General features: G+C 71.8%; 51 protein-coding genes and 2 tRNA genes (1 of these 53 running past the window's edge). 16 read left to right on the forward strand and 37 right to left on the reverse strand.

Features of this window, described 5'->3' with window-relative positions:
• Nucleotides 1–354: ribonucleotide-diphosphate reductase subunit beta (locus tag ABZ937_RS33685; RefSeq protein WP_361697463.1), on the forward strand; the 354-nt coding region annotated here is incomplete at its 5' end.
• 7 nt (nt 355–361) lie between these two features.
• Here the strand turns inward: ABZ937_RS33685 and ABZ937_RS33690 are convergent.
• Together ABZ937_RS33690 and ABZ937_RS33695 are read right to left on the reverse strand one after the other, a co-directional pair.
• Nucleotides 362–1147, reverse strand: a complete 786-nt coding sequence (locus ABZ937_RS33690; protein WP_361697465.1) for a hypothetical protein — start codon at nt 1145–1147, stop codon at nt 362–364.
• Between the two features lie 93 nt (nt 1148–1240).
• Nucleotides 1241–1456: a hypothetical protein gene (locus ABZ937_RS33695; RefSeq protein ID WP_361697467.1), complete on the reverse strand. Its 216-nt coding sequence runs from the start codon at nt 1454–1456 to the stop codon at nt 1241–1243.
• A 93-nt stretch (nt 1457–1549) separates the two neighbouring features.
• Here ABZ937_RS33695 and ABZ937_RS33700 point away from each other — a divergent pair, with 93 nt between their 5' ends.
• Nucleotides 1550–2512, forward strand: a complete 963-nt coding sequence (locus ABZ937_RS33700; RefSeq protein WP_361697469.1) for a helix-turn-helix domain-containing protein — start codon at nt 1550–1552, stop codon at nt 2510–2512.
• Nucleotides 2513–2534: 22 nt separating this feature from the next.
• On the opposite strand, the gene ABZ937_RS33705 is transcribed toward ABZ937_RS33700, so the two are convergent.
• The 12 genes from ABZ937_RS33705 to ABZ937_RS33760 form a co-directional block, all read right to left on the reverse strand.
• Nucleotides 2535–3905, reverse strand: coding sequence for a cytochrome P450 (locus ABZ937_RS33705; RefSeq protein ID WP_361697471.1), 1371 nt, complete (start codon nt 3903–3905; stop codon nt 2535–2537).
• Nucleotides 3902–4975 carry an epi-isozizaene synthase gene (gene cyc1, locus ABZ937_RS33710; RefSeq protein WP_361697613.1) on the reverse strand — a complete coding sequence of 358 codons (1074 nt, stop codon included), beginning with the start codon at nt 4973–4975 and terminating at the stop codon, nt 3902–3904. The genes ABZ937_RS33705 and cyc1 overlap by 4 nt, the downstream gene beginning before the upstream one ends.
• A gap of 300 nt (nt 4976–5275) precedes the next feature.
• Complete coding sequence (gene def, locus ABZ937_RS33715; protein WP_361697473.1) at nt 5276–5926, reverse strand: peptide deformylase; 651 nt, start codon at nt 5924–5926, stop codon at nt 5276–5278.
• Nucleotides 5927–5999: 73 nt separating this feature from the next.
• Complete coding sequence (locus ABZ937_RS33720; protein ID WP_361697475.1) at nt 6000–7007, reverse strand: hypothetical protein; 1008 nt, start codon at nt 7005–7007, stop codon at nt 6000–6002.
• A gap of 100 nt (nt 7008–7107) precedes the next feature.
• A complete protein-coding gene (locus ABZ937_RS33725) occupies nt 7108–8388 on the reverse strand; it encodes a metal-dependent phosphohydrolase (RefSeq protein WP_361697477.1) in 1281 nt (426 codons plus the stop codon).
• Complete coding sequence (locus tag ABZ937_RS33730; protein WP_361697479.1) at nt 8385–9689, reverse strand: HD-GYP domain-containing protein; 1305 nt, start codon at nt 9687–9689, stop codon at nt 8385–8387. Before ABZ937_RS33730 ends, ABZ937_RS33725 begins: the two co-directional genes overlap by 4 nt.
• 122 nt (nt 9690–9811) lie before the next feature.
• On the reverse strand, nt 9812–10123 hold the full coding sequence (rsrA, locus tag ABZ937_RS33735; protein WP_361697481.1) for a mycothiol system anti-sigma-R factor: 312 nt from the start codon (nt 10121–10123) through the stop codon (nt 9812–9814).
• Nucleotides 10120–10815, reverse strand: a complete 696-nt coding sequence (locus tag ABZ937_RS33740) for a sigma-70 family RNA polymerase sigma factor (RefSeq protein ID WP_361697483.1) — start codon at nt 10813–10815, stop codon at nt 10120–10122. The genes rsrA and ABZ937_RS33740 overlap by 4 nt, the downstream gene beginning before the upstream one ends.
• A 254-nt stretch (nt 10816–11069) precedes the next feature.
• Nucleotides 11070–11696, reverse strand: coding sequence for an alpha/beta family hydrolase (locus ABZ937_RS33745; RefSeq protein ID WP_361697485.1), 627 nt, complete (start codon nt 11694–11696; stop codon nt 11070–11072).
• A 1-nt stretch (nt 11697) separates the two neighbouring features.
• Nucleotides 11698–12513, reverse strand: a complete 816-nt coding sequence (locus ABZ937_RS33750) for an SOS response-associated peptidase (protein WP_361697487.1) — start codon at nt 12511–12513, stop codon at nt 11698–11700.
• 210 nt (nt 12514–12723) lie between these two features.
• On the reverse strand, nt 12724–13461 hold the full coding sequence (locus ABZ937_RS33755; protein ID WP_361697489.1) for a hypothetical protein: 738 nt from the start codon (nt 13459–13461) through the stop codon (nt 12724–12726).
• On the reverse strand, nt 13458–16532 hold the full coding sequence (locus ABZ937_RS33760) for a CHAT domain-containing protein (protein ID WP_361697491.1): 3075 nt from the start codon (nt 16530–16532) through the stop codon (nt 13458–13460). Before ABZ937_RS33760 ends, ABZ937_RS33755 begins: the two co-directional genes overlap by 4 nt.
• Before the next feature lie 588 nt (nt 16533–17120).
• On the opposite strand from ABZ937_RS33760, the gene ABZ937_RS33765 reads away from it, so the two are divergent.
• The 5 genes from ABZ937_RS33765 (at nt 17121) to ABZ937_RS33785 (ending at nt 21280) form a co-directional block, all read left to right on the forward strand.
• Nucleotides 17121–17843: a M50 family metallopeptidase gene (locus ABZ937_RS33765; protein WP_361697493.1), complete on the forward strand. Its 723-nt coding sequence runs from the start codon at nt 17121–17123 to the stop codon at nt 17841–17843.
• A gap of 81 nt (nt 17844–17924) precedes the next feature.
• Nucleotides 17925–19241, forward strand: coding sequence for a 3-phosphoshikimate 1-carboxyvinyltransferase (gene aroA, locus ABZ937_RS33770; RefSeq protein WP_361697495.1), 1317 nt, complete (start codon nt 17925–17927; stop codon nt 19239–19241).
• An 11-nt stretch (nt 19242–19252) separates the two neighbouring features.
• The gene (gene rsgA, locus ABZ937_RS33775) at nt 19253–20263 is read left to right on the forward strand and encodes a ribosome small subunit-dependent GTPase A (RefSeq protein WP_361697497.1); all 1011 of its coding nucleotides are present in this window, start codon (nt 19253–19255) and stop codon (nt 20261–20263) included.
• Between the two features lie 85 nt (nt 20264–20348).
• Nucleotides 20349–20672, forward strand: a complete 324-nt coding sequence (locus tag ABZ937_RS33780) for a multidrug efflux SMR transporter (RefSeq protein ID WP_361697499.1) — start codon at nt 20349–20351, stop codon at nt 20670–20672.
• 8 nt (nt 20673–20680) lie between these two features.
• Nucleotides 20681–21280 (forward strand): hypothetical protein, encoded by a 600-nt coding sequence (locus ABZ937_RS33785; RefSeq protein WP_361697501.1) that lies wholly within the window; start codon nt 20681–20683, stop codon nt 21278–21280.
• Nucleotides 21281–21350: 70 nt separating this feature from the next.
• On the opposite strand, the gene ABZ937_RS33790 is transcribed toward ABZ937_RS33785, so the two are convergent.
• Nucleotides 21351–21956 (reverse strand): helix-turn-helix domain-containing protein, encoded by a 606-nt coding sequence (locus ABZ937_RS33790; RefSeq protein ID WP_361697503.1) that lies wholly within the window; start codon nt 21954–21956, stop codon nt 21351–21353.
• Between the two features lie 171 nt (nt 21957–22127).
• On the opposite strand from ABZ937_RS33790, the gene hisN reads away from it, so the two are divergent.
• Together hisN and ABZ937_RS33800 are read left to right on the forward strand one after the other, a co-directional pair.
• A complete protein-coding gene (gene hisN / locus ABZ937_RS33795) occupies nt 22128–22928 on the forward strand; it encodes a histidinol-phosphatase (protein ID WP_361697505.1) in 801 nt (266 codons plus the stop codon).
• Nucleotides 22929–23074: 146 nt separating this feature from the next.
• Nucleotides 23075–23470, forward strand: coding sequence for a CBS domain-containing protein (locus ABZ937_RS33800; RefSeq protein ID WP_361697507.1), 396 nt, complete (start codon nt 23075–23077; stop codon nt 23468–23470).
• Nucleotides 23471–23583: 113 nt separating this feature from the next.
• Here the strand turns inward: ABZ937_RS33800 and ABZ937_RS33805 are convergent, their stop codons facing one another.
• Nucleotides 23584–25035: a catalase gene (locus ABZ937_RS33805; protein WP_361697508.1), complete on the reverse strand. Its 1452-nt coding sequence runs from the start codon at nt 25033–25035 to the stop codon at nt 23584–23586.
• A 145-nt stretch (nt 25036–25180) separates the two neighbouring features.
• On the opposite strand from ABZ937_RS33805, the gene ABZ937_RS33810 reads away from it, so the two are divergent.
• Nucleotides 25181–25597, forward strand: a complete 417-nt coding sequence (locus tag ABZ937_RS33810) for a Fur family transcriptional regulator (RefSeq protein ID WP_361697510.1) — start codon at nt 25181–25183, stop codon at nt 25595–25597.
• 108 nt (nt 25598–25705) lie between these two features.
• Here the strand turns inward: ABZ937_RS33810 and ABZ937_RS33815 are convergent.
• The 4 genes from ABZ937_RS33815 to ABZ937_RS33830 all read right to left on the reverse strand — a co-directional run bounded on the left by ABZ937_RS33815 (nt 25706) and on the right by ABZ937_RS33830 (nt 30866).
• Nucleotides 25706–25779, reverse strand: a tRNA-Met gene (locus ABZ937_RS33815).
• A gap of 68 nt (nt 25780–25847) precedes the next feature.
• Nucleotides 25848–27659, reverse strand: coding sequence for a sel1 repeat family protein (locus tag ABZ937_RS33820; RefSeq protein ID WP_361697512.1), 1812 nt, complete (start codon nt 27657–27659; stop codon nt 25848–25850).
• Nucleotides 27660–27864: 205 nt separating this feature from the next.
• Nucleotides 27865–27938, reverse strand: a tRNA-Met gene (locus ABZ937_RS33825).
• A 42-nt stretch (nt 27939–27980) separates the two neighbouring features.
• Entirely contained in the window at nt 27981–30866 is a 2886-nt protein-coding gene (locus ABZ937_RS33830; protein ID WP_361697615.1) for a UPF0182 family protein, read from the reverse strand.
• A gap of 164 nt (nt 30867–31030) precedes the next feature.
• Between ABZ937_RS33830 and ABZ937_RS33835 the strand changes: the two genes are divergently transcribed.
• Nucleotides 31031–31573 carry a PPA1309 family protein gene (locus ABZ937_RS33835; protein ID WP_361697514.1) on the forward strand — a complete coding sequence of 181 codons (543 nt, stop codon included), beginning with the start codon at nt 31031–31033 and terminating at the stop codon, nt 31571–31573.
• A gap of 74 nt (nt 31574–31647) precedes the next feature.
• On the opposite strand, the gene ABZ937_RS33840 is transcribed toward ABZ937_RS33835, so the two are convergent.
• The 4 genes from ABZ937_RS33840 to ABZ937_RS33855 form a co-directional block, all read right to left on the reverse strand.
• Nucleotides 31648–32745, reverse strand: a complete 1098-nt coding sequence (locus ABZ937_RS33840; protein ID WP_361697516.1) for a PDZ domain-containing protein — start codon at nt 32743–32745, stop codon at nt 31648–31650.
• Between the two features lie 50 nt (nt 32746–32795).
• Complete coding sequence (locus tag ABZ937_RS33845; protein ID WP_361697518.1) at nt 32796–32969, reverse strand: hypothetical protein; 174 nt, start codon at nt 32967–32969, stop codon at nt 32796–32798.
• Between the two features lie 138 nt (nt 32970–33107).
• Nucleotides 33108–33569: a molybdenum cofactor biosynthesis protein MoaE gene (locus ABZ937_RS33850; protein ID WP_361697520.1), complete on the reverse strand. Its 462-nt coding sequence runs from the start codon at nt 33567–33569 to the stop codon at nt 33108–33110.
• A 122-nt stretch (nt 33570–33691) separates the two neighbouring features.
• Nucleotides 33692–34804: an SDR family oxidoreductase gene (locus tag ABZ937_RS33855; protein ID WP_361697522.1), complete on the reverse strand. Its 1113-nt coding sequence runs from the start codon at nt 34802–34804 to the stop codon at nt 33692–33694.
• A 192-nt stretch (nt 34805–34996) separates the two neighbouring features.
• Here ABZ937_RS33855 and ABZ937_RS33860 point away from each other — a divergent pair, with 192 nt between their 5' ends.
• The gene (locus tag ABZ937_RS33860; RefSeq protein ID WP_361697524.1) at nt 34997–36430 is read left to right on the forward strand and encodes a zinc-dependent metalloprotease; all 1434 of its coding nucleotides are present in this window, start codon (nt 34997–34999) and stop codon (nt 36428–36430) included.
• On the forward strand, nt 36427–36948 hold the full coding sequence (locus tag ABZ937_RS33865; RefSeq protein WP_361697526.1) for an NUDIX hydrolase: 522 nt from the start codon (nt 36427–36429) through the stop codon (nt 36946–36948). Before ABZ937_RS33860 ends, ABZ937_RS33865 begins: the two co-directional genes overlap by 4 nt.
• Before the next feature lie 60 nt (nt 36949–37008).
• Here ABZ937_RS33865 and ABZ937_RS33870 read toward each other — a convergent pair whose 3' ends face one another.
• From ABZ937_RS33870 to ABZ937_RS33885, 4 genes are all read right to left on the reverse strand, one after another.
• Nucleotides 37009–37764: an AIM24 family protein gene (locus ABZ937_RS33870; RefSeq protein WP_361697528.1), complete on the reverse strand. Its 756-nt coding sequence runs from the start codon at nt 37762–37764 to the stop codon at nt 37009–37011.
• Between the two features lie 17 nt (nt 37765–37781).
• Nucleotides 37782–38462, reverse strand: coding sequence for an AIM24 family protein (locus ABZ937_RS33875; protein WP_361697530.1), 681 nt, complete (start codon nt 38460–38462; stop codon nt 37782–37784).
• A gap of 12 nt (nt 38463–38474) precedes the next feature.
• Nucleotides 38475–40136 carry a TerD family protein gene (locus ABZ937_RS33880; protein ID WP_361697532.1) on the reverse strand — a complete coding sequence of 554 codons (1662 nt, stop codon included), beginning with the start codon at nt 40134–40136 and terminating at the stop codon, nt 38475–38477.
• Nucleotides 40137–40304: 168 nt separating this feature from the next.
• Nucleotides 40305–40910, reverse strand: a complete 606-nt coding sequence (locus ABZ937_RS33885; protein WP_361697534.1) for a M48 family metallopeptidase — start codon at nt 40908–40910, stop codon at nt 40305–40307.
• Between the two features lie 358 nt (nt 40911–41268).
• Between ABZ937_RS33885 and ABZ937_RS33890 the strand changes: the two genes are divergently transcribed.
• Both ABZ937_RS33890 and ABZ937_RS33895 read left to right on the forward strand, forming a co-directional pair.
• Nucleotides 41269–42483 (forward strand): TOMM precursor leader peptide-binding protein, encoded by a 1215-nt coding sequence (locus ABZ937_RS33890; protein WP_361697536.1) that lies wholly within the window; start codon nt 41269–41271, stop codon nt 42481–42483.
• Complete coding sequence (locus ABZ937_RS33895) at nt 42476–43882, forward strand: AarF/ABC1/UbiB kinase family protein (RefSeq protein WP_361697538.1); 1407 nt, start codon at nt 42476–42478, stop codon at nt 43880–43882. The genes ABZ937_RS33890 and ABZ937_RS33895 overlap by 8 nt, the downstream gene beginning before the upstream one ends.
• Before the next feature lie 50 nt (nt 43883–43932).
• Here ABZ937_RS33895 and ABZ937_RS33900 read toward each other — a convergent pair whose 3' ends face one another.
• The 5 genes from ABZ937_RS33900 to ABZ937_RS33920 all read right to left on the reverse strand — a co-directional run bounded on the left by ABZ937_RS33900 (nt 43933) and on the right by ABZ937_RS33920 (nt 47825).
• Nucleotides 43933–44145 (reverse strand): hypothetical protein, encoded by a 213-nt coding sequence (locus tag ABZ937_RS33900; protein WP_361697540.1) that lies wholly within the window; start codon nt 44143–44145, stop codon nt 43933–43935.
• 135 nt (nt 44146–44280) lie between these two features.
• Nucleotides 44281–44604, reverse strand: coding sequence for a hypothetical protein (locus ABZ937_RS33905; RefSeq protein WP_361697542.1), 324 nt, complete (start codon nt 44602–44604; stop codon nt 44281–44283).
• Nucleotides 44601–44969: a WhiB family transcriptional regulator gene (locus ABZ937_RS33910; RefSeq protein ID WP_023546912.1), complete on the reverse strand. Its 369-nt coding sequence runs from the start codon at nt 44967–44969 to the stop codon at nt 44601–44603. The genes ABZ937_RS33905 and ABZ937_RS33910 overlap by 4 nt, the downstream gene beginning before the upstream one ends.
• Before the next feature lie 175 nt (nt 44970–45144).
• Nucleotides 45145–45465, reverse strand: coding sequence for a hypothetical protein (locus ABZ937_RS33915; RefSeq protein ID WP_361697544.1), 321 nt, complete (start codon nt 45463–45465; stop codon nt 45145–45147).
• A gap of 164 nt (nt 45466–45629) precedes the next feature.
• Entirely contained in the window at nt 45630–47825 is a 2196-nt protein-coding gene (locus ABZ937_RS33920; protein ID WP_361697546.1) for an ATP-dependent DNA helicase UvrD2, read from the reverse strand.
• A 194-nt stretch (nt 47826–48019) separates the two neighbouring features.
• On the opposite strand from ABZ937_RS33920, the gene ABZ937_RS33925 reads away from it, so the two are divergent.
• Entirely contained in the window at nt 48020–48262 is a 243-nt protein-coding gene (locus ABZ937_RS33925) for a mycoredoxin (RefSeq protein ID WP_361697548.1), read from the forward strand.
• 73 nt (nt 48263–48335) lie between these two features.
• On the opposite strand, the gene nudC is transcribed toward ABZ937_RS33925, so the two are convergent.
• The 4 genes from nudC to ABZ937_RS33945 all read right to left on the reverse strand — a co-directional run.
• Nucleotides 48336–49280, reverse strand: a complete 945-nt coding sequence (gene nudC / locus ABZ937_RS33930; RefSeq protein ID WP_361697550.1) for an NAD(+) diphosphatase — start codon at nt 49278–49280, stop codon at nt 48336–48338.
• 155 nt (nt 49281–49435) lie between these two features.
• The gene (locus ABZ937_RS33935) at nt 49436–50839 is read right to left on the reverse strand and encodes a dipeptidase (RefSeq protein WP_361697551.1); all 1404 of its coding nucleotides are present in this window, start codon (nt 50837–50839) and stop codon (nt 49436–49438) included.
• Nucleotides 50840–50892: 53 nt separating this feature from the next.
• Nucleotides 50893–54441, reverse strand: coding sequence for an ATP-dependent DNA helicase (locus tag ABZ937_RS33940; RefSeq protein ID WP_361697553.1), 3549 nt, complete (start codon nt 54439–54441; stop codon nt 50893–50895).
• A gap of 114 nt (nt 54442–54555) precedes the next feature.
• On the reverse strand, nt 54556–56549 hold the 3' portion of the coding sequence (locus ABZ937_RS33945) for an ATP-dependent DNA helicase (protein ID WP_361697555.1). Its footprint extends 1438 nt past the window's final position; the window shows 1994 of its 3432 coding nt (coding positions 1439–3432); its start codon lies beyond the right edge, outside the window — the gene reads right to left on this strand; its stop codon occupies nt 54556–54558.

The raw sequence follows: 56549 nt of genomic DNA on the forward strand, positions 1-56549 counted from the left end.
TTCGACGTCGTCGACACCGTCCGCAAGGAAGAACCCGACCTCTTCGACGACCAGCTCCAGCAGCAGGTCACCGACATGCTCCACGAAGCCGTCGAAGCCGAGCTGCAGTTCGCCCGCGACCTGTGCGGCGACGGCCTCCCGGGCATGAACACCGACTCCATGCGCCAGTACCTCGAATGCGTCGCCGACCAGCGCCTCACCCGCCTCGGCTTCGCCCCCGTCTACGGCTCCGAGAACCCCTTCTCCTTCATGGAACTCCAGGGCGTCCAGGAACTGACGAACTTCTTCGAGCGCCGCCCCTCGGCCTACCAGGTCGCGGTGGAGGGCACCGTCGACCTGGACGAGGACTTCTGAGCGGCGGTCACTTCAGCTTGACCGCGTCCCCGGCCGACACGACCCGCGCGGTCGTCGTCGTGCCGGGGAAGTACCAGCGCCAGCTGCCCGCCGAAGTGGCGGTGACCTTGGTGCTGAGCTTCCCGGCGTCGCCCGTTCGTACGGTCTTGACCGTACGGTAGTGGGCGGCGCCGTCCGCTTTGAACTGGAGCTTCACGTCCTGCCCGGTGAATCCGTGGTACTTCAGGTCCTCCCAGTTCGCCCGGGACAGCTTGCCGGTGACGGTCAGCTCGGCGCCCTTGGCGACGGGCTCCGGCGCGGCGTCCGTGGTCAGCTGCGAGGCCCGCTTGACCTTGTACTCGGCGATGCGGTCGGAGATCCAGTAGTCGCCGTCGTTCGCCTTGACGGTGGCGTTGACCTGCCAGACGCCGGCCAGCTTGTTGCTGTCCATGTCGTCGCTCTGGCGGATCCAGGCCGGGTCGACCGTCATCGTGGCCGTGCACACCGACGTGGTGTGCGACTGCTTCTTGCACGAGGACCCGGTCCAGTCGAAGAAGCCCCATCCGTAGGTCGTGTTGAAGGTGCTGACATCGGTCAGCCCCTTCACACCCGAGTTGTCCTTGACGGTGATGGCGATGGGGAACGTGACCTTCTTCGACGTCCCGACGGTCACGTTGCCGCCCTTGTTGACGACGGTCTTCACGACGCGGATGTCTCCCCTGCCCTCCGCGTGCGCGCCCGTCGCGGTCAGCAGGGTCAGGGCCGCGGCTCCGCCCGCCAGGGCCCAGGCCGTTCTGGCCGTTCTGCCTCGCATGTTCCCACCCCTTGTGATGATCCTTTTGGTGACCCTTGTGATGATCAGGGAGAGGGTACACAGCGGGCGGACAGGGGGCGTACGGCGTTTCTGTCAGGCGTGGCGGGCCACGCCGTGGCGCCTCCCGAGGGGCTTGGGCTCTTCCGCCGGACCCGTGGCCTTGGACGTCCCGCGCTGCTCCGCCTCCCGGAGCTGCCGGTCGATGCGCCGGTCGCGCAGGGCACCGAGCACGGACGGGAGGATCAGGAGGACCAGGATCCCGACGGTGGCGAGCATTCCGATGAGGCCTTCGATCTGGTTTCCGTTCATGGACACCACTGTCGCGCCGGATACTCCTTACCGTGAGTGGCAGGACTGCCGTAGAACCTCGAATTACTGCCAGCGCTGAGGCACACTGGCAGCATGCTGAAGAACGTGGCCGCCGTGCTGCTGGACGGGGTGCATCCTTTCGAGCTGGGTGTCGTGTGCGAGGTGTTCGGCATCGACCGCAGCGACGACGGACTGCCGGTGTACGACTTCGCCGTGGTGTCGGCGGAGGGGCCCGACCTGGCCACGCACTGCGGGTTCACCGTGTCCACGCCGTACGGCCTGGAGCGGCTGGAAGAGGCCGACCTGATCGCCGTACCGGCCGGTGAGACCTATGCGGAGCGCGCGTATCCGCAGGAGCTGCTGGCGGCGCTGCGGCGGGCGGTCGACCGGGGCACGCGGGTGCTCAGCGTCTGCTCCGGGGTGTTCGTGCTGGCCGCGGCGGGGCTGCTGGACGGCCGGCGGTGCGCGGTGCACTGGCACCACGCCGAGCAGCTCTCCCGGCGCTACCCCCGGCTCACGGTCGAACCGGACGTGCTGTACGTGGACGAGGATCCCGTGATCACCTCCGCCGGCACCGCCGCCGGGATCGACGCCTGTCTGCATCTCGTGCGCAAGGAGCAGGGCCCGGAAGTGGCCAACAAGATCGCCCGCCGGATGGTGGTGCCGCCGCACCGGGACGGCGGGCAGGCGCAGTTCATCGAGCGCCCGCTGCCGAAGGCGCCCTGCGACACGGTCGGGGAGGTGCTGGCCTGGATGGAGGCGCATCTCGATCAGGAGGTCACGGTCGAGCAGCTCGCCGCCCGCGCCCATATGGCGCCGCGCACCTTCGCCCGGCGCTTCCAGCAGGAGACGGGGACCACTCCGTACCGGTGGATCCTGCGCCAACGGGTGCTACTGGCGCAGGAGTTGCTGGAGGGAACGGACGAGACCATGGACGCCATCGCCTGGCGTACGGGGTTCGGTACGGCCGCCGCGCTGCGTCACCAGTTCGTCCGGGCGCTGGGGACCACGCCGCATGCCTACCGGCGCGCGTTCCGGGGCCCCCAGGCCGCCTGAGCGCGCGCCGGCAGCAGGTGGCCTACCAGGGCTTCGCCCGCAGCAGCAGGTTGTGCGGGCGCAGGGTGATGCCCACCCGGGTGGCGTCGTCGGACCCGCTGACCTGCTCGAAGCGGTACCTCGCCGAGATCGCCGCGGTGATCAGGCTCAGCTGGGTCATGGAGAAGTGGTCGCTGGGGCACTTGCGGTTGCCCACGCTGAACGGGCTCATGGCGTACTTCGGTACGCCCTTGGCCCGTTCGGGCAGCCAGCGGTCGGGGTCGAAGTCTAGGTGGCTGGCGTAGGAGCGGCCGTCGCGCTGGATCGCGTACGGGCTGTAGACGATGTCCGCCCCGGCCGGAATGCGATAGCCGCCGAGCGCGGTGTCGGTCACCGCGCGCCGCGTCAATATCCATACGGCGGGCCTGAGCCGCATGGCCTCGACGACGACATTGTTGGTGTGCGTGAGTGAGCGAACGTGCTCGAATCCGACCGGTCGACCAGCGGTCACGGATTCGACCTCGGTCCGTACCTTCTCGGCGTGTTCCGGGTGTTCGGCGAGGACCTGCAGCAGCCACATGATCGTGGACGCGACTGTTTCGCTGCCGGGGGTGAGTATCGCGACGACCTGGTCGTGGATCTCCTGTTCCCCGATGGGGTCGCCATTGTCGTCCTTCGCCTCCAGCAATGCCGTCAGCAAATCGTCCGGCTTTTGACCAGACGCCCTCCGCTCGGCGACGATCTCGTCCACCAGCAGATGCAAATCGGCCAGTGCCCGGTTGAATTCGCGGTTGGCCGGAAACGGCAGCCGGTAGAGCGGCCCGAGCGGGATCACCATCCTGCGGTACATGCCGCGGAAGACGGTGGCGAGGTCGATGCTGAGCCGTTCGGCGCGCTCGTCCATGTAGTCGCCGCGCAGCAGGCAGCGGGCGGCGATGCGGACGGCGACCCGGAAGGACTCGGAGGTGCAGTCGATGGTCTCGCCGGGTTTCCAGCGCTCGGTCAGGGCGTGCGCCTCCTCCTCCATGACCGGGCCGTAGGCGGGTATCGCGTCGAGCCGGAACGCGGGCTGGATGGTGCGCCGCTGCCGGCGGTGCCGGGGGCCGTTCGCGGTGGCCACGCCCTCCTTGCCGAGCAGGCCTTCGAGGGACTCCCACAGCGGGCCGTCGATCTTGAAGTCGGGGCTGAGGGCCAGTGCTCCGGTGAGCGCCGGCGTGGTGACGGCGTACACCGTCTTGGGGCCGAGTTTGAGGCGGACGACCTCGCCGTGGTCGCGCAGCGCGGACATGAAGGCGAGCGGGTCGCGGGCCAGTTTCAGGCCGTGCCCGAGGACCGGTACGGCACCTTGGGCCAGGGGCGGTTCGCGCAGTTCGGGGGTGGCGGGAGTCGCGGAGTTCACCGACTCTACGGTCATTTCTCACCTGCCGTTTCGTTCGTGACGTACGGGGGCGTGGACCGGTCGTCCCAGCTGTCGACCATGTATCGGCCGGACTCGTGGTGGAACCAGTAGACGGAGCTGAACCAGTTGCGCATATTGCCGACGCAGGACCGGACGGCGGCGCTCAGTTCCTTGCCGCGGACCGTTCCGTCGTCGATTTCACGGGCGAACCTCAGGGCGTCCTGCTCGGCGTCCAGGAATTCACTGATGCATTCCTCGACGCGTCGCCTGACTTCGTCGACGGCTTCTTCCAGGGTCAGCCCCACATGGCTGATGAGGCTGATTCCGAGATTGTGCACCTCGTCGCCCGCTATTTCCTTCGGCAGCGAGCAGAGGTCGTTGTACCAGGCGGCGAATTCCTGACTGAGGAGGGCCGCCCGGCGATACGCCGGGTTTTTCCGCACGGCGTCCGGGAGTTCGCACCCGGCACTGGGCTCCAGCAGGTCCGTCCATATCCAGTGCGCGAAGGTGAGGCGGCGCAGGGCGAGATACTCCTCGACGCCGGGTATGTATCCCTCGGTGCGGTTGCGGAATTCACGGTCGTAGGCCTCTATCACCGCGTGGAAGTGCCGGGTGAACCGCCGGTTCCAGGTGTGCGGCAGGAAGCCGTACAGCCGCAGCACGCTGTCCGAGAAGGCCGCGACCAGCGGGTCGGGGTGGTTCAGATGGTGCCTGGGTGCGTCGAGAGCCGTGTGCAGCCGGTACCGCAGCCGCCGCCAGTCGCCCGCCCTGCCGTGCACGATGTCACGGTCGTGGCGGTCGTCCCAGACGAAGAACCAGGTGCTGTAGTCGGCTATGGCCTGCAGGACCTCGGCGGAGGCTCCTGTGTAGTAGCCCGCCATGAGGTCGGTGTAGCAAAGTCCGTCGGCATATTCCTGAACCTTGTCCGCCGGCATGAGCCGTTTTTCCAGGAGCCAGAGCCGGGTCTTCTCCTGGAGTCTCGGCCAATACGGGTGCAGTTGCCGGGGAAAGGCGGATTCGATCACCGGGAGTGCCAGTGACGGTGGTACTACGACCGCCGTCGACGTCGCTGTGGTGCTGCGCAGGAAAGCTTGCACGAACAAACCCCTCTCAGCCGCCAGGAGCGCACACCCCTCCCGCTGTGCCGGGCGTGCGCCGTTGCGTATCCCGCACTTCCATTCAGCACCACAACTGACCATCGTGGGAACGGATTTGCTCCACTCACTACCCCATGGTGCCGAGAATCCCCCCTTGTGTGACTGATTAAGGATCACAAGAGGCGCAGAATGGGTCGGTTGTGCGTCGCACGCGCGAGCGAACTATGGCGACGCGAAGGCGCCCGGCCAGGAAGGATCCCGGCCGGGCGCCCAAGTGAGCCGCGTGGGTCAGTCGTTGGCGACCACGGGGTAGCGTGGCTCGTTCTCGGCCATCTGCCGCAGCGCGTCCTTGCGGTCCCGCTTCGACAGCCGGTCGATGTACAGGTAGCCGTAGAGGTGGTCGGTCTCGTGCTGCAAACAGCGCGCGAAGTAGCCCGTGCCCCGGACCCTGATCGGGTTGCCCTTCTCGTCCTGGCCCGTCACCTCGGCGTAGTCGGGGCGCGCGAGCGGCGCGTACGCGGTCGGCACGGACAGGCAGCCCTCGTTGCTGTCGTCGAGGCGGCGCTTCTCGGCGGGCAGGTCGACCAGCTTCGGGTTGCACACCACACCGACGTGCCGGACGCCCTCGTCGTCCATGCAGTCGTAGACGAAGACCTTCAGGTCGACGCCGATCTGGTTGGCGGCCAGGCCCACGCCCTCCGCGGTGCGCTGGCTGGCGAACATGTCCGCGACCAGCTGGTCCAGCTCCGCGCCGAACGCGGTGACGTCCTTGCACTCCTTGTGCAGCACCGGGTTGCCGACGACCGTGATCGGCCGCGAGGTGCCGCGCTCGCGCCAGGCGGTCTCGCGCTCCTCGCAGTCCTCCGTGTCGACGACATAGCCCTCGTCGTCGACGGGGAGCACGCCCGCGTGCTGCTGATCGGTGTCCTGCTGCGCCATGACCGACGTACGCCTTCCTGCAAGCCTGGAAAATTCTGCGAGTACAGCCTAAAGGCGGCTGCGCGTGGACGGCTCAGCAAACCTCTTCCAGGTCCCGCCAGTCCCTGGAGTCAGGGCTGTCCGCGACCCAGCCGTCCAGCAGCCCCCTGACCAGCGAGGCCGGCGCCGCGAGGCCGCACTCCCGCTCCGGCACCCACAGCTGCCCGTCGGTGCGGTGCCCCAGCGGCCCGGGATGGCCCGGCTCGCTGTGATCGTGCGGGTCGAGATGCACGCCCTCGCCCTCGTCCGACGGCATCCGTGACTCCGAGCACATCCGGCACAGCAGCCGCACGGACGACGACCAGTCCTCCGCGGCGAACCCGGCGTCGGCCGCGAGCTGCTCCAGCGCGTCCCGGTCGGCCTCGGTGGCCGCCTCCAGCAGGACCACCCAGGTGGGGACGGGCGACGGCGCCCACAGCTCGATCTCGTCGAAGACCGGGTAGGAGTGCCCGGTGGATGTGGTGCGCTCGCCGTGCGGGACGCCGTCGTGCAGCACGACCTCGCCCCAGCGCCGCCCGGAGGAGGGCAGCGGGATCGACAGCACCTCGATCCGCGCCGGGTCCAGTCTGCGGCCCCAGACCACCTCGGCCTCGCCCTCCGGGGAGAGCCGTACGGCCGCGCTGCCCAGCTCCATGCCGAGCGGTTCCCCGGACGCGGCGCCGCCCGCCCCGGCCTTCGGGCGGGAGCCGCCCCCGGGCACCTTCAGCCCGTACGCCTGCCAGGCGCGGCGGGCCAGCGGCCAGTCCTGCAGGGCGGTCGCGGCGATGCCGACGTTCCACCAGTCGGGCGCCCCGGTCTCCCGGTCGAGCAGGGCGACCGCGCGCAGTCCGGCCGCGCGGGCCTGCTCCCAGTCGTGCCGGAACTTGTGCAGCAGGGCGAGGTTGAACCAGGACTCCGACAGCCAGGGTTCCAGATCGGCGGCGCGGGTCAGCAGTTCACCCGCGTCCTCGTAGCGTCCGTCGCCGATGAGCGTGAACGCGCGGTCAGTGGCCTGCCGCCAGGAGGCGGAGGGCCGGTGCCGTCCCTTGCCGAAGATCCTCACGATTCCCGCCTGCCAGTTCCAGTTCCGCACAGTGGGCTGGCTTGTGCCCCCGGACACCCTCTCCCTCGCATCCAACCACGTGCGGCGGGAAAGGCGCTCATTACCCATGGGTTACCCAGCCGGGAGCGGGGTCAGACAGTCCCGTTCGCTGCGCCGGCACACGCTCCCGTGCCTCCCGGGGCTGGGCCAGCACCCGGGCCAGCGACTCCACGACCTCGGGAGCGTAGTCCCCGGCGGTGCCGAGCCGCAGTTCCTCCAGCGCGCGCAGGGGGCCCTCGGGTCCGGCGTCCCGGGTCTTCTCCTCGTAGGCGTTCACGGCCCGGACGATACGGGCGGCGAGCGGCTGCTCCGGACAGGGGTCGGCCTGCCGCTCCACGACGACGGCGACGGCCGCGTCGACCCCGGTCTGCCGCACGACGGCCCCGCCGAGCAGGGCGATGCGCCGCTGCTCGGCGACGGGCAGGGCGGCGGTGGCCCCGGCCGGGACCGGGTCGACCAGGCTGAGCTGGCCGATGTCGTGCATCAGGGCCGCGTACTCCAGGACGGTCAGTTCGGGCCCGGTCAGCCGCAGGTCCCGGCCGACGGCGAGGCTGAGCTCGGCGACCCGGTGGGCGTGCCCGGCGGGGGTGTAGCCGGCGATCTCGGTGGCGCGGGCGAGGGAGGCGATGGTCTGCCGGTAGGTGGCGCGGACGGCCGCGTACCGGCGCACGGACAGCTGGACGAGCAGCAGCGGCAGGCAGAACACCGGCAGCGCCCACAGGCCGGCGACGGCGACCGCGAGCGCCATCACGGCGCCGGTCGCGCAGACGGCGGAGCCGATGCCGAGCAGCCCGCGCAGTTCCTCGCGCAGCAGGGGGCCGAACGGCCAGCGGGTGCGGCAGTGGGCCAGCGCGGCGGCCAGCACGGCGCCGCACAGGGAGGTGAGGGCCAGCAGGGTGAGCAGCAGCAGGGCGTACGCGGAGCCGTCCCAGGAGCTGAAGACGCCTCTGTTGTAGAGGGGTTGGAAGCAGACGGCGGCGAAGCCGACGGTGAGGACGCGGCGAGCCAGGTGGTCGACGGTGGGGGCGGTGCCGGACCAGATGTGCGGGACGGCGCCGAGCACGGCGGCGACGAGGACGACGGTGACGACCTGGGCGGCGTCGTGCCGGCTGGGCTGCCCGGCGTCGGCGCCCAGCAGGGCGTACGACAGGGAGCCGGCGGCGCCGAGGGGTGCGGCCTGGCGGGACTGGCCGTCGCTCCACCGGGTCAGTTCGCCGACGGCTATGAGCACCCCGAAGGCGAGCGCGACGCCCCGGTCGGCCGGGCCGTACCACAGGGTGAGGGCCAGGGAGCCGGCCGCAACGAGGGCGGCGGTGCCGTGGATGAGCCGCAGGACGGTCATCGGGGCGCCCCGGTGCGCGGGCCCCGCTCGGCGGGCGCGGTGTCGTACGCCGGTTCGTCGGCGGTGACCGCCGGGTGCCAGCCGGAGCGGTGCAGCGCGCGGACGAGGGCGGTGACCATGCGGGGGTCGAAGTGGGCGCCGGCGCAGCGCTCCAGCTCGGCTACGGCCGCCTCGACGGGGCGGGCCCTGCTGTAGCAACGGGTGGAGGTCATGGCGTCGAAGGCGTCCGCGACGGCGACGATCCGGGCGCACTCGGGGATCTGGCTGCCGGCCAGGCCGTACGGGTAGCCGCTGCCGTCGAGCCGTTCGTGGTGGTGGAGGATGGCGGCGCGGGCCTCGCCGAGGAAGGAGATCCCGCGGACCATCTCGTGGCCGTACTCGGGGTGCAGCTCGATGATCCGCCGCTCCTCGGGGGTGAGCGGGCCGTCCTTGCGCAGCAGCCGGGTGGGCACGCCCAGTTTGCCGACGTCGTGCAGGATGCCGGCGAAGCGCAGCACCTCGACCCGCTCGTCGTCCATGCCGAGTTCGCGGGCGATCAGCACGGAGGCCTGCCCGACGCGTTCGCTGTGGCCGCGGGTGTAGCCGTCCTTGATGTCGACGGCCTGGACGAGGGCGCGGATGGTGGCCTGGTGGGCCGCGCGTTCGCGGTGGTACTGGGCGAACACCCACCCGGAGACGCACATCGGCAGCAGCACGAGCAGCGCGGAGGCGGGGCCGTACGGGCTGCGCCACAGGACGGCCATCATCAGGCCGGCGAGTCCGTGCACCGCGACCGGGGCGAGCGAGCGGGCCAGCAGGCCGCGCCAGGCCCTGCGCAGCGGCACCAGTCCGGCCGCGGCGCGCAGGCCGCCGTCGAGCGCGGTGAGCACCAGGCAGAAGGCGAGGACGGCCGCTCCGGCGGGCAGCAGGGCGTACGGGAAGTCGGAGCCGCGGACGGCGTCCACGCCGCCGAGCGCGCCGTGCACCTGGGCGGCGGCCCACACGGCCGACGCGGGCTGCGCGGCCCGCCACAGGCGCCGCGGCAGGGCGGGCCGGTGCTCGACCGGGGAGAGCAGGGCGGCGGGCACCGGGACGAGCGCGGCGGCCGACGGGGGCAGCAGGAACGCGCCGGCGAGCAGCACGGGGTAGAAGGTGCCGCCGAAGCGGCGCCGTACGACGTGCTCACAGGCCGCGTAGAGCGCGGCGAGCAGGGTCAGGGCCCACCAGGGCGTGGGAGTGGCCGGCAGGGGCCGAAGGCAGAGCGCGGTCAGCAGGGCGACGCCGGCCACATAGCCGCGTGCCCTCACCGGTACCGCGTCCATCACGCCCCTCCCCGACCGTGCCTGTCCAGGGCTCGGAGCCTAGGGCGGGGATCGGGGGGTGCGGGGCTTATGACCTGAGGATTAGCACGTTCGGGTGATATGACCCGGCGTGTCCCGGAGGGTCAGGACTCCTGCGGTGCCGTGGGAGCCTTGGTCACGTCGTGCTCGGGCACGGTCTGGCCGGAGCGGATCAGGTCGATCCGCCCCATGACCTTGGCCCGCAGGTCGGCGGGCACGTCGTCATGCCCGCAGCACCGCTTCACCAGCTTCTTCACGGCCTGCTCCAGGCCGTACTTCTCCAGGCACGGGGAGCATTCCTCGAAGTGGTGCTGGAACTTGTCGCGATCGACGTCCGGCATCTCGCTGTCGAGGAACTCGTACAGGTGGTCGAGGACCTCACCGCAGTCCGTCTCGTGCGGATCTCCGCAGCTCATGAGCCCGAACCTTTCGCTTCGTTCGACTCTCCGGCGCCCGCCGGGACCAGCCCGCGCTCACGGGCGTAGTCCTCCAGCATCCCGCGCAGTTGACGGCGGCCCCGGTGCAGCCGGGACATCACCGTACCGATGGGTGTCCCCATGATGTCCGCGATCTCCTTGTACGCAAAGCCCTCGACGTCCGCGAGATAGACGGCGATGCGGAACTCCTCGGGGATCGCCTGCAGCGCTTCCTTCACGTCCGAGTCGGGCAGGTGGTCGAGCGCCTGCGACTCGGCGGAGCGCAGACCCGTCGACATGTGCGACTCGGCGCGGGCGAGCTGCCAGTCCTCGATCTCCTCCGCGGCCGAGCGCTGGGGCTCGCGCTGCTTCTTGCGGTAGGAGTTGATGAACGTGTTGGTGAGGATCCGGTACAGCCACGCCTTCAGGTTGGTGCCCTCGCGGAACTGGTGGAAGGACGCGTACGCCTTGGCGTAGGTCTCCTGCACCAGGTCCTCGGCGTCGGCCGGGTTGCGCGTCATGCGCAGCGCGGCCGAGTACATCTGGTCGAGGTATTCGAGCGCGTCCCGCTCGAAGCGCGCGCTGCGCTCCGCGGTCGTCTCACTGGACGCGTCCGCGCTGACGCCCTGGCCCTCGGGCAGCTCCGCCTGGCCGTTGTCGGTCCCTGCGTCGGTCCCAGTGACCGGACCCACCTCCTCAAGATCCCGGGCGGGACCGAAACCGGTCCCACTCGATTCGGAGGATAGAACACGACCCGTGCCTGCCGCCGCTCGAATAGGAGCGGTCTTGGCCGCGTGCAGCACCGACCAGTCCAGGTCAGCAGTGCGCTTGCGGGCCGGGCAGATGGTCGAACCCATGCGGCGGACTTCCTCTCCTACGACGTCGGTGCCGAGGCCTCAGCACTTCTGTCGCCGTCAACAGCGGGCCGCCGCACAACATTCCCGGGTCACCCGAGTGACTCGACCCACTCCCGCACCGCGCCGGTGACGATCTCCAGCGCCCGCTCCTGGGTGATCTCCGCGCGCTTGGGCACGGCGAAGCCGTGATCGCCGTAGGGCACCTCGGCCAGTGCGAAGTCGCCCTCCGGGAATTCCGCCGGCTTCCCGAAGGGGTCGTTGCCGCCCTGCACGACCAGCGTGGGCACGCCGGCGCCGAGCAGCTCGTCCGCGCGGGACTTCTCCGGCCTGCCCGGGGGGTGCAGCGGGAAGCTCAGCGCGAGCACGGCGTGGGCGCCCAGCTCTGCCGCCGTACGGCAGGCGACCCGGGCGCCGGCGCTCCGGCCGCCGGAGATCACCGGCAGCGCCATCCCGGCCAGCGCGGGCCAGATGCCGCGCCAGCCGGTGTCCAGGGTCTTCGGCGCGGGCGCGACCTTCTTGCCGGCGACCCGCCAGGGCTGCTCGACGAGGGCCACGCTCACGCCGTCCGCGGGGAGCGCCTGGGCGAGGGCCTGCAGGTCCCGCGCCTCGATGCCGCCCCCGGCACCGTGGCTGACGGCCAGCACCAGCCGTGCCTTCTTCGCCCGGTGCCAGGTGATGCGGGCGGTACCGGCGTCGGTCTCGACAATTTCGATCACGTCAGAAGAGTGTGCCCTCTTCCGGTGCCTCCAGCTCCTTCAGCAGCTCCGCGCCGTTGTTGCGGACGTTGCTGACGGCGGTGGAGACCGGGTAGGCGCGCATCAGGCCGGCCGGGGGCGGGGTGAGCAGGGCGCGCAGGTCGTCGGGGTCGGTGCGGGAGGGGTCGAGCCAGGAGTCCCAGCGGTCCGGGGTGAGCATCAGCGGCATCCGGGGGTGGATGTCGGCGAGGGTGTGCGGGCCGTCGGCGGGGGCGACGGCCAGGGGGGTCTTCTCCGCCTCGGTGGTGATCACCGAGCAGGTGACCCACCAGGCCTGGGGGTGGTCGTCGGGCAGGGTCCTGTCGCGCCAGAACTCGTACAGGCCGGCCATCGCGAAGACCGAGCCGTCGGCGGGCAGCACGAAGTACGGCTGCTTGCGCGGTCGCTTCTTCTTCCCCTCGACCTCCAGCTCCCGCTCGTCCTTGCCGGTGACCCACTCGTAGTAGCCGTCGGCCGGCAGGATGCAGCGGCGGGCTGCGAAGGCGCGCCGGTAGGAGGGCTTCTCGTGCACGGTCTCGGCGCGCGCGTTGATCATCCGGGCGCCGCCCTCGGGCGTCTTGGCCCAGGAGGGCACCAGTCCCCACTTCAGCTTGCGCAGCTGGCGAACCGGACGCGGGGAGTCCGCGTCTTTCAGGGGACGGTCGAGGACGGCGTAGACCTCCTTGGTCGGCGCCACGTTGTAGTCCGGCTCCAGGGTCTCCTCGGGCTCCCACTTCTCGACCTCGAAGATTCCCGCGAGATCCTCGGGCCTACGACTCGATGCATACCGTCCGCACATCTGTGATCACCCCTCCGACCTGCGGAAACGCTGGAGCACCAGCCAGCGGGCGAAGTGCCCGTACGTGTCCGCCGTCTCCTTGATGCTCTTGTGTCGCAGCCACCGGGACGCGTCCAAGAGTGGCAGACCGTGCCGAGCACCGTCGAAGCGACCCCGTGTCACAGGCCGTGAGGCGACCAGCCGTAACGGATCACGTGCACGATGGCGGGGTCACTGCGTGGGGGCGGACGGCCGCTCCAGACGCACCGTCCGGGGCTCCGGCACGCGGTCCGGATGGGTGCGGTACGGAATCAGGCCGCAGCGCTTGAGCTTGAGTGTCGCGCCAACCGACACCTCGGCCTCCCCCACGGCGGTCGCGGGCAGTTCGACGACCGTGCGCAGCCGGTGCACGCCGTCGATCTCCCGCACCGGGGTCCGGGTGAAGAACCAGGAGGGCTGGGCGCTGCCCTCGGCATGGGCCTGGACATAGGTCTCCGACCGCTTGTAGCTGCTCGTCCACTCGCGGCCCGCCGAGGGACCGACCTCGATCGGGACCAGCACGGAGGTCAATTTCAGTTCGGCGTCCAGGCTGACGGTCTTGCTCACCTCCACCGCATCGGCCAGAGCCAGCGGTTCCATCGACCACGCCGTCGGTGGTTCCGCTCCGGCGGGCCGCACGGTGCGGAGCCGGACGTTCAGCCAGGCCGACTCCATCGGCTCGTCCTCGACGGCCCGGAAGCTGCAGACGAGGGCCAGCAGCCAGAACGCGGAGTCCGGTCTGCCCGAGAGGAAGATCCGGGCCTCTTCGTCCACCGTGGCCAGGTCGAGGGGCAGGCAGACGGGCCTGCCCAGTGCGATGCGTCCGGGCTGCTGGTCGGGCGGCTGCCGCCGCGATCCGAGCGTCACCCGCTGCGCGAGGTCGAGGGTGACCGGCTCCAGCACGGGATCGGTGATGTCCAGGCTCGTCATGCCGTTGACTCCCTCGTCAGTCCGCCGACCAGATAGAAGGCTCCCCAGTCCCGGTATGCGGAGAACCGGGTGCGCGTCGCGCGCTGCGCCACCCTGAACGCCGTCGGCACATCGAGGTCGTCGTGCAGGAGACCCCGGTACAGCTCGGCGAAGAAGTAGGTGCTCGCCGAAGCGAGGACGGGCCACAGCGTCCCGACGACTGCTCGCGCGCCGGCCAGCAGCAGGGCCGCGGGCAGGCCTCGCGGGTTGTCGTACTGGTCCACCCGGCCCAGCGCCGTCTCGCATGCTCCCAGCGTGACCAGCTCCAGGCCGGTCACGTCGAGGGGAAGGATCTCGTAGGCCCGCAACCGTCCGTCGTGCCCCTCGGGCCCTCGCGCCGGATGCAGGAACACGGTGTGGAAGCTCGGCGCGTCGACGTACAGCCGGCCGTGTGCCCGCAGGTGGACGTACCTGCGTGTCTCCAGCGCACGGGTGAAGGCGGCCTCGGTGGCCGCCGCGTCCACCAGGGCCGTCGTACCGCAGACGTCAGCGATGGTGCGGGCCTCGTCCAGGGAGTCGTCGAGCGGGGGCAGTTCGGGCTGGTCGGTGTAGGACAGCGCGAACACGCCGACGCCGTCCCGTGGCGGTGCGGGCCGGGGATCGACGAAGAGTTGGGCGAGGTTGGACAGATAGGTGACGTTCCAGTCGTCGGCGAGCGGATGCCCCGGAGGGCCGACGAGGTGGACGGGGACATAGCGGCCGGCGCCGTGCGGGACGACGACCAGGTGGTCCACGCCGGCGGCCGTCAGACGGTCCCGGCAGTTGTTCACCGCGCGGGCGTAGCGGTCGGCCGCGCCCGCGAGATCCTGTGCGGCCTGCGGTGTCACATCGAAGGGACCCGGATCGGACATGTGGATGGCCCGGCGCAGCGCGCCCACGTAGACCCCGCTCGCGGGCACCGTCACGGTCCGGCCCCGGTCGGACATGCGGAGGGTGCCCGCGGGCATCTGCTCCGTGCCGATGGCGGCGTACTCGAAATCCCTGGTGAGCAACAACTGGCCCATGGTGACGTTGCCGTCGACCCCGGCTCCCTCGAACAGCAGCAGGAGGGCTGTCCGGGAGTCGAGGCGCCGCTGGATCTCCGCCAGCGGCACCAGGTGCGGCGCCGATGTCGGCAGCAGAGCGGCCGACAGCCGCCGTTCGACCGCGCGCTGCAGTCCGGCCAGCCGGTCCTCGGAGGTCTGTGAAGGTCCCTTCTCGTACTCGTCCACCCAGGCCGTCAGCAGGTCGTCGTCCCCCAATCCCGCGTCGAACGGCTCCGGCCGCAGGATGTCCGAGTCCTCGGGCAGCGCCGCCTCGGCCTCGGCCGCCAGGCCGAGCAGCGAGCGGGTGGGCTCGTCCAGGCGGAAGTCGCGGGTTCCCTCCGCCAGCATCGCAGCGAACCGGCGCCCCTTGATGACCTGGAGCAGCAGCTGAACGACCTCGGCCGAGGTCCCCGCGGACACCTGGCCGGCCAGCAGATGGGTGGCCAGCCTGTGCACCGCGGCAGGGGCCGATCCGGGGGCCGCCAACTCGAGGGCGAGAGAGTGCGCGGCCAGCCAGGCGGTGAGTTCGTCGAGTGTGGTGGTGCCCGCTCTGACCACGTCGTCGAGGTACTCCAGGCACTGCACCATCGGCACCGGCATGGCCAGTTCGCGGAAACCGTCGGCCGCCTCACGGTAGTAGCGGCCGGCATCGTCCACGTCCCCGGCATGCATCCGGTTGACGCCCGCGCCCCGGAGCAGACCCGCCACCAGGAAGTGGACCGCCTCCTCGTGCTCCGCCCAGAGGGCGGCGTCGAGCCCGAACAGCGTGTCCACCAGTTCCAGCCCCTCCTCCTCCCGGTCGACACCCGGGCGGGTGGTGGCGAGCATCACGGTGAGCAGGGCCGCCGCAGCCTCCCGGGAATCCTCGGGTGAAGCGGCCTCGGCGACCGCCGCGATCGCTCGTCCGGCCGTGCCCTCGATGTCGCCGTCCCACGCGGCCTGAGCCCAGTCCGGGCGGTAGGCCTCGGCGAACAGGGTGAGCACGGCGTGGAAGTGCCGGCTGCGGTGCAGGTCGTCCGCCCAGAGCTCCGGCAGTTCGCGCTGCCGGGCGAGCAGTCGCAGCGCACGTTCCGGATCGGTCTCCTGCAGGTAGGAGGCGCCTTGGCCAAGGATGTCCCAGGCCGTGGCCGGTTCGGTGCGCGCCCTGAAGCTCGCCCAGTCCCGCTCCGCGTCCCGCAGGTCACGGTCCAGGGCGTCGCCATGGCCAAAGTCCCCGAGCCGTTGCAGCATGGCGGCCAGGGCGAGACGCGGTTGGGTGTCGTCCGGGTCCAGCTCCCGCAACGCCTGCTCGGCGACCGACCTGAGCTCGTCGTCGTTCCGCTCCCCGCCGAGCCAGCCCCGCCACTCGATCGCCTGTGCCAGAGCCTTGAGCGCGCGACCGCGTCGCTCCGGAATGATCAGGGGCAGAGCTTCACGCAAGTGCGTCTCGGCCCGGTCGAGCGCTTCCAGGGGTGGCGGCCAGGACGCTGAGGCGGAAGACTGGTCCGGTTCACCGTCCGAAGTGATCGGACGGGACACCAGGAACTGCAGATCCGGGTCGTTGGCCTGCAGCGCCTTGTCCATCCATGCGACGAACTGACTTTCGTACCCGACCGGCGAACGTCCCGCGGTGTAGGCGTCCAGCAACAGCAGCCCCAGGCGCAGAGACACGAGGCCCTGCAGTCGCGGGAGCCCGAGGTCCCCTGCGTCGCGGACGGTTTCGTCCGCGACGCCGGTCGCTCGCAGATACAGCCGCAGGTCACCGTGCTCGATCAGGCCGCGGTGCAGGACCTCCACCAGATCGGCGCCGGTCGCCACCCACGCCTCGGCCATGGCGGGGTCGTCCGGGCGGGCCCGGTGCGCCGCACGCATCGCCTCGTACGCCAGCTCCGCGCCGGGCAGCGCGCCCCGCCAGGTCTCGTCACTGGCCCGCACCGCGGCCTGGCTCAGGGCGACGGCCAGTTGGGCCGTGACTTCCCCGCGCGCGCCGTGTTCCGCGGCGAGCTGCTTGGCGGCGTCCAGATCCAAGCTGCCGTTGTGGACATCACGGTGAAGGGCCATCAGCGGGCCGAGATCGGGTTCGTCCCCCGTGTCCGTTCCTGCGGAGCGCATCCGGCGTAAGCGGTTCCACAACCCCATGCTTCGGCCTCCGTGAGGACATCTCCGTCAGCCGGGCGGGCCAGGCTCCGGGAATGGATGCCTGGAAGTGTCCTCTGCCGATTATCGCGCGGCAAGCGCTCCACGGCACTCCGGTGCTCGAGTGACGCGGGGTCGTCCCGAGGCCCGTGAGGCCGGCCGGCACCTCGCAGGCCTGCCGAGTGGGGAGCGGTGCGCCCGAGTCCAGAGCGGTGCACGACGGCGAGCACCTCCGGCAGCGGGACCGTGGGCGTCCGAGCGCACCGCGAGCACGCGGTCCCGCTGCCACGGAACGCTGCGGCGAGCATCCGACCTGCACGTTTGCCGCCAGGAACGATCGCTGTCGCGTCGGCGTCTCAGATACCGTCCGCACATACGTGCCACACTGCCAGGCCCACCCGTCACCCGGCCACCACCCCTCAACGACGGCGCTACGCGCCGACCCCTATTGATCACGACCACAGGGAGCCACTCGGCCATATGGACAGCCTCGCCGCCCTCGCGCTGCCCGACCTCTGGGACCGGCTCACCGGGATCCAGCCCGATCCCGATCTGTGGGTGGTGCTGGCCGCCCTGGGGGCGGCGCTCGCCGTGGTCGTCCCGCACCCGGTGTGGCGGATATCCCGCAACGCGGTCACCATCGCGCACGAGGGCGGCCACGGGCTGATCGCCCTGCTCACCGGCCGGCAGCTCACCGGTATCCGGCTGCACTCCGACACCAGCGGGCTCACCGTGAGCCGGGGCAAGCCGTACGGGGTGGGCATGATCCTGACGGCCGCCGCGGGCTACACCGCGCCCTCGCTGCTGGGCCTCGGCGGGGCCGCGCTGCTGGCCGCCGGCCGCATCACGCTGCTGCTGTGGGTGGCCACCGCGCTGCTGTTGGCGATGCTGGTGATGATCCGCAACGCGTACGGCGTGCTGACCGTGGTCCTCGCGGGCGGGGCGTTCCTGCTGGTGTCGTGGCTGGCGGGGCCGCAGGTGCAGGCGGCGTTCGCGTACGCGGTGGTGTGGTTCCTGCTGTTCGGCGGGGTCCGGCCGCCGTTCGAGCTGCAGGCCAAGCGGTCGCGGGGAGGGGCCGGGGACTCGGACGCGGACCAGTTGTCGCGGCTGACGCACGTACCGGCGGGGCTGTGGCTGTTCCTGTTCCACGCGGTGTCGCTGTGCTCGCTGATCGGCGGGGGCCGCTGGCTGCTGGAGGGCTGACGCGCCCCGCGCGGGCGCGAGCGACCCCCACTCGGCCGCGGACGGAAAACGACCCCGCGGCCCTCCTTATAAAGTGGCCCCATGGCCGCGAACAGCTCCTCCCCCGCCCTCTGGCCCGCCCCGCACGCGAGCGGGGCCGTCGACGCGACGGTCCACGTGCCGGGGTCCAAGTCGGTCACCAACCGTGCCCTGGTCCTCGCCGCCCTGGCCTCCGAGCCCGGCTGGCTGCGCCGCCCGCTGCGGTCCCGGGACACCCTGCTGATGGCGGGGGCCCTCAGGGCCATGGGCGTGGAGATCGAGGAAGGCGTCGGCCCCGACGGCACCGGCGAGGCCTGGCGGGTGCTGCCCACGGGGCTGCGAGGCCCGGCCACGGTCGACGTCGGCAACGCGGGCACGGTGATGCGGTTCCTGCCGCCGGTGGCCGCGCTGGCCGACGGTCCGATCCGGTTCGACGGGGACCCGCGGTCGTACGAGCGTCCCCTGCACGGCGTGATCGACGCGCTGCGCGCGCTCGGCGCCCGGATCGACGACGACGGCCGGGGCGCGCTGCCGCTGACCGTGCACGGCGGCGGGGCGCTGGACGGCGGCCCGGTGTCGATCGACGCCTCCTCGTCGTCCCAGTTCGTGTCGGCGCTGCTGCTGTCCGGCCCGCGCTTCAACCAGGGTGTCGAGGTCCGGCACACCGGCGCCTCGCTGCCCTCGATGCCGCACATCCGGATGACGGTGGACATGCTGCGCGCGGTCGGCGCCCAGGTGGACACCCCGGAGTCGGGCGGCGAGCCGAACGTGTGGCGGGTGACGCCGGGCGCGCTGCTCGGCCGGGACCTGACGATCGAGCCGGACCTGTCCAACGCGCAGCCGTTCCTGGCGGCGGCCCTGGTGACCGGCGGCAAGGTGCTGATCCCGGACTGGCCGACCCGCACCACGCAGCCGGGGGACCGGCTGCGGGAGATCTTCACCGAGATGGGCGGCACCTGCGAACTCACCGATTACGGGCTGGTGTTCACGGGTTCGGGGGTGATCCACGGCATCGACGTGGACCTGGGCGACGTGGGCGAGCTGACCCCGGGCATCGCGGCGGTCGCCGCCCTCGCGGACTCCCCCTCGACCCTCCGTGGCGTCGCCCATCTGCGGCTGCACGAGACGGACCGGCTGGCCGCGCTCACCAAGGAGATCAACGAGCTGGGCGGTGACGTCACGGAGACGGCCGACGGCCTGCACATCCGCCCGCGTGCGCTGCACGGCGGGACCTTCCACACCTATGAGGACCACCGCATGGCGACCGCCGGTGCGATCATCGGCCTGGCCGTGCCGGGCGTGCGGATCGAGAACGTGGCGACGACGGCGAAGACCCTGCCGGACTTCCCCGAGCTGTGGACCGGGATGCTCGGGCAGTAGGGACGTACGTCATGCGCCGTTACGGCAAGCACACCGACGAGGACGACATCCGCAGCCGTCCCAACCGCAAGGGCAACCGGCCGCGGACGAACATCCGGCCCAAGCACGAGGACGCGGCCGAGGGCATGGTCCTCACCGTCGACCGGGGCCGCCTGACCTGCCTGGTCGAGGACCGGGCCGTGGTGGCGATGAAGGCCCGCGAACTGGGCCGCAAGGCTGCCGTGGTGGGTGACCGGGTGGCCCTGGTCGGCGATCTGTCCGGCACGAAGGACACCCTCGCGCGGATCGTCCGCATCGAGGAGCGGTCGTCGCTGCTGCGCCGTACCGCCGATGACGACGACCCCTACGAGCGGGTGGTCGTCGCCAACGCCGACCAACTGGCCATCGTCACGGCCCTCGCCGACCCGGAGCCCCGCCCCCGCCTCATCGACCGCTGCCTGGTCGCGGCCTACGACGGCGGTCTGGAGCCGCTGCTGGTGATGACGAAGTCGGACCTGGCCCCGCCGGACAAGCTGCTGGAGCTGTACGGCGCCCTGGACATCCCGTACGTCGTCACCAGCCGGGAGGAGCTGGAGAACGGGGACGCGGCGGACCGGGTGCGCGCGCACCTGGACGGCAAGATCACCGCGTTCGTGGGCCACTCGGGCGTCGGCAAGACGACCCTGGTCAACGCGCTGGTGCCGGAGGACAGGCGCCGTTTGACGGGACACGTCAACGTGGTGACGGGCCGCGGCCGCCACACCACGACGTCCGCCCTGGCGCTCCCCCTGACGGGTGCGGAGGGCTGGGTCGTCGACACCCCGGGCGTCCGTTCCTTCGGGCTCGCGCACATCGACCCGTCCCGGGTGATCCACGCCTTCCCGGACCTCGAACCCGGCACGGAGGGCTGCCCGCGCGCGTGCAGTCACGACGAGCCGGACTGCGCGCTGGACGCGTGGGTGGAGGAAGGTCACGCGGACCCGGCCCGGCTCTACTCCCTGCGCCGGCTGCTGTCCACGAGGGAACGCAAGGAAGGCGACTGAGCCTGGCGTTGTTTGCCCGTACGTGAGTCCGGTAAGTGCATAATCGCACCGAGCCGGAGATCCGGACCCAACGGGAGGACCGCACATGGCGTGGCTGCTGGTCATAGTGGCCGGGATTCTGGAGACCGGCTTCGCCGTGTGCCTCAAGCTCTCGCACGGGTTCACCCGCTTGTGGCCGACGATAGCCTTCGCGACGTTCGCCCTGGGCAGCTTCGGCCTGCTGACCCTGTCCCTGAAGAAGCTGGACGTCGGCCCCGCCTACGCCGTGTGGACCGGGATCGGCGCGGCGGGCACCGCGATCTACGGCATGGTGTTCCTCGGCGACCTGGTCTCCACCCTGAAGATCGTCTCGATCAGCCTGGTCATCATCGGCGTGATCGGGCTGCAGCTGTCGGGATCGGCACACTAGGCGTCCGCGTGGCCCGCGAAGAGAGCACCGGTCCGGCCCGGCACCTCGACCGTGGCGAGTGGCTGCCCCGGTTCGCAGGCCGCGTCCTGGTGGTCTGCCCCCGCTGCGGCGGCCGGGCGGACGTGGTCCCGCGCCCCGGTCTTCCTCCGCTCACGTACGTCAGCGAGCTGCTCGTCCGGCCCCGACGGCTCGTCTGCCCAGGGTGCGGCGCGAGCGCCGGGTGGCAGGCGGACGGGCGGGGCGGCGGGCTGGTCGCGGCACAGCTCGGCGGAACCGAGGACCCGTTCTTCCGGCGGCCCCTGTGGTTGCAGACGCGCTGTGCGAGCCGCGTCCTGTGGGCGTACAACGAGGAGCACGTCGAGGCGCTGGCCGCCTATGTCGCCGCCACGTTGCGAGAGGGGGGCACCGGCCGCACGAGGGCGATGTTCCCGCGACTGCCGCGATGGATGAAGGAGTCCGGCCATCGGGCCGAGGTGCTGGCCGGACTGGAACGGCTGCGTGCGCTGTCGGCACGGTCCGCTCCCGCCGACCGGTCCGACGCGGCCCACGAGCGAGGCGACCGTCCCCGGCCGTACCGGGCCCGGTACTACCGGGACAGCCCGTACTGAGCCGGGCCGCGTCACAAGACCGGCCGTGCTTCGGGGAGTTGGCAGGCGGCGACCGGACCGTCGGCGGCTCTCACACCAGATGCCTCGGGAGCACCGCCCGCACCAGCTCCTCCATCCCGCCCTCCCCCGGCGGCGCCGCCACGCAGGACAGGGCGAGGCGGACGACCAGTTCGCAGGAGCGGAGCAGTTCGGCGGTGTCGGACGGGGCGGCGCCGGGACCGGCCAGCACGGTGACCGCGCGGTCCCGGACGATCCGTACGAAGTCGCGGGGCGCCGGCAGCGGCCCGTCCGCCCGGCGCTGCGCCGGCACCGTGGAGGTGGAGGGTACGGCGGTGAGCGGCGGGGTCGGCAGCCGCTCGGTCCAGCAGCCGGTCAGCATGGCCCGGACCAGCGCGTTGTCCCGGGCGAGGGCGGCCGTCCACTCGGCGGTGGCGGTCAGCCGGTCCCGCGCCTCGGCCGGGCCGGTGAGGGCCCGTTCGACACCGGCGAGGTATCCGTCGGCCTCCCGCCGCACCAGCGCCCGGGCCAGACCGTCCTTGCTGCCGAACTCGTTGTACAGGGTCTGCCGGGACACCCCGGCCGACGCGGCGACGTCGACCATCCGCACCGCGGACCACGGCCGGCGCGCGAGCGCCGTATAAGCGGCGTCCAACAACGACTCCCGGGCAGCAGGCATCCTCGCCTCCCTGGGCCACAGCGACTCTGCGCCCAGGTTTGACGCACACGTATGCACTGTCAAGGGTTCGCGCCGGCCGTACCCGGCCACGGACAGCCGGCCAGGGGACGGCACCCGACACCCCCGTCCCCGAGTAGCCCCGTACCGACGACGCCGGATACCGTTCCTCACATGCCGGACTACCTCGACGACCTCCGCCTCGCCCACGTACTCGCGGACGCGGCCGATGCCGCGACCATGGAGCGCTTCAAGGCTCTCGACCTGAAGGTGGAGACGAAGCCGGACATGACCCCGGTGAGCGAAGCGGACAAGGCGGCGGAAGAACTGATCCGCGGCCAGCTCCAGCGCGCCCGCCCGAGGGACGCCGTCCTCGGCGAGGAGTACGGCATCGAGGGCAGCGGCCCCCGCCGCTGGGTGATCGACCCGATCGACGGCACCAAGAACTACGTCCGCGGTGTCCCGGTGTGGGCCACCCTCATCTCCCTGACGGAGGCGGCCGAGGGGGGCTACCAGCCCGTCGTCGGCCTCGTCTCCGCCCCCGCGCTCGGCCGCCGTTGGTGGGCAGCGAAGGGCCACGGCGCCTTCACCGGCCGCAACCTCACCTCCGCGTCCCGCATCCATGTCTCCCGTGTCGGCGAGCTCGCGGACGCGTCCTTCGCCTACTCCTCGCTCTCCGGCTGGGAGGAGCAGGGCCGCCTGAACGGCTTCCTCGACCTCACCCGCCAGGTGTGGCGCACGCGCGCGTACGGCGACTTCTGGCCGTACATGATGGTCGCGGAGGGGTCCGTCGACATCTGCGCCGAGCCGGAGCTGTCCCTGTGGGACATGGCCGCCAACGCGATCATCGTCACCGAGGCGGGCGGCACGTTCACCGGCCTCGACGGCCGCCCGGGCCCGCACAGCGGCAACGCGGCGGCGTCCAACGGTCTGCTCCACGACGAGCTGCTGGGGTATCTCGACCCGCGCCGGTGAGACACGGGAGTACTCCCGGTACGCCCTCAACTGGCGCCGCGCGCCCCCTTGTTGACTCCCTCTTTACCTGGCACTCTGAGCCCACCCCCACTTGTGCACTTGTGAATCCCTGAAGTGTCCAGGGATTCCTAGGAGGTGGCCCATCCATGCTCGTCCGTGACGCCATGAGCACGGTGATCCTCACCCTCGGCCCCGCCCACACCCTCCGTCAGGCAGCCACCCTGATGTCCGCCCGCCGCGTCGGCGCCGCCGTCGTCCTGGACCCGGACGCCGGCGGCATCGGCATTCTCACCGAACGCGACATCCTCAACTCCGTGGGCCTGGGCCAGAACCCGGACACGGAACGCACTCACGCCCACACCACCACCGAGGTCGTCTTCGCCGCCCCGACCTGGACCCTGGACCAGGCGGCCCGCGCCATGACGCACGGCGGCTTCCGGCACCTGGTCGTGCTCGACCGCGGCGAGGTGGCCGGGATCGTCTCGGTCCGCGACATCATCCGCTGCTGGCTCCCGGCCCGCGAACCCACACCCGTGCCCTGAGCCCATGGACCCCGTGCCCTGAGCGCACGCCCCCCGCACCCCGGGCACACGAAGCGGGCCGGACCCCAGAGCACCGTGGGATCCGGCCCGCCCAGCCGCGACGGCGGCCGGCCTCAGCCGCGCAGCGCCTGCACCGCCGCCTCCAGCCGCTTGCCGAAGTCGGCGTCGGCGTTACGGAAGTTGGCGATGGCGCGCTCGGCGATGTCCTCGCGGGAGACCTGGGCGAGGGAGCCGGCCAGGTTGGCGACCAGCCGCTCCTTCTCCTCCTCCGACATCAGCCGGTAGAGGTTGCTGGCCTGCACGAAGTCGTCGTCCTCGGCGTGCACGGGGGTCGGGTGGTTGCCCGTACCCCCGCTGACGGCGGTGGACCGCCACAGCGGGCGGTCCGTCTGGGCGGGCCCGCCGAAGCTGTTCGGCTCGTAGTTCTTCGCGCCGCCGTGCCGGCCGTCGTAGAGGAAGCCGTCACGGGAGTGGGTGCGCGCCTCGGTGGCGTGCGGACGGTTCACCGGCAGGTGGTCGGCGTTGATGCCGACGCGGTAGCGGTGCGCGTCGCCGTACGCGAAGAGCCGGCCCTGGAGCATCTTGTCCGGGGACGGACCGATGCCGGGCACGAAGTGTGCCGGGGAGAAGATCGACTGCTCGACCTCGGCGAAGATGTTCCGCGGGTTGCGGTTCAGCTCCAGCCTGCCGATCTCGATGACCGGGTAGTCCGCGTGCGGCCACACCTTGGTCAGGTCGAACGGGTTGAAGCGGTACGTCGCCGCGTCCGCCGCCGGCATGATCTGCACGCCCACGGTCCAGCTCGGGAACTCGCCGCGCTCGATCGCCTCGCGCAGGTCGCGCTGGTGCGAGTCGGGGTCCTGGCCCGCGAGAACCCCGGCCTCCTCGGCGGTGAGGTTCTTGATCCCCTGGTCGGTCTTGAAGTGGTACTTGACCCAGAAGACCTCGCCCGCCTCGTTGTTCCACTGGAAGGTGTGCGAGCCGAAGCCGTCCATGTGCCGGTACGACGCCGGGATGCCGCGGTCACCGAACAGCCAGGTCACCTGGTGCGTGGCCTCCGGTGACAGACCCCAGAAGTCCCAGACGTTGTCCGCCTCCTGGCTGCCGGTGTACGGGTCGCGCTTCTGGGTGTGGATGAAGTCCGGGAACTTGATCGCGTCCCGGATGAAGAAGACCGGGGTGTTGTTGCCGACGAGGTCGTAGTTGCCCTCCTCGGTGTAGAACTTCAGCGCGAAGCCGCGCGGGTCCCGGACGGCGTCGGCCGCGCCGAGGTTGCCGGCCACGGTCGAGAAACGCAGGAAGACCTCGGTCTGCTTGCCGACCTCGGAGAGGAACGCGGCACGCGTGTACGGCGTGACATCGGCGGTCACGGTGAAGGTGCCGTACGCGCCGGCGCCGCGCGCGTGCACCACCCGCTCCGGGATGCGCTCCCGGTTGAAGTGGGCGAGCTTCTCCAGCAGCAGCTGGTCCTGGACCAGGACCGGCCCGCCGACGCCCGCCGTCTCGCTGTTCTGGTTGTCGGCGACCGGAGCACCGGCCTCCGTGGTGAGCGGTCCCTGCGTCACGTGCGCCTCCTGCGTCATCACTGACTAGTCCTGTCCTGTGGCCAAAGCCAGTCCCGATCCTACAATGGACATTGTCTAAGTCAAACGCCGATCCAAAGTCACACCTATTCCCAACCTGGGAGCTCTTCCTGTTAGGCTGGTGGTCATGAGCGACCTTCTGGAACGGCTGCGCGGACGCGGATGGCGGATGACCGCGCAGCGACGCGTGGTGGCCGAGGTCCTGAACGGCGAGCACGTGCATCTGACGGCCGACGAGGTCCATGCGCGGGCCGTCGCCAAGCTGCCCGAGATCTCCCGGGCGACCGTCTACAACACGCTGGGCGAGCTGGTCTCGCTCGGCGAGGTGCTGGAAGTCTCCACGGACAAACGCGCCAAGCGGTACGACCCGAACGCGCACCGGCCGCACCATCACCTGGTCTGCGCCCGCTGCGGCGCGATCCGTGACGTCCACCCGACCGGCAACCCCCTCGCCGACCTCCCCGACTCCGAGCGCTTCGGCTTCACGGTGTCGGACGTCGAGGTGACGTACCGGGGGTTGTGCCCGAACTGCGCGAGCGCGTAGCTCCTCACGCTTCCGAAGAGCCCCGGCATCCGCCGGGGCTCTTCGCACAGGTGCACACAAACACCGAGGGCCGGAATCCATCTCTGGATTCCGGCCCTCGGCCTTCAGTAGCGGGGACAGGATTTGAACCTGCGACCTCTGGGTTATGAGCCCAGCGAGCTACCGAGCTGCTCCACCCCGCGTCGGTGAACACGACATTACGCGAGCCCGGTGTCGGGATGCAAATCAGTTGGGGGCGAGGTGGCGAGGGTCACGCCGACAGTTCCTCCCGCAAGGCGTCCCGCAACCGCCCCGCCCGCTCGGACACCGCCGCCGGCCCCAGCGCCACCGCCCTGTCGGCCCAGCGCTGCCCCTCCGCCAGCTCGCCGCGACGCGCGTAGACGAGGGCCAGCCGGAGCGCCGCCCGTCCGTGCCCGGCATCCGCTGCCCGGGCCCACCACACCGCGGCCTCCGGCTCGCTCCCCTCGCGGGCGAGCAGCAGCCCCAGATTGAACGCGCCGTTGCGTGACCCGGCCTCGGCCGCCGCCCGGTACCACCGGGCCGCCTCCAGCACGTCACCCCGGGCCGCCGCGAGCATCCCGACCCGCACCTGCGCCCGCCGGTGCCCCTGGGTGGCGGCACGCTCGTACCACTCCTCGCACTCGGTCTTCTCCTGCACGATCTCCCCCAGCTCGTGCGCGGGCTCCGGCGGCCGGCGTGCGTCGAGCAGGGCGGCCAGCCGGTACGCGCCCTCCGCGCTGCCGGCGCCCGCCGCGCAGCGCAGATGCCGTTCGGCCTGCGACTCGTCGCCGTCGCGCAGCCGGGCGATCCCGACCTGCAGCGCGGCCTCGGCGTGCCCGGCGGCAGCCGCCCGCTCGTACCAGCGCAGCGCCATCTCCTCCGCGCCGCGTCCGGCGTACAGGATGCCGAGGTTGAACGCGGCGTCCACGCTGCCGGCCTCGGCGGCCTTGGAGAACCACGGCTCGGCCCCGGTCGTGTCGCCGCCCTGGAGCAGCAGGATGGCCAGCGCGTTCGCGGCCTCCCGGTGCCCGGCGTAGGCGGCCCGCCGGTACCACTGCTCGGCCTGCGCGGTCCGGCCCTGCTCGGCGCAGAGCAGCCCGAGGTTGTAGGCGCCGTTGTCGTCGCCGGCGTCCAGCGCGGCCCGGTACCAGCGCTCGGCGGTCTGGGTCTCGCCGCGCTCGGCGTGCAGCGCGCCCAGCGCGTTGGCCGCGTTGCCGTCGCCGTCCTGGGCGGCGCGCAGCCACCACACGGCCGCACTCTCGGTGTCGCCGGCGTCGCGCAGCAGGAAGCCGAGCGCGCAGGCGGCCCGCGGCTCGCCGTCCTTGGCGGAGGTCAGGTACCAGCGCCCGGCCTCCTTCAGCTCCCCGCGCCTCTCCAGGATCGCCCCGAGGTGCAGCGCGGCCCGCCGGTGACCGCGCGCGGCGGCCTGCCGGTACCACTGCTCGGCCTCGGGGACAGCGTTGTCAGCGCCGGTCTCGTCCGCGGGTCCCGCCGTACGGTCGAGCGCGCGGGCCAGCCGGTAGGCGGCCTCGCGGTGGCCGCGCTCGGCGGCGGCCCGCATCCAGTGCTCGGCGCCGACGTCCCCGCGGTGCTCCAGCAGGTCGGCGAGCGCGTAGGCGCCGAGGGCATGGCCCTGCTCGGCGGACTGGCGCAGCCAGTACTCGGCGGCGGGCTCGTCCCCGCGCTCGCGGTGGTAGCGGCCGAGGGCGTGCGCGGCGGCGGCGGAACCGGCCACGGCGGCGATCCGCCACCAGCCGGCCGCCTCCTCGGGGTAGCCGCGCTGGTGCAGCAGGACGCCCAGGTTGTTGGCGGCGGCCCGGTCACCGGCCGCGGTGGCGGCCCGCAGATGGGCTTCGGCTCCGTCGAGGTCGCCGCGGCGCAGCCGCATGGCTCCGAGGACGCTCGCCGCCTCCGCGTCGCCGCTCTGCGCGGCCAGCGCGAGGCGTGTCTCCTCGTCGGCGTCCCCCATCTCCACCATGTCGTCGCGGGCCGGCTCCGTACCGAAAGGCTGCACAAATCGCCCTGACTCGAACAGAGTTGCCTTGTCCCCCATAACGTCCATCGTCGCACCACCTGCAACCTGGGTACACCCGGTATACCGCAGCCCGTGAGGTCACTTCAGCGTTTTGTCGACATGCCCACAGGGAGACAAGTCAAACACACAGCGCCCAACTCCCCACGGCGGCGCGGCCATCCCCCCTTCCAGCACATGAGTTCGCACACCACGAAGGCCCGGATCCCTGTTGGATCCGGGCCTTCGACTTCAGTAGCGGGGACAGGATTTGAACCTGCGACCTCTGGGTTATGAGCCCAGCGAGCTACCGAGCTGCTCCACCCCGCGCCGTTGCACGTCAACCGTACCACGGCGCGGCGGGGGCCTTGATCAACTCTTGTTCTTCCCGCTCGTCCTGTCGGCCTTGGACTGTGCCTCCTCGGCCCGCTTCAGCGCGTCCCGCAGGTCCTTCTGCGCCTTGGCGTACGCGTCCCAGTCGGGCCCGTCCTTCAGCGCCTGCTGCCCGGCCTCGAAGGCCTTCTGGGCGTCCTGCAGCGCCTGCTTGACCGTCGGACTGCTGGTGCTGGGCGGTTTGGTGGTGCCGGTGTCCGGTGGCGTGGTGGTCGTCGGACTCTTCGTGCCGAAGACCTTGTCGAGCGCCTCGCCGAGCGTGTTCTCGAACGCCGTCCTGCCCTCGTAGGTGACCAACACCTTGCGCAGCAGGGGGTACTTCAGTCCACCGCCGCGTACGTAGACGGGCTCCACGTACAGCAGTCCGCCGTCCAGTGGCACGGTCAGCAGATTGCCGTACTCGATGTCGGAGTCGCCGCCCTTGAGGAGTTTGATCGCGGCGGCGATGTCCTGTTCGGAGTTGAACTTGCTCTGTACCTGTTTGGGTCCGTCGACCGTCGTGCTGGTCGGCAGTTTCAGGATTCTGATCTTGCCGTAGTCGCCGGTGCCGGCCTCGGCGTCGACGGTCATGTAGGCGCTGAGGTTGTCCCGCCCGTTGGGCGTGAACGTCGTCGACAGCGAGAACGCCTGCTGCGTCTGGTCCGGCATCTTCATGCTCAGGTAGTACGGCGGCACCGCGTTGCCCGACTTGTTGGTCGGGTCGTCCGGCACCTGCCACACCTCGCTGCCCGTGAGGAAGGTCTCGGCGTCCGTCACGTGGTAGCGGGTGAGCAGCTCGCGCTGCACCTTGAACAGGTCCTGCGGATAGCGCAGATGGGCCATCAGGTCGTCGGAGATCGCGCTCCTCGGCTCCACCGTGCCGGGGAACGCCTTCATCCAGGTCTTCAGCACCGGGTCCTTGGTGTCCCACTCGTAGAGCTTGACCTCGCCGGTGTACGCGTCGACGGTCGCCTTCACCGAGTTGCGGATGTAGTTGACCTGGTTCTGCTGGGCCACCACCGCGCGCGAGTTGTTCGTCGCGGTCAGCGAGTCGGCCGTGGTGTCACCGAGGGTCGTACGGGACGAGTACGGATAGCCGTTGGTGGTCGTGTACGCGTCGACGATCCACTGGATGCGGTGGCCCACGACCGCCGGGTAGGCGTCGCCGTCGATGGTCAGCCAGGGGGCGACCGCCTCCACGCGCTCCTTGGGCGTGCGGTTGTACAGGATCCGCGAACCCTTGCCGATCGCGCCGGAGTAGAGGATCTGCGGCTCGTTGAACGCCACCGCGTACGCGGCCCGGTTGACGGGGTTGTCGAGGTTGACCCCGCTCTTGCCCCGGTAGCTGGTGGTCTTCTCACCGTCGTTGTCGGAGTAGTCGATCTCCTTCTGGGGACCGCCGACGATCGAGTAGGTGTCGGTCTTCTCGCCGTAGTAGATCCGCTGCTGGTACGTGCCGAGGTCACCCCGGGACGGCAGGTCGTACTCGGTGAAGACGGGCTCGCCGTCGTTCGCCTCGGTGCCCTTGGCGGCGACCACGCCGTAGCCGTGCGTGTAGCGGAAGTGGTCGTTGATCCAGTTGTTCTTCGGGACGCCGTCCAGGTTCAGCTCGCGCAGCCCGATGACCGTGTCCTGGTCCTTGGCGTCCTTGGTGGGGTACCGGTCGACGTCCAGGTTGGTCGGGAAGCCGTAGTAGTTCTTCATCTGCTGGAGCTGCTGGAACGTCGGCGAGACGATGTTCGGGTCCATGATCCGGATGCTCGCCGCGTCGTTCGCGTCGCTGCGCAGCTCGGTCTTGTCCGAGGTCGTCGACTTGCCCGCGTACTCGGTGACCTTGGCGTCGTCGATGCCGTACGCCTCGCGGGTCGCCTTCAGGTTCTTCTGGACGTACGGCGCTTCCTTGGCCTGCTCGTTCGGCTGGACCTGGAACTTCTGCACGATGGCCGGGTACAGGCCGCCGATCAGGATCGCCGACAGGACCATCAGGCCGAAGCCGATGACCGGAAGCTGCCAGGTGCGCCGCCACAGGGTGGCGAAGAACAGCAGCGCGCAGATGACGGCGATGCAGAACAGGATCGTCTTGGCCGGCAGGTAGGCGTTGGCGTCGACGTAGCGCAGGCCCGTCCAGTTGCCGGTCGCCTTGAAGTCGCTGGACTTGACGGCGAGGCCGTACCGGTCGAGCCAGTAGGCGACCGCCTTCAGCGCGACGAAGATGCCGAGCAGCACCGAAAGGTGTCCGGTCGCGGCGGCCGTCGCCCGCGCACCGGGGCTGGTGACGCGCAGCCCGCCGTACAGGTAGTGGGTGAGCGCGGCGGCGATCAGGCACAGGATGGCGGCGGCGAAGCCGAAGCCCAGCAGGAACCGGTACCAGGGCAGGTCGAAGGCGTAGAAGGAGACGTCCAGATGGAACTGCGGGTCCTTCTGGTGGAAGGGCACGCCGTTCACCCACATCAGCCAGGTCCGCCACTGGCTCGACGCCGAGGCGCCCGCGATCAGCCCGACCAGCGAGGTGACCGCGAGCAGCAGCCACTTCTTGTACGGCGCGATGCCCATGCGGTAGCGGTCGAGGCTCTGCTGCTCCATGGACATGGCGCTGAGCGGGGGCCGCAGCCGGTGCGCGAGCCAGATGTTGAACCCCACCGCGAGCGCCATCAGCAGGCCGAAGACGAAGAACAGCCCGATCTTGGTCGACAGGGTGGTGGTGAACACGGACGAGTAGTGCACCGACCGGTACCACAGCCAGTCCGTCCAGAAGCCGGCGAACATGGTGAACGCCATGCCGAGAACGGCAAGGACGCCCAGGGTCACGAGCAGGGCCCGGACCCTCCGGGACGGGCGGCCCGCTCTGATCCGTGGCCCCGTCGGGCCTCCGCCGCGGTCCGGCATCTGGAAAGCCAAGGTGCGCACCTCGAAGTTCGCTGTCGATCCGTCAGACCCTCGGGTTCGCGGGCCCGCCGTGGCCCCCCGTGATCGCGGGCCCACACTTATGCAACTTACTCACGGTTTACTCGGTTCCCGATTCCGGCCGGGAACGAGGCAGGATTGTGACCATGTCCAACACTCCCATGGCAGCGAGCCCGCTCACCCGGGCCGTACTCGAGATCGACGAGTACGTCTCCGGCCTCGGCTGGGACCAGCCCGCTCGCCTCTTCGCCCTCGTAGACACCGCACAGTTGCGGGCTCAGGAACCTTCGCTCGCGGCTCAGCTGGGCCTTGAGGACGAGTCCGAGACCGTCGGCCTCACCCCGATCGAGCAGGACGAGGTCCCGTCCGGCAAGCCGCTGGACGAGTTCCTCGGCACCATCGCATGGCCCGGCGCGGTCGTCGGCTGCGCGCTCACGGTGGAGCGCCTGATGCTGCCGCCGTCCGCCGAGGCCCAGGTCCCCTCCGGCCTGGACGGGGCCAGGCTGGCGAAGTGGGTGGCGCAGCATCCCGAGCGCCAGGAGGTCCGTATGACGGTGGCCGTGCTGCGTGACGGCAGTCGCGAGTCGGCGGTGCGGCTGCGCGAGAAGGACTCCCCGACGGAGGTCCTGACCGGCCCCGACCTGGTGCCGGGCCTGGCGGAGGCGCTGGCGGCGACGTTCGCGGACTGATCCCGTCCGCCGCGGTACGGCGATGGGGGCGCCTCTGCTCGTCAGGGAGCGCCCCCAGCCGTGTCACGGCCCGCTCAGCCCTTGGTGGTGCACTTCGGCAGGGCGGCGGTGTCCCCGCTGCGGATGTCCTTCAGCGCGCCGAGTGCGTCGCCGATGGTCCCGACCTTGACCAGGGTGAGCCCGTCCGGGGTGTCCTTGGCGGCTGCCGCGCAGTTGTCGGCGGGTGTCAGGAAGTACCGGGCGCCCTTGTTGCGCGCGCCGACGGTCTTCATCTCGATGCCGCCGATCGGGCCGACCGTGCCCTTGTCGTCGATGGTGCCGGTGCCCGCGACGAACGTGCCGCCGGTGAGGTCGCCCGGGGTGAGCTTGTCGTAGATGCCGAGCGCGAACATCAGGCCGGCGCTGGGCCCGCCGACGTCGGCGAGCTTGATGTCGATGGTGAACGGGAACGTGTGGTCGGTCCCGGCGGAGATGCCGACGATGGCCCGCTTGGCTCCGCTGTCGTCGGAGGTCGTGGTCCTGATCGTGATGTCCTGCGTCCTGGTCGCCGTCTTGTGGGCCTTCTCGGCGGCGGCCTGGTCCTTGGCGGGGATTACCGTGAAGACGACGTCCTGGCCGGGCTTGTGCTCGGTCACCAGCTTGGAGACGTCGGCGGGCTGCTTGACCGCCGTGCCGTCGACGGCCTTGATCACGTCACCGGCGTGCAGCCGGCCCTCGGCCGGGGAGCCCTTCACGACCGTGGAGACGATCACCCAGGACCGCACCGGGATGCCCAGCTCCTTCAGGGCGGCGACCTTGGCGCTCTCCTGGGACTGGCTGAACTCCTCGGCGTTCTCCTGGGTGGACTGCTCCTCCGTCTTGCCGTCCGGGTAGAGCGTGTCGTGCGGGACGATCTTGCTGTCGTGCGCCAGCCAGCCGTAGACGGCCTCGACGATGTTCATCCGGTAGTCGGCGCTGGTGACCCGGACCGTGGTCATGTTCAGATGGCCGTCCGCCGGGTATGTCTTGCGCCCGGAGATCTGCAGCACCGGTTCGCCGTCGTGCTCCCCGAGCGTGTTCACGGTCGGGCCGGGGGACATCTCCGAGTACGGCACGGGGATGAGCACTCCCGCGCACAGGAGCGCGATCAGCATCAGGGTCGAGGCGAGCATCGTCGCGGTGCGGCGTGGCATGTCTCGACAGTACGGGACGCCACTGTCAGCGCACCGTCAGGGCACCCCCGTCACGCGCCGCGCGCACCCGAGCGGGACTTCTCCATGGCCTCCCGGAAACGGGCGTATCCGTCCAGCTCGGGCCCGTCACCGCGGGCCTTCCGGGTCCGGTTGGCCCAACTGCCCCACAGTCCGCCGCCGATCGCGGCCACCAGCGGGATCAGCAGCCAGACAAGCACCCCCATGCCGACCTCCCGCGCGCCATTGACTGATCAGCAGATTAACCATCCGCACGGACAACGCTCACGCGAGGGTGCCGGTTACGCAACCGGAGGGACACGGTTGGCCGAACGCGCCCCATGGTGCGGTGCGGCCGGCCGGGATCAGCAGGCGCCGACCCATTCGTCGGTGCCGTCGGAGAACTTCTGGTGCTTCCAGATCGGCACCTCGTGCTTGAGGTCGTCGATCAGCTTGCGGCAGGCGTCGAAGGCCTCCGCGCGGTGCGGGCAGGCCACGGCGACGACGACCGCGAGATCACCGACCCGGAGGTCCCCCACCCGGTGCACGGCGGCCAGCGCCCGCACGGGGAAGTCGGCGACGACCTTCTCGGCGATGCGCCGCATCTCGGCCTCGGCACTGGGGTGGCAGGAATACCCGAGCGCGTCCACGTCGGCGCCCTCGTCGTGGTTCCGCACGGTCCCCACGAACAGCGCGATGCCCCCGGCCGCGTCGTCCCCGACGGCCCGGAACACCTCGTCCACGGAGAGCGCGGTCTCCCGGATGCCGATCAGCTTGATGGGATCCTGAGCCGCCTGCTCACCGGGGTGCTCGTTCGTGTCAGCCATACCCCCATCGTGCCGCACGCCCCGGACAACGCGGAATACGAGTTTCACCCGTCACGCGCGCGGGGCGTTTTGGAGTCTTCTACAGAGACACCTCGCCGGCGCGGGCGGGCGCGCAGGGCGCCTCAGACGCGCCGCCTGGCCTTCCGGGCCCGCCGTACGACGGCCGCCGCGCCCAGCAGAGCCACGGTCGCGCCCGCCGCACCGGCCGCCGTCGCGTCCTTCCGCCCCAGCCGCCGCCCGGCCACCGTGTGCCTGCCGGAGACCTCCTCCAGCAGCTCGGCCAGCACGTCCTCGTTGGTCCACTTCGCCCGCCACCCGGCATCGTGTAGCCGGCTCCCGCTGACCACCCAGGGGTACATCGTGTACGCCAGGTCCCCGGCCGGGGACGGAGTGAGCCCGATCCGGTGCAGCCGGGCCGCCGCGCCGAGCGCGACCGCCGACGGCAGCTCCATCCGCCGGATCCCGCTCAGCTCCTCGACCTCCTCCTGCTCCAGCCACCCGTCGCAGCCGACGGCCAGCTCCCCGTCGACCTTCTCCAGCACGGCGTACTCCAGGGCGCTGCACAGGTCCTCGACGTGGCAGAACTGCCACGCGGGCCTCGACCCGGCCACGACAAGCAGCCGTGGCGACTCGAAGTACCTGGTCAGCGCGGTGTCCGTGCCGCCCACGAGTACGGCGGGCCGCACCACGGTGACGTTCAGCCCGGGATGCGCCCGGGGCGCGCGCCGCGCCAGCCTCTCGATCTCCAGCAGGTCCCCGACCCCGGTGGCCTCGGCGGTGGCGCGCAGCTCGGCGTCCTCCGAGAGGGGCAGCTCGTTGTCCGGCAGGGCGCCGTAGACCATCGCGGAGGTGCACAGCACCACCCGGTGCACCCCGGCCGCCGCGGCGGCGGTCAGGACGGTCTGGGTCCCCCGGACGTTGTAAGCGGTGCGCGCCGCGGGGTCGGTCTCCAGATCAAGGTCGAGCGCGAGGTGGACGACCACGTCGACGCCCCGCAGCTTGTCCGCGATCGCGGGGTCGCGGACGTCGAGGATGTGCCACTGCGCGTCGGCGCACTCGCCGCGCCGCTCGTCGAGGGCGACGACCTGTTTGATCTCCTCGGACGCGGCCAGCCGCTCGGTGAGCAGGGCACCGACCCCGGTGGCGGCGCCGGTCACCGCGACGACGGGCCCGCGCGCGGCGGGAGAGGTTGAGGGGTTTCGCGCTGCGCGAACCTGCGGATCTGGGGAACTCACCGGGCGTCTCCAGCGGTTGTCTTCAGTACGGGCGCGAGTGACGCGTACGTACCAGGTGCATCCATCCTGCCGCAGGCCCTCCGCGGGCGAAGCACCGAGGCCCGATCGGGTCGGGGTGTCTACGCTGGGTGGTGTTGTCGGGCAGCCGCGCCGCCGGAGCGAAACCGGTGGCCTTACCAGCCGAGGAATCCTGTGAGTAACACCCCATTCGGTTTCGGCCTTCCGCCGGAGGAGCCGGAGGACGGCGACGAGGGCAAGAAGAAGGACCAGCAGAGCGGTGGTGGGCAGGGACCGGCCAATCCGTTCGGTTTCGGCGGCCTGCCCGGAGCCGGCGGCTTTGGCGGCCCCGGCGCCGACAACCCGCTCGCGGCCATGTTCGGTTCCCTGAACCCCACCGACCTGGGCGCGGCGTTCCAGCAGCTGGGCCAGATGCTCTCGTACGAGGGCGGTCCGGTGAACTGGGACATGGCCAAGCAGATCGCCCGCCAGACGGTCGCCCAGGGCACCCCGGACGGCACCAAGGACGCCAGCGTCGGCCCGGCCGAGCGCAAGGCGGTGGAGGACGCCGTCCGCCTGGCCGACCTGTGGCTGGACGACGTGACGTCCCTGCCGTCGGGCTCCGGTACGGCGGTGGCCTGGTCGCGCGCGGAGTGGGTCGAGGCGACCCTGCCCGCCTGGCAGGAGCTGGTCGACCCGGTCGCCGAGCGGGTCGGCGCGGCCATGGGCGACGTGCTGCCGGAGGAGATGCAGGCCATGGCGGGCCCGCTGATCGGCATGATGCGTTCGATGGGCGGCGCCATGTTCGGCACGCAGATCGGGCAGGCCGTGGGCGTGCTCGCGGGCGAGGTCGTCGGCTCCACCGACATCGGCCTGCCGCTGGGCCCGGCCGGCAGGGCCGCGCTGCTCCCGGCCAACGTGGAGGCGTTCGGCAAGGACCTGAGCGTGCCCCAGGACGAGGTGCGGCTCTACCTGGCGCTGCGCGAGGCCGCCCACCAGCGCCTGTTCGCGCACGTGCCGTGGCTGCGCTCGCACCTGTTCGGCGCGGTCGACGGCTACGCGCGCGGGATCAAGGTCGACACGGCCAAGCTGGAGGACGTGGTCGGCCAGTTCGACCCGCAGAACCCGGAGCAGCTGCAGGACGCGCTCCAGCAGGGCATGTTCCAGCCGGAGGACACGCCCGAGCAGAAGGCCGCGCTGGCCCGTCTGGAGACCGCTCTGGCGCTCGTGGAGGGCTGGGTGGACGCGGTGGTCCACGCCGCCGCGAAGCCGCGCCTGGCGTCCGCGGACGCGCTGCGCGAGACGCTGCGCCGCCGGCGTGCGACCGGTGGCCCGGCGGAGCAGACGTTCGCCACGCTGATCGGCCTGGAGCTGCGCCCGCGCCGGCTGCGCGACGCCTCCCGTCTGTGGGCCTCGCTCACGGACGCGCGCGGGGTCGACGGCCGGGACGGCCTGTGGGCCCACCCGGACATGCTGCCGACCGCGACCGACCTGGACGATCCGGACGGTTTCGTCCACCGCGAGCACATGGACTTCTCCGAGCTGGACAAGATGCTCGGCGAGGCGGCGGACGGCAAGCCGGATCTGCGCAAGAAGGACGACGAGGCCGAGGGCGACGGCACCGAGTGAGCCTGTACGACGACGCGGTCCTCGTCCTGAAGGGGTACGAGGGCCAGGCGGAACTGCGCCAGGCCTACCTGGACCATCTGGCGGCCCACCCGGACGGCATGTGGAAGGCCTGCCCCGCGGGCCATCTCACGGCCAGTGCCCTGGTGATCGACCCGGAGCACGGCCGGGTCCTGCTCACGCTGCACCGGAAGCTGCGGATGTGGCTCCAGATGGGCGGCCACTGCGAGCCGGGCGACCCCACGCTTCAGGCGGCGGCCCTGCGCGAGGCGACCGAGGAGTCCGGGATCTCCGGGCTGACGCTGCTGCCCGGCGGCCCGGTGCGGCTGGACCGGCATCCGCTCCCGGCGCCGTGCCACTGGCACCTCGACGTCCAGTACGCGGTCCTGGCCCCGCCCGGGGCGGTGCAGGAGATCAGCGACGAGTCGCTCGACCTGCGCTGGTACGCGTACGACGAGGTGGCGGGCGTGGCCGACGAGTCGGTCGTTCGCCTGCTGGACGCGACCCGCGCCAGGCTCTGACCGGGTAAGGGGTGACCGCACAGGCGGTCACCCCTTACCTCTTGTGGTGCTTCTTGTGGCTCAGCTCCAGACGTTGCCCTGGTTCTGGCCGCGCGCGCCCTGCTGGCCCATGCCGAACTGGGCGGCGATGCCCTGGCCGATCGCCGCGTTCTGCGGCGGCAGCAGCTCGCTGGGCTGCACGAGGGCGAACCCGGAGCCCATGAAGCTCAGCTCCCAGCCCTCCCCGGTGTTGCCGCGCCGGCGCCACACGCCGGAGGAGTGCGTCTGGGCCTGCATCTGCACGCGCAGCCCGGTGGACCAGGCGACGATCGCGTCGGCGTCGCAGTTGACGTACTTGTCGGGCGTGACCTGCATCAGCAGGGGCGCGCCCGAGGTCATCAGGGCGACCTTGCCGCGCCCGGTGATGTTGAGCTGGTACTTCCCGGAGCCGGAGATGCCGTAGAGGCTGTCGACGGCGATGACCTCGTGGTGCAGCGAGGAGTCCATGGCGAGGACGTAGGAGCTGTCGACGGTCAGCCCGTCTTGCTCGACGTCCATGACGTGGACGTGCTGGCCGAGGTTGGCGAGGTAGACGGTGCCCTGGCCGTGGCAGCGCATCAGGTCCAGGCCCTCGCCGGTGCGCGCACGCGCGCGTGCCTGGTTGTTGCTGCGGTACTCGGCGTCGAACTCGACCAGGCCCTGGTAGGCGACCATGGTGCCCTTGCGGGCGAGGATGTCGTCGTGGCCCTCCAGGGTGACGCGGAGCATCTGCTTGTTCTGCAGGCTCCAGCGCTCCTGGGTCTGGAGGTCGTTGTGCGCGAAAAGCGGGCTCTGCATGGTGTTCTGGCTCCCCCTCAGCCCCGGATCCGGAGGCGGTCGGTGCTGTCCTCGCTGGGCTGGACGACGACGATGCCCTGTCCGGAGAAGGCCATCTGGTAGGCCTCGCCGCTGCCCCGGCCGATCAGGGACTGCGCCTTGAAGCTGCGCTTGCCCTTCACCTTCAGGTTCGGCGACCAGGCGACGAGCGCGTCCGGGTCGACGTACGTCTCGTCCTCACCGCCGCCGCAGTCGACGACGATCGGCTTGCCCCGGGAGGTCAGCGCGACCCAGCCCTGCCCGGAGATCTTCGTGTTCCACAGGCCCTGCCCGGCGAACTTGGCGAGTCCCTTGACGCGCTCCACCCCCCAGGTGAGGTGGGCGTCGAAGGCGAGCAGGTTGGTGGCGTTGACGGAGATGCCGTCGCCGTTGAGGTTGATCACGACGACGTCGGCGCCGTAGTCGGCGAGGTAGAGCAGGCCGTCGCCGGTGCACTTCATCAGCGGCGCGCCCTCGCCGGTCATCCAGTCGCGGGCGATCTGGCGGACGGCCGGCGGGTTGGGCTCGTACTGGATGAAGCCTTCGTAGGCGACCATCGAGCCCACGCGCGCGAGGAGGTCGTTTCCGGTCTGCATGGCGACCTTCAGCATGTGGCTGCCGTGGTTCTCCATGCGGGCGGTGACGGGTGCGGGGGCGTAGCCCGCGAGCGGCTGGTTCATGACGGGCTCCCTCTAGACCTCGTACGGCTGGACGACGATGAAGTTCCCGGGCGCGCCCCGGAACTGGAGGTTGACGCTCTCGCCGGTGTCGCCCGGGTAGGCGTTGCGGCGCATGCGGACCTGGCTGGACACGATCACCTGGGAGGCGGCCGACCAGGCGACGACGGCGTTGCAGTCGGCGAAGGTGGTCGGCGTGACCGGCAGCACGACGGGTGTGCCGTGCGTCTTGACGACGATCGTTCCGGTGCCCTGGAACTGCATGGTGAACAGCGCGCCGCCCGGGATGCCGTGGCCCTCGATGCGGCGGACCTCGTACTGGAGGCTCTCGTCGAACGCGAGGACGTTCTCCGCGGACACGCAGATCGCGTCGCCCTGCAGCTCGACGGGGTGCAGATGGGTGGAGTTCTCGGCGAGGAAGACCTGGCCCTGGCCGGTGCAGCGCATCAGCTGCATCTCCTGGCCGGTGGCGTTGCCGACGATCCGCCCGGCGAAACCGGCGCCCTTGTAGCTGAAGTCGACCTTGCCCTGGTAGAGCACCATGCTGCCCTGCCGGGCCAGCACCGGCTGGCCGCCGATGCCGAGGTCGACGCGGATCAGCTTCTTGTTCTGCTGCGTCCAGCGCTGCCCCGTCGGCGTCTCCTTGAAGGCCTGGAGCGCGGCCGTCACCCCGGCACCGCCCTGGGGAGCGCCCTGCGGCACTCCGTAGGAGGCGGGCTGCTGGCCGTAGCCCGGAGGCATGGGCGGGGTCGGCTGGCCGCCGTAGGGTGCCGGCTGCTGGCCGTAGCCCGGAGGCATCGGCGCGCCGGGCTGGCCGCCGTACGACGGCTGCTGGGGCGGCTGGCCGTAGGGCGCGGGTGCGGGCGCCGGGGGCGTGGCCGGCGGCGGGACGGTGCCACCGGCGGGCGGGGTCATGGGGGCGACGATCGTCGGCGCGACGTGCACGTTCGGCGCGGGGGCCGGGGGCGGGGTGTGGCCGGGCGGCGGGGCGAAGCCCTGCTGTGCCGGGGCGGGTTGCGGCGCCGGGGCGGGAGCGGGCGCGGGTGCCGGGGCGGGTTCGGAGGCGGCCGGGACGCCGAACGCGGGCGGGGCGAAGCCGGGGGCCGCGCCGGGCTGCGGCTGCGGCTGCTGCGGGGCGGCGGGCGCCTCCTCCAGCACCTCGCCGCCGAAGTTCTTCAGCAGCGCCTCAAGACCGCCGTCGAAGCCCTGCCCGACCGCGGCGAACCGCCACCCGTCCTTGAAGTAGAAGTCGCCGAGCATCACGGCCCGCTCGGTGGAGAACTCCGAGCCGTCGAAGGCGTACCGCGCGACCTCCTCGCCGCCCGCCACGATGCGCAGATAGCCGGGGGCGATCTGCGACATCTGGCCGGCGCCGTCGACGGTCGCCGTGAACGACAGCTTGCGGATCTGGGAGGGGATCCGGTCCAGGGTCACCCGGAACGACTCCGTGTCGCCCGCCTGGGCACCCAGCAGCTGGATGGACTCCTCCGGGGACTTCGGCTGGTTGAAGAAGACGAAGTACCGGTCGTCCGAGAGACGCTCGTCGGCGTCCAGACCGAAGCAGCTGATGTCGAAGGTCAGTCCGGGGGCGGAGATCTGCACGCCTACGTACAGATCCGTGCCCGCCGTGAGGTCACTGATCCTGGCCTTGTGGCCGCGTTGGAATTCCCTGGCCATGCGTTACGACCGTCCCCCATCCCGAATGTGAGTGCGTCGCGCCAGGCTAACGGCAAAGACCGACAACGGCCCCGACGGGTCGTGGTCGGTACAGACCCGGTACACAACCGCACCCGGCCGCTCACACGGCGCCCGGGCTCGGGGGAACTCGGGCACGCAAGAAGGGTGTCAGGCGTCCCGTTCGCCGCGTGCGCCCGGCACATGCGGCAGCCGTTCGGCGGCGACCACCCCTTCGAGGTAGCCACGGGCCCGCTCGGTGCGCGGATACGCATCCAGAAGCCGCCAGAAGTCGGCGCCGTGGCCGGGGACCAGCAGATGCGCCAGCTCGTGGCAGAGCACGTAGTCGATGACGTACTCCGGCATGCCCTGCAACCGGTGCGAGAGCCGGATGCTGCCTTCGGCCGGGGTGCACGAACCCCAGCGGGTGTTCTGGTTGGTGACCCAGCGCACGGAGGCGGGCCGGGCGCGGCCGTCGAAGTACTGGGCCGACAGCCGCTCGGCACGCTCGGCCAGCTCGGCGTCGCCCAGCACCCGCTTGCTCTCCTGGGCAGCGAGTTTGTCGAGCATGACGGTCACCCAGCGCTGCTCCTCCGCCTTCGACATCCGGGCGGGGATCAGTACGACGGTGCGATCGCCCTCGCGGTACGCGGAGACCGTCCGGCGGCGCCGGGCACTCCTGCGGACCTCGATCGCGCTCGCCCCCGAGCCGCCGGGCGGCTGGCTCGTCGTGCTGCGCTGTGGCTTTCCGGCGCGGTGCAGTGGGTCGGCGGGCACGCCCCGACGTTACCCGGTGGGCACGGGCAAAGTCCCGGCTCCGGGACGGTTCACCGCCGATCCCCCACCATGTGTTTGATTCGTACGACCGATCCACCGGCCCGACTTGCACCGATCCTCCCGACCGCGTCGCGTTTGACATGCTCCCGATTTGTACGACGAATCGCGCCACCTGTGGACAACCCTCGGCACCCGGCGCACGGGCCGGGCATCCTGGGCAGGCGCCGGCGGACCGAAACAGGATCCACCGCCGGACGCATCGAGCGTTTCAGGCATTTCATGCATTTCGGATGTTTCTGACGTCCCAGCGGACGTCTCGACGAATACGGGGGTCGGTCATGCATTACGGGGGTCAGTCATGCATCCGGTGGTGAAGCCCGCGCTGCGGCGCGGCTGGCGCGACCGCAACACCGTGCAGTTCGGGATGACCCCGGCGCACGCCTTGACGCTGGGCCCGGTGGACACGGCGTCGGGCAGCTTCCTGGAGCTGCTCGACGGCACCCGGGGGCTGCCGCTGCTGCGCGAGGAGGGCCGGCGGATGGATGTGCCGCCCCGCCGTGTCGACGCGCTGGTGGAGCGGCTGGCCCGCGCGGGCCTCGTCGACGACGCGCGCGGCGGCGGACCGGCCGCGGACGCGCTGCGGGAGAAGACGGACGTCCTGGAGCGGCTGCGCCCCGACCTCGCCTCGCTGTCCCTCGTCAGCCCCGAGCCGGGCAGCGCGCTGGCCCGGCTCGCGGCCCGGCGCGCGCTGCGGGTGCGGGTGCGGGGAGCGGGCCGGGTCGGCGCCCTGCTGGCGTCGGTGCTGTCGGGCGCCGGCGTCGGCGAGGTCGACGTCCGCGACGTGGGCCGCGTGGAGCCGTGGGACGTCGCGCCGGGCGGACTGCCGGCCGAGTCGCTCGGCGACCGCCGGGACGCGGCGGCGCGAGCCGCCGTCCGCCGCGCGGCACCGGACCGCCCGCCGCGCCACGACCACGCCCCGGGACCCGGCACCGAGGACCCCGGCCTCTCCCTGGTGATCCTCGCGCCCCGGGACGACGTCGCCGTACACGCCCCGGACCCGTTCACCGCCGAACCGCTCATGGCCTCCGGCACGCCTCATCTGTATGCCGGTGTCGTGGAGGGCACGGGCGTCGTCGGCCCGCTCGTACTGCCCGGCGAGTCCGGCTGCGCCGGCTGCCTGGACCGGGACCGCGCGGCACGGGACCCGGTCTGGCCCCGGCTGGTCACCCAGTGGCGCTCCGGCCGGGCCCGCCGGATCGGGGCCTGCGACCTGGCACTGGCCACGGCGGTGGCCGGTCTCGCCGCGGCCCACGCCCTGGCCTTCCTCGACGGAGCATCTCCGTCCAGTACCGGAGCCCGCTGGGAGGCGTCCCTGCCCGGTCTGAACTGGCGCTCCCGACCGGTCCGGCCGCATCCGGACTGCGACTGCGGGGCGGCGGAGAGAGGTAAACGGGGACACTCCTCAACCAGCGGGGAGACGCGCGAGACAATGGCGGTGCAACGGCCGTCGACGGAGCGACGACGCGAAACAGGCGCGGCACGGCCGACTGGGACCTGGAGGGCGCATGTCTGATCTTCCCCGGAAGGCGGTCACCCGTACCGCCAAGCTCGCCGCGCTCCCGCTCGGCTTCGCCGGCCGGGCCACCTGGGGGCTGGGCAAGCGGATCGTGGGCGAGTCCGCGGAGATCGTCGGCCGCGAGCTGCAACAGCGCACGGCGGAGCAGCTGTTCAAGGTGCTCGGCGAGCTGAAGGGCGGCGCGATGAAGTTCGGGCAGGCCATGTCCGTCTTCGAGTCGGCGCTGCCGGAGGAGATCGCCGGCCCCTACCGCGCGGCGCTGACCAAGCTCCAGGACGCGGCCCCGCCGATGCCGACCCGCACGGTGCACGCGGTGCTCCAGGAGCGGCTGGGGCCGGACTGGCACGAGCTGTTCGAGGAATTCGAGGACAAGCCGGCCGCCGCGGCCTCCATCGGCCAGGTGCACCGGGCGGTGTGGCACGACGGCCGTGAGGTGGCGGTCAAGGTGCAGTACCCGGGCGCCGGCGAGGCGCTCCTCTCCGACCTCGGCCAACTGAGCCGCTTCGCCCGGCTGTTGGGGCCGCTCATCCCGGGCATGGACATCAAGCCGCTGATCGCCGAGCTACGCGACCGCGTCTCCGAGGAGCTGGACTACGGCCTTGAGGCCCAGGCCCAGACCGCGCACGCGGAGGAGTTCGCGGACGACCCGGACGTGGTCGTCCCGGCGGTGGTGCACCAGTGCGAGCAGGTGCTGGTGACCGAGTGGATCGACGGCATCCCACTGTCCGAGGTCATCGCGGACGGCACGCAGGAGCAGCGCGACCGGGCCGGCCAGCTCCTGGCCCGCTTCCTCTTCTCGGGCCCGGCCCGCACCGGCCTGCTGCACGCCGACCCGCACCCGGGGAACTTCCGCCTGCTGCCCGGCGGTCCGGCCGGCGAGGACGACTGGCGCCTCGGAGTCCTGGACTTCGGCACGGTCGACCGGCTCCCCGCCGGCCTGCCCACCCCGATCGGCGTCTCCCTGCGGATGACGCTGGACGGCGAGGCCGAGACGGTCTACGAGCTGCTCTGCGAGGAGGGGTTCGTGAAGGAGACCATCGAACTGGATCCGGACGCGGTCCTCGACTACCTGCTGCCGATCATCGAGCCGGCCCGGGTGGAGGCGTTCACCTTCACCCGCTCCTGGATGCGCAGCCAGGCCGCCCGCATCGGCGACCCCCGCTCCCCCGCCTACCAGCTCGGCAAGCGGCTCAACCTGCCGCCGGCCTACCTGCTGATACACCGGGTGACCCTGAGCACGATCGGGGTCCTGTGCCAACTCGGCGCCACGGTGCGACTCCGGGAAGAGCTGGAGGAGTGGCTGCCGGGCTTCGTGGCCGACCTGACCGACCTGGAGGACCTGGACGGTCTGGCCGAGGACGACGCCGATGAGGAGGAGCCTGCGGCGGGGGCTTGATTTCGGGTGCTCCTCTCCTTCGTCCTGCTTTCGCTCCGCCGGGCGGCTGCTCACCACCAGGCCGAGTCGAGTCGTCCCTCGATCGCCCGGAGATTCTCCCGGGAGCAGGCGTCGCAGATGTACTGCCGGATGCCGTTCTCCACGGAGCAGGTCCATGTGGCCGGCGGGGGGTCGTCGGCGGGGGTGCCGCAGTGGGCGCACACGAGGCGGCCGTGCTCCGCGGTGGAGCCGCCCTGATCACTTCCTCCGGGAAGACTCGTCACCCCGCGACGATAACTCCGTGAGCGGTGGATCGGCGTGCGCAACGCACCGCGGGGGCCGGTCCGTTCGGTCGGACCGGCCCCCGCGGGGAGGCTTTGCCTCCCTGGTCCGGGAGGCCACCGCTTCAGGTGTGCGGGTTACTGCATGACGGCCATGGCGAGCGCGCGGCGGGCGCGCAGCGAGGCGCGCTCGGCCCGGCGCTGCATGCGCTGGGCGACCGCCAGGCGCATGGCCCGGCGTTCGCGCACGGCGTCATGGAGTCGTTCGTGCATATGCGCACGAGCCAGGGCTTCTTGCATGAGTTGCATCTCTCGGTTCCTGTTCTGGCGCGCTTCGGTGGCGCCGGAGGTGGTGAAGTCTGTGGTCGCGGAGCCGGCGGGCTCGCTGGTGGACGGCTTCATCGGGGCCTGCTTCTTGGGGTCGTGCGTGAGGGGGCGATCGATCGTTCCTGCGGTGTTCATGCCGTGACCGGGTTCTTCCGCGGGCGACCACGGGGCCGCTTCCGGGCGACGACGACACCCTGGACGAACAGCTCGCCACCCCAGACGCCCCAGGGCTCACGCCGCTCCTTGGCGCCGGCGAGGCAGGCCTCGATCAGCGGGCAGGTGCGGCAGAGGGACTTGGCGTACTCCACGTCCGCGGGCGACTCGGCGAAGAAGACCTCCGGGTCGTAGGAGCGGCAGGGGACGGGTACGCCGAGGTTCTCGATGGCGTCGTCGAGCGCGGTGAGCGCGGTGAGGGGGGTCAAGGTGGAGTCCTCCGTGAGGCCGGGCGGGGGGATCGTTTGCGAAGGCGGTACGGACGGGGCGTGCGCTTCGAGTTGCACGGTTTGGTCTTCCTCGTCTGGTCGTTCCGGCCGGTTGACCGGGTGTCGGCTTGGTACCGGGTTCTTTTTTTGTCCCGAGGCCCCCTCGCTCCGTCGTCCCCGTTCGGGGAAAACAGAAGGGCCGCGGATCCCGGGTGGGGTTCCGCGGCCCTGAAGGCGCCGGCCTGATCGGCTGTCAGGCTGGATCACTCCAGGGTTCTGGCCCACGGAAGGCCCACATCAGGTGGTGCTGCGTCGTCTGCTTCCGGAATCCGGCACCGGCCGCCGCAAAGGCATAGGCATGTGCCTGTGCCGCTACTGCTTCCAGTGCCTTGGTCGGTCGCTCATTGCGCTCACGGACGGGAAGATCCACGAGGGCAGGGGAGGACGCCGGGCGCACGGCACGGATGCCGGACAGACCGGTGCCCTGGTACGAGGCGCCGAGCATGCACGTGGAGACGGTCGAGCGATCGGTCAGTTTGGCCGTGCTGGTGGTGCTGATGTTGATGCTGATCACTGGACTCGCCTCCTCTCGGCGTCTGGGGGACTGGGGTGAGCCAGTCCGTTCGGATATGCAAGTACAACACGGAACCGGCGCCTTGGAGAAGGCCGCTGCTTCCGTGCCTAGAACCTATGGGGATTGCTGGGGCATGCGCAAACTATTTTTTCGACGAGTTTGCATCAGTCGTTCCCGTCGCCTCCGTCAGGCTCCTGACCTGCACAGATGGCCAGAACATCGGCTCCGTAGCTGCGCAGCTTGCGACTGAGGACGCCGGGGATGCGGGCGAGTTCGGCGGAGCTGTCCGGGCAGGCTTCGGCGATGGCCATCAGTGTCCGGTCGGTGAAGACACAGAAGTCCGGCTGGCCGCTGCGCTCGGCCTGGACCGCCCGCCACTCCCGGAGTCGCTCGTAGAGCCCTTCGTCCATGTCCGAGGGGCAGTCCTCGCAGCGCATCAGCTTCATCTCGCCCGCGTCGGTGAGGGTGCGGCCGCAGACCCGGCAGCGGGCGGGGGTGCGTGGGGTGCGCCGGGGGGCGGCGGTGGCGCTCGCGACGGTTCCGCGCTCGACGCCGCCGCCCGCGCCGGCGCCGGTGTGGCCGACGGTGGGGGTGGTGCCGGGGCGCAGTCCGTCGAGGAAGCGGCTCGGTCTGCGGTTGGGACGTCCGCCGGGTGAGCGGGACAGGGCCCAGGAGACGTGGAGGCGTTCCCGGGCGCGGGTGACGCCGACGTAGAGGAGGCGGCGTTCTTCCTCGATCTGTTCGTCGGTGCGGGCGTAGGTGATGGGCAGCATGCCTTCGGCGATGCCGACCAGGAAGACGACGTCCCATTCCAGGCCCTTGGCGGCGTGCAGGGAGGCGAGGGTGACGCCCTGGACGGTCGGGGCGTGCTGGGCGTTCGCTCGTTCGTCCAGTTCCGCCACGAAGTCGGCGAGGGTGGCCCGGGGTCTGGCGGTGGCGAGGTCGTGGGCGAGGTTGACCAGGGCGGCCAGGGATTCCCAGCGCTCGCGGACGGCGCCGGAGCCGGCCGGGGGTTCGCTGGTCCAGCCCTCGCCGGAGAGGACGGCGCGCACCTGGGAGGGCAGGTCCACGGCGTCGTCCAGGAGGGAGTCGTTGCCGCCGAAGCGGGCGGCGCCGCGCAGGGCGATGCCGGCCTTGCGGACCTCGGGCCGGTCGAAGAAGCGCTCGGCGCCGCGCAGCTGGTAGGGGACGCCGGCGTCGGCGAGGGCCTGCTCGTAGGTCTCGGACTGGGAGTTGGTGCGGAACAGCACGGCGATCTCGGCGGCCGGGACGCCGGCGTCGATGAGGTCGCGGATGCGGCGGGCGGCGCCCTCGGCCTCGGCGGGCTCGTCGGTGTACTCGGTGTAGACGGGTTCGGGCCCTGCGGTGCGCTGGGAGACGAGTTCCAGCCGGTGGTCGGCGGCGCGGCCTCGGGCTTGGGCGAGGAGGCCGTTGGCGAGGCGGACGACCTGGGGGGTCGAGCGGTAGTCGCGGACCAGTTTGACGACCGTGGCGCCGGGGTGCCGGCCGCGGAAGTCGAGAAGGTGGTCGGGCGTTGCTCCCGTGAACGAGTAGATGGTCTGGCTGGCGTCGCCGACGACGCACAGGTTGTCGCGGTCGCCCAGCCACAGGTCGAGGAGCCGCTGCTGGAGGGGGCTGACGTCCTGGTATTCGTCGACGACGAAGTGCTGGTACTGGGCGCGGACCTGGTCGGCGATGTCGTGGCGGTCCTGGAGGATGGCGACGGTGAGCAGCAGGACGTCCTCGAAGTCGATGACCGCTCGGTCGCGCTTGAGGTCCTCGTAGGCCGCGTAGAGGTGGGCGATCTCGGCCGGGTCGCGGGGGGTCTCGCGGCCGGCCTTCGCGGCCGCGTACGGGTAGTCGGCGGGGACTGTCTGGGTGACCTTGGACCATTCGATCTCGGCGGTGACGTCCCGCAGCTCGTTCCGGTCGAGCCGGGTGCCCTGGGCGGCGGCCGCGTCGGCGACGAGTTGGATCTTGCGGTCGACGAGCCGGGGCAGGGAGCCACCGATCGCTTTCGGCCAGAAGTACTGGAGCTGTCGCAGGGCTGCCGAGTGGAAGGTGCGGGCCTGGACGCCTTGGGCGCCGAGCTGGCGCAGCCGGCCGCGCATCTCTCCGGCGGCGCGGTTGGTGAAGGTGACGGCGAGCACGCTGGACGGCTGGAGGATGCCTGCGCGCACCCCGTAGGCGATGCGGTGGGTGATCGCCCGGGTTTTGCCCGTGCCCGCTCCGGCCAGGACGCACACCGGGCCGTGCAGGGCGGTGGCCACCGCGCGCTGCTCGGGGTCGAGCCCTTCGAGCACCGCGTCGGCAGAGTCCGGTACCTGCGGGAAGAGGGTGGAGTGCGTTGCTGCTGTCACACCGCCATGCTGCCAGGTCGTTCGGGACGGCTGTGGCGGTTGTCCACAGGCAGAGGCCTTTAGTAGCACTAATGCGACTTAATGCGACACGTGTCACAGCTAGTGAGGCATACCCCAGGCGGGAATGGTGGGACGGTCGCCTACGTTCTCTCCCTGGACGATTTTTTCCGAGCTGCCTGAGGAGCGCGAGAGACATGCAGGGCACTGTGACGATGTACAGCACGACCTGGTGCGGCTACTGCCGGCGGCTGAAGACTCAGCTGGACCGGGAGGGCATCGCCTACACCGAGATCAACATCGAGCAGGACCCCGAGTCCGCCGCTTTCGTGGAGAAGGCGAACGGCGGGAACCAGACGGTGCCGACCGTGCTCTTCGCGGACGGCAGCACGCTGACGAACCCGTCGCTGGCTCAGGTGAAGCAGAAGATCGCCGCGTGACGTTCCGCCGGTTCCCGCGGTGACCGGACCACAGGGCGGCCCCGATCCTCAGGGGCCGCCCTGTCGTGTCCTGTCAGATGAGGCCGCGTGTCGGCAGGGGCTTGCCGTACCACAGCTCGATCAGGCGGGCCGCGATGGAGATGCCGTAGGGCGGCAGCACCTCGCCGGACTCGAAGGCCGCGTGCAGTTCCTCGCGGGAGAACCAGCGGGCCTCGTGGATCTCGTCCCCGTCGACGTCGATCTCGGTGGACGTGGCGCGGGCCATGAAGCCGAGCATCAGGCTGGACGGGAACGGCCAGGGCTGGCTGGCGACGTACTCGACCGGACCGACGGTGACGCCCACCTCTTCGGACACCTCGCGGCGCACGGCCTGCTCGATGGACTCGCCGGGCTCGACGAATCCGGCGAGCGTGGAGAAGCGGCCCTCGGGCCAGTGGACCTGGCGGCCGAGCAGGATGCGGTCGTCCTCGTCGGTGACCGCCATGATCACGGCCGGGTCGGTGCGCGGGTAGTGCTCGGCGCCGCAGGCCTGGCAGCGGCGGATGTGGCCGGCCGCGGCGATGACCGTGCGCTCGCCGCAGCGGGAGCAGAATCGGTGGGTGCGCTGCCAGTTCTCCAGGCCGACCGCGTGCACCATGAGCCCGGCGTCGCGCGGCGACAGCAGCAGGCCGGCCTCCCGCAGCCCCGCCGGGCGGGCGGACTGGTCGATGCGGCCGGGCAGCGCGTCCTTCTGGAGCGCGAAGTAGCTGACGCCGTCCTCGTCGATGCCGAGGAAGTAGCGGTGTGCCTCGGTGAGCGGGGCCTCGAAGGAGGGGGTCATGACGAGTTCGGTCCGGCCGTCCGGGGTCTCGTCGATGAGCACCTGGCCGCCGGAGACCACGAAGCAGCGGGTCGTGGGGTGGCTCCACGCCGCCGCGAGCCAGGCCTCGTCCAGCCGGTGGTGGGCGGCGCGGTCGATGCCGCTCGGGGTGGTCAGCGAAATGGGTCGGTCGGCTGAGTGGTCGGTCCAGGTGGTCACGGGTGCTTCCAACTCCCCCAGTGCGGCGGTTCTTTCGGCGGTCGGTTCGGCGGGACGTAGGGCGCGAGGGCACCGGGTAGGGCGCGGGCGGGGCGGGCGGGGCGGTCCTCCCAGTGTGCCCCGCGCGCGGTGCCCTTCCGTACGGCGCCGGTCGGTCAGGGCGCGGGACGCCAGCTCTGGGCCAGGTCGCCCCACAGGTAGGCGCTGGTCTCGACGCCCTTGAGGAGGAGGTCCAGCTCGACCTTCTCATCGGGCGCGTGCCAGCCGTCGGAGGGAACGGAGATGCCCAGGAAGAGCACGGGGGCGCCGAGGACTTCCTGGAGGTCGGCGGCGGGCCCGGAGCCGCCCTCGCGGGTGAAGCGGACCGGAGCCTGGAAGGCGCGGCCCATGGCGCGGACCACGGACTGCAGCGCGGGGTGGCCGAGCGGCGTCAGGCACGGGCGCGTGGCCGAGCCGAAGTCGATCTCGTACCGGATCCCGGCGGGGACCTGCTCGGCGGCCCAGGCGCGGACGGCCTTCTCGATGTGGTCGGGGTCCTGGCCGGCGACCAGGCGGAAGGACAGCTTCACCATGGCCGTGGACGGGATGATCGTCTTGCTGCCGGGGCCCTGGTAACCGCCGCCGATGCCGTTGACCTCGGCGGTGGGGCGGGCCCAGATGCGCTCCAGCGTCGAGTAGGCGGCCTCTCCGTGGAGGGCGTACGACTTGGCGGTGCGCAGCCAGCGCTCCTCGTCGAAGGGCAGCTCGGCGAACAGCTCCCGCTCGCGGTCGGTCAGCTCGACGATGCCGTCGTAGAAGCCGGGGATCGCCACGCGCGCGTGGTCGTCGTGCAGGGCGGCGACCAGGCGGGCGGCGGCGGTGGCGGGGTTGGGCACGGCACCGCCGAAGGAGCCGGAGTGGATGTCCTGGTCGGGGCCGTACAGCCGGATCTCGCACTCGGCGAGACCCCGCATGCCCGTGCACACGGTCGGGGTGTCCTCGGCCCACATGCCGGTGTCGGAGACGATCACGGCGTCGGCGGCGAGCCGTCCGGCCCGCTCCTCGACCAGGGCCCGGAAGTGCGGGGAGCCGGACTCCTCCTCGCCCTCGATCAGCAGCTTGAGGTTGACGGCCGGCGCGGTACGGCCGGTGGCGGCGAGGTGGGCGCGGACGCCGAGTGTGTGGAAGAACACCTGGCCCTTGTCGTCGGCCGCCCCGCGCGCGTAGAGGCGGTTTCCGCGGACGACGGGCTCGAAGGGGTCGCTGTCCCAGCCGTCCTCGCGGGCGGCGGGCTGTACGTCGTGGTGGCCGTAGACCAGGACCGTGGGGGCCTCCGGGTCACCCGAAAGCCATTCGGCGAATACGGCGGGGGCTCCCGGGGTCTCCCAGACCTCGGCGGTCGGGAAGCCGGTCTCCTTGAGCTTGGCGGCGAGCCAGTCGGCGCTGCGCCGTACGTCGGGCGCGTGGTCGGGCTGGGCCGACACGGAGGGGATGCGCAGCCATGCGACGAGGTCGTCGAGGAAGGCGGCGCGGTGCTGCTCGATGTACGTGCGGACGGCGCTGTCCGGGGTCTGGCTCATGCTCCCGAGCCTATCGGCCCGCACCGACATCCTCGGAGGGCGGTTCGTCACACTCAGGTCGTCCCCGGTGACCGATCCGTCTCACCGGTGAGCAGTCGCTCCAGCGCGGCCCGGTCCGGCAGGCCGGTGGGCCGTACGACCTCGCCGCTGCGCACGTACACGAAGGAGGCCGTGACGGACTCGGGCGGCACGCCCTGCTGCTCGGCCCAGGCCAGCCGGTACACGGCGAGCTGGAGCGGGTCGGCGGTGCGGGTGCGGCTGGTCTTCCAGTCGACGATCTCGTACGTCGCCTCGTCGCCGTCGCCGTGCCTGTAGACGGCGTCGATGCGGCCCCGGACGACGCGGCCGGCGAGGGTGAGCTGGAACGGGGCCTCGACCCGGTAAGGAGTGCGCCGGGCGTACTCGGTGCGTTCGAAGGCCTCCTTGAGGGCTTCCAGGTCGCGTTCGTCGGCGATCTCGGCGTCGCCGCCGGGCAGCTCGTCCGGTTCGAGCAGGGGCAGCGTCAGCTCCTCGAAGCGGGCTTCGACCCAGGCGTGGAAGCGGGTGCCCCGGCGCGCGGCCGGTTGCGGGGGGCGCGGCATGGGGCGCGCGAGTTCCTGTGCGAGCCCGTCCGGGTCCTCGGCGAGACGCAGCAGCTGGGTCGCGGTGAGCGTGGCGGGCAGGGGGACGTCGGTGACGGTCCGCCGGGCGCGCAGCAGCTCTCCGGTGAGCGCGTCCAGGTCACGGTCCCAGGACGCGACGGTGCGGGCCTCCTCGGGGGTGAGGGAGGCCGGGCCCGGCGGCCCGGCGGGCCGGGGGCCGCCCTGAGGGGCGGGTGCCTGGTGCGGGACCGTCGGGCGGTCGGCGCTCCAGTCGTCCCAGTCGGCGGGGTCGTCCGGGTCGGGGACGGCTATGTCGTCCGGGGGCAGCTCGCCGAAGGGGTCCTCGTCGTACGGGAAGTCGTCCTCGTCGGGGAGGTCCTCGTACGGCTCCTCGTCATACGGCTCCTCGCCATGAAGCTCTTCGCCGTACGCGTCGTCGGCCGGTGGCGCGGGCCAGTCGGGGTGCTCGTCGCCGGCGGGGTCGTGCAGGGCCGGGCGGGGGCCGGTCGGCTGGGCGGCGAGGGTGTCCAGGTGGGCGAGGACGGTCTCGGCGGCGGCGCGGCGGCGGGCCAGGGCGGCGTCGTCCAGTGGGAGCGGCCACACCTGGTCGGCGGAGGCCGCCCGCAGGGCCGGGTTCTCCTCGTCCTCGGCGGGTTCGTCCGCCCACGCCTCGATCTCGCCGTACCCGGCGGCGCAGTGGTCGTGGAGCGCCCGGAGGAAGTCGGAGGGGCCGCGCGGCTTCTTCTGGCTGGGGCCCCACCAGTGGCCGGAGCCGAGCAGGAGCGAGCGGGGGCGGGTGAAGGTGACGTAGCCGAGGCGGAGCTCCTCGGTGTGCTGGTGGTCCTTCATGGCCTCGTGGAAGGCCTTCATGCCGCGCGAGTCCCAGCCGGCGGCGTCGGGCAGGGTGTCGCTGTCGCCGCGCAGGGCGTGCGGCAGCACCTTGGCCTGGGCGGTCCACTTCTCGCGGCCCTGGGCGCTGGGGAAGGTGCCGGTCACCAGTCCGGGGACGGCCACGACGTCCCACTCCAGGCCCTTGGACTTGTGCGCGGTGAGGACCTTGACGGTGTTCTCGCCGCCGGGCAGCGCGTTGTCGAGGCCCTTCTCGTACTGGGCGGCGGTGCGCAGGAAGCCGAGGAAGGCGAGCAGGGTGGCCTCGCCGTCGCTCGCGGCGAAGGAGGCGGCGATGTCCAGGAAGTTGGACAGGGTCTCGCGGCGGCGGGCGGCGAGCGCGTGCGGGGACGCCGACAGCTCCACCTCCAGGCCGGTGACGGCGAGGACGCGGTGCAGGACGTCCATCAGCGGGTCCGACAGGGACCGGCGCAGGTCGCGCAGCTCGGCGGCGAGCCGGGCGAAGCGCACGCGCGCGTCCGGGGAGAACGGCAGCCCGTCGTCGTCGCCCTCGCCGTCGTTCAGCGGCGATTCCAGGAAGGTGTCGAGGGCGTCGGCGAGCGAGGTCACCTCGGACGGGTCGACGCCTTCGACGGCTGCGGCGAGCCGGCGGTCGGGGTCGTCGGTGTCGTCCACGCGCGCGTGGGCGACCAGCAGGCGGGCGCGGCGGCCCAGCAGGGCGAGGTCGCGGGGGCCGATGCGCCAGCGCGGGCCGGTGAGCAGGCGGACCAGGGAGGCGTTGGCGCCGGGGTCCTGGAGGACCTCGCAGACGGCGACGAGGTCGGCGATCTCGGGCAGGTGCAGCAGCCCGGAGAGGCCGACGACCTCGACGGGGATGTCGCGGGCGACGAGGGCGCCCTGGATCTCGGCGAAGTCGGTCGCGGTCCGGCACAGTACGGCGATCTCGCCGGGCGGCGTGCCGGTGCGCACGAGGTGGGCGAGGGTGTCGGCGATCCAGTCGATCTCCTCGGCGTGGGTGGGCAGCAGGGCGCAGCGGACCGTGCCGTCGTACTCGGCGCCGGGGGCCGGGCGGAGGGCCTCCACGCCCGCGTGCATGGCGCGCAGGGGCGCGGCGAGGCCGTTGGCGAGGTCGAGCAGGCGCCCGCCGCTGCGGCGGTTCTCGCTGAGTGCCTGCCGGGTGGCGGGCCGGCCGTCGGCGTGGGCGAAGTGGTCGGGGAAGTCGTCCAGGTTGGCGACGGAGGCGCCGCGCCAGCCGTAGATGGCCTGGCAGGGGTCGCCGACGGCGGTCACCGGGTGGCCGGTGCCGCCGCCGAACAGGCCGGCCAGCAGGACGCGCTGGGCCACCGAGGTGTCCTGGTACTCGTCCAGGAGCACCACGCGGAACTCCTCGCGCAGCAGGCGGCCCACCTCGGGGATGCGGCCGAGGCGGGCCGACAGGGCGATCTGGTCACCGAAGTCGAGCAGATCCCGCTGGCGCTTGGCGGCCCGGTAGCGCTGGACGAGGTCGGCGAGTTCCCGGCGGGCCGCGGCCGTCTCCGGGACCTTGCGCAGGTCGGCGTTGGTGAGCTTGGCGCCTTCCAGGGTGCGCAGCAGGTCGGCGTCCCAGGCGCGCAGGTCCTCGGGGTCGACGAGGTGTTCGGCGAGTTCGGAGTCGAGGGCGAGGAGGTCGCTGACGAGGTCGGCGAAGGAGCGGGTCAGCGCGGGGTACGGGCCGGGGGCCTCACGCAGCACCCGCGCGGCGAGCTGGTAGCGGGTGGCGTCGGCCAGGAGGCGCGAGGTGGGCTCCAGGCCGAGGCGCAGGCCGTGGTCGGTGAGCAGGCGGCCGGCGAACGAGTGGTACGTCGAGATGACGGGCTCGCCCGGCGGGTTGTCGGGGTCGGTGAGATCGGGGTCGGTGACGCCGGCCTTGACCAGTGCCTTGCGGACGCGTTCGGCCAGCTCTCCGGCGGCCTTGTTGGTGAAGGTCAGGCCGAGGACCTGTTCCGGGGCGACCTGTCCGGTGCCGACCAGCCAGACCACGCGGGCCGCCATCACGGTGGTCTTGCCCGACCCGGCGCCGGCCACGATCACCTGCGGGGCGGGCGGCGCGGTGATGCAGGCCGTCTGCTCCGGGGTGAACGGGATGCCGAGGAGCTCCTTGAGCTGCTCGGGGTCGGTGATACGGGCGGACATGTCGAAAGAGGCTAGCGGCGGGGACTGACAGTCGAGCACGCAGCGACCGCCCGGGACGGAAGAAGCCCAGGTCAGCACGCGTGGTGCCGTACGTCACGCCACTCCGGCCGCGCCTTACTCGACCACGTGGCGTCCCTCGGGACGGGCGCTGCACGAGGCGCGGAACGCGCAGTGCGTGCAGTGCTGGCCGGTGCTCGGCGTGAACCGCTCGTCGAGGACCTTTCCGGCGGCGGTGGCCAGCAGCTCGCCGACCCACTCCCCCGCCAGCGGCTCCTGCGTCTGCACCTTGGGCAGGCCCTCGCCTCCGTCGCGTTTGGCGGCGCCCTGCCTGAGGTGGACGAGTTCGGCGCCGCCCGGTTCGGGGCGTACGCCGTCGAAGGCCGGGTCCACTGCGCCTTCGCGGACGGCGAGCTGGTAGACGGCGAGCTGGGGGTGCCGCTCCACCTCGCGCGCGGTGGGCGCCTGCTTGCCGGTCTTGAAGTCGACGACGTAGGCCCGTCCCTCGGCGTCGGTCTCCACGCGGTCCATCTGGCCGCGGATGCGGATCTGGTAGTCGCCTGCTTCGAGGGTGACGTCGAAGTCCTGCTCGCTCGCCACCGGGGTGCGGCCGACTCGGTCCAGCACGTGCCAGTTCAGGAAGCGTTCGAGCGCCCCGCGCGCGTTGTCCTTCTCCTGCCGCGACTTCCAGGGCGCGTCGAAGGCGAGCGCGTTCCACACGGAGTCCAGGCGCTCCATGAGGACGTCGAGGTCGGCGGGGGTGCGGCCGGAGGCGACCTCGTCGGCGAGGACGTGGACGACGTTGCCGAAGCCCTGCGCGGCGGTGGCGGGGGCGTCGGCCTTCACCTCGCGGCCCAGGAACCACTGCAGCGCGCAGGTGTTGGCGAGCTGGTCGAGGGCACTGCCGGAGAGCACCACGGGCTGGTCGCGGTGGCGCAGCGGCACCTTGCTCTCGGTCGGCTCGAACATGCCCCACCAGCGGTAGGGGTGCGCGGACGGCACCAGCGGGCGGCCGTCCTCGTCGGCGAGCGCGGCGAGCCGGGCGAGCCGGCGGGCGGCGGACTCCCGCAGCGCGGCGGACGCGCGCGGGTCGACCGTGGTTGCGCGCAGCTCGGCGACGAGCGCGGCGACGGACAGCGGGCGGCGGGGGCGCCCGGTGACGTCCCGGGGCTCCACGCCCAGCTCGGTCAGGAACCGGGACGGCTGGTCGCCGTCGTCGGCCGGTGCCTTCACGGCGGTGACGACGAGGCGGTCACGCGCGCGCGTGGCGGCGACGTAGAACAGGCGGCGCTCCTCGGCGAGCAGTGCGCCCGGGGTCAGCGGCTCGGCGAGTCCGTCCCGGCCGATGCGGTCGGCCTCCAGCAGCGAGCCGCGGCGCCGCAGATCGGGCCACAGGCCCTCCTGGACACCGGCGACGACGACCAGCCGCCACTCCAGGCCCTTGGCGCGGTGCGCGGTCATCGCGCGGACGGCGTCGGGGCGTACCGCACGGCGCGCGAGCGTGTCGGCGGCTATGTCCTCGGCCTCGATCTCCTCCAGGAAGTTCAGGGCGCCGCGGCCCCCGGTGCGCTCCTCCGCGCGCGCGGCGGTGGCGAACAGGGCGCAGACGGCGTCCAGGTCCCGGTCGGCGTTGCGGCCGGCCGCGCCGCCGCGCCGGGCGGCCCGCTCCAGGCGCGCGGGCCAGGGCGTGCCCTCCCACAGGTCCCACAGCGCCTCCTCGGCCGTACCGCCGCCCGCGAGGCGCTCGCGGGCCTTGCGGAGCAGCGCGCCGAGACGCTGCGCTCCGCGCGCGTACGCCGGGTCGTGCACGGCCAGGCGCTCGGGCTCGGCGAGCGCCTGTGCGAGCAGCTCGTCGGACGGGGGCGGCAGGGGGTTCCCGGCGGCCCGCTCCTCCTCGCGCAGGGCTCGCCCGAGGCGGCGCAGGTCGGCGCTGTCCATGCCGGCGAGCGGGGAGGCGAGCAGGGTGAGGGCGGTCTCGGTGTCGAGCCAGGAGGCGTCCGGGGCTTGTTCGGCGGCGTCTGCGGGGGGTTCTCCGGCCTCCGCGGCCCGTGCTCCGGCGGGTTCGGTCGGGTCGTCGGCGGGCTCGGTCGGGTCGCCGACAGCTGCAGCGG

Origin of the sequence: Streptomyces sp. NPDC046727, assembly GCF_040645635.1 — a bacterium.
In the GTDB taxonomy this organism is placed as follows: Bacteria; Actinomycetota; Actinomycetes; order Streptomycetales; family Streptomycetaceae; genus Streptomyces.

Coding starts and splice junctions, on each gene's coding strand:
- ABZ937_RS33690 (WP_361697465.1), bottom strand. CDS start 1,147: ATGCGAGGCAGAACGGCCAGAACGGCCTGGGCCCTGGCGGGCGGAGCC.
- ABZ937_RS33695 (WP_361697467.1), bottom strand. CDS start 1,456: ATGAACGGAAACCAGATCGAAGGCCTCATCGGAATGCTCGCCACCGTC.
- ABZ937_RS33700 (WP_361697469.1), top strand. CDS start 1,550: ATGCTGAAGAACGTGGCCGCCGTGCTGCTGGACGGGGTGCATCCTTTC.
- ABZ937_RS33705 (WP_361697471.1), bottom strand. CDS start 3,905: ATGACCGTAGAGTCGGTGAACTCCGCGACTCCCGCCACCCCCGAACTG.
- def (WP_361697473.1), bottom strand. CDS start 5,926: ATGGCGCAGCAGGACACCGATCAGCAGCACGCGGGCGTGCTCCCCGTC.
- ABZ937_RS33725 (WP_361697477.1), bottom strand. CDS start 8,388: ATGACCGTCCTGCGGCTCATCCACGGCACCGCCGCCCTCGTTGCGGCC.
- ABZ937_RS33730 (WP_361697479.1), bottom strand. CDS start 9,689: ATGGACGCGGTACCGGTGAGGGCACGCGGCTATGTGGCCGGCGTCGCC.
- rsrA (WP_361697481.1), bottom strand. CDS start 10,123: ATGAGCTGCGGAGATCCGCACGAGACGGACTGCGGTGAGGTCCTCGAC.
- ABZ937_RS33750 (WP_361697487.1), bottom strand. CDS start 12,513: ATGTGCGGACGGTATGCATCGAGTCGTAGGCCCGAGGATCTCGCGGGA.
- ABZ937_RS33755 (WP_361697489.1), bottom strand. CDS start 13,461: ATGACGAGCCTGGACATCACCGATCCCGTGCTGGAGCCGGTCACCCTC.
- ABZ937_RS33765 (WP_361697493.1), top strand. CDS start 17,121: ATGGACAGCCTCGCCGCCCTCGCGCTGCCCGACCTCTGGGACCGGCTC.
- aroA (WP_361697495.1), top strand. CDS start 17,925: ATGGCCGCGAACAGCTCCTCCCCCGCCCTCTGGCCCGCCCCGCACGCG.
- rsgA (WP_361697497.1), top strand. CDS start 19,253: ATGCGCCGTTACGGCAAGCACACCGACGAGGACGACATCCGCAGCCGT.
- ABZ937_RS33780 (WP_361697499.1), top strand. CDS start 20,349: ATGGCGTGGCTGCTGGTCATAGTGGCCGGGATTCTGGAGACCGGCTTC.
- ABZ937_RS33790 (WP_361697503.1), bottom strand. CDS start 21,956: ATGCCTGCTGCCCGGGAGTCGTTGTTGGACGCCGCTTATACGGCGCTC.
- hisN (WP_361697505.1), top strand. CDS start 22,128: ATGCCGGACTACCTCGACGACCTCCGCCTCGCCCACGTACTCGCGGAC.
- ABZ937_RS33800 (WP_361697507.1), top strand. CDS start 23,075: ATGCTCGTCCGTGACGCCATGAGCACGGTGATCCTCACCCTCGGCCCC.
- ABZ937_RS33810 (WP_361697510.1), top strand. CDS start 25,181: ATGAGCGACCTTCTGGAACGGCTGCGCGGACGCGGATGGCGGATGACC.
- ABZ937_RS33820 (WP_361697512.1), bottom strand. CDS start 27,659: ATGGACGTTATGGGGGACAAGGCAACTCTGTTCGAGTCAGGGCGATTT.
- ABZ937_RS33830 (WP_361697615.1), bottom strand. CDS start 30,866: ATGCCGGACCGCGGCGGAGGCCCGACGGGGCCACGGATCAGAGCGGGC.
- ABZ937_RS33835 (WP_361697514.1), top strand. CDS start 31,031: ATGTCCAACACTCCCATGGCAGCGAGCCCGCTCACCCGGGCCGTACTC.
- ABZ937_RS33840 (WP_361697516.1), bottom strand. CDS start 32,745: ATGCCACGCCGCACCGCGACGATGCTCGCCTCGACCCTGATGCTGATC.
- ABZ937_RS33845 (WP_361697518.1), bottom strand. CDS start 32,969: ATGGGGGTGCTTGTCTGGCTGCTGATCCCGCTGGTGGCCGCGATCGGC.
- ABZ937_RS33850 (WP_361697520.1), bottom strand. CDS start 33,569: ATGGCTGACACGAACGAGCACCCCGGTGAGCAGGCGGCTCAGGATCCC.
- ABZ937_RS33870 (WP_361697528.1), bottom strand. CDS start 37,764: ATGCAGAGCCCGCTTTTCGCGCACAACGACCTCCAGACCCAGGAGCGC.
- ABZ937_RS33875 (WP_361697530.1), bottom strand. CDS start 38,462: ATGAACCAGCCGCTCGCGGGCTACGCCCCCGCACCCGTCACCGCCCGC.
- ABZ937_RS33880 (WP_361697532.1), bottom strand. CDS start 40,136: ATGGCCAGGGAATTCCAACGCGGCCACAAGGCCAGGATCAGTGACCTC.
- ABZ937_RS33890 (WP_361697536.1), top strand. CDS start 41,269: ATGCATCCGGTGGTGAAGCCCGCGCTGCGGCGCGGCTGGCGCGACCGC.
- ABZ937_RS33895 (WP_361697538.1), top strand. CDS start 42,476: ATGTCTGATCTTCCCCGGAAGGCGGTCACCCGTACCGCCAAGCTCGCC.
- ABZ937_RS33905 (WP_361697542.1), bottom strand. CDS start 44,604: ATGAACACCGCAGGAACGATCGATCGCCCCCTCACGCACGACCCCAAG.
- ABZ937_RS33925 (WP_361697548.1), top strand. CDS start 48,020: ATGCAGGGCACTGTGACGATGTACAGCACGACCTGGTGCGGCTACTGC.
- ABZ937_RS33935 (WP_361697551.1), bottom strand. CDS start 50,839: ATGAGCCAGACCCCGGACAGCGCCGTCCGCACGTACATCGAGCAGCAC.
- ABZ937_RS33940 (WP_361697553.1), bottom strand. CDS start 54,441: ATGTCCGCCCGTATCACCGACCCCGAGCAGCTCAAGGAGCTCCTCGGC.